Annotated in this window: 59 protein-coding genes and 1 pseudogene (1 of these 60 cut by a window edge); 36 read left to right on the forward strand and 24 right to left on the reverse strand. The window is 70.6% G+C overall.

Annotated features, from left to right (window positions below; translation table 11 throughout):
* Nucleotides 1-209, reverse strand: a pseudogene (locus tag ACIBKY_RS17520) (hypothetical protein); the annotation flags it as partial.
* Nucleotides 210-471: 262 nt separating this feature from the next.
* A complete protein-coding gene (locus ACIBKY_RS17525; RefSeq protein ID WP_397097690.1) occupies nucleotides 472-1,023 on the reverse strand; it encodes a hypothetical protein in 552 nt (183 codons plus the stop codon).
* Nucleotides 1,024-1,210: 187 nt separating this feature from the next.
* On the opposite strand from ACIBKY_RS17525, the gene ACIBKY_RS17530 reads away from it, so the two are divergent.
* From ACIBKY_RS17530 to ACIBKY_RS17585, 12 genes are all read left to right on the forward strand, one after another.
* Nucleotides 1,211-2,719 (forward strand): phage tail sheath family protein, encoded by a 1,509-nt coding sequence (locus ACIBKY_RS17530; RefSeq protein ID WP_397097691.1) that lies wholly within the window; start codon nucleotides 1,211-1,213, stop codon nucleotides 2,717-2,719.
* 15 nt (nucleotides 2,720-2,734) lie between these two features.
* Nucleotides 2,735-3,178 (forward strand): phage tail protein, encoded by a 444-nt coding sequence (locus tag ACIBKY_RS17535; protein WP_397097692.1) that lies wholly within the window; start codon nucleotides 2,735-2,737, stop codon nucleotides 3,176-3,178.
* 2 nt (nucleotides 3,179-3,180) lie between these two features.
* Nucleotides 3,181-3,603 (forward strand): hypothetical protein, encoded by a 423-nt coding sequence (locus ACIBKY_RS17540; protein WP_397097693.1) that lies wholly within the window; start codon nucleotides 3,181-3,183, stop codon nucleotides 3,601-3,603.
* The gene (locus tag ACIBKY_RS17545) at nucleotides 3,600-3,764 is read left to right on the forward strand and encodes a DUF6760 family protein (protein ID WP_397097694.1); all 165 of its coding nucleotides are present in this window, start codon (nucleotides 3,600-3,602) and stop codon (nucleotides 3,762-3,764) included. Before ACIBKY_RS17540 ends, ACIBKY_RS17545 begins: the two co-directional genes overlap by 4 nt.
* A 1,490-nt stretch (nucleotides 3,765-5,254) precedes the next feature.
* Complete coding sequence (locus tag ACIBKY_RS17550) at nucleotides 5,255-5,590, forward strand: hypothetical protein (protein ID WP_397097695.1); 336 nt, start codon at nucleotides 5,255-5,257, stop codon at nucleotides 5,588-5,590.
* A gap of 10 nt (nucleotides 5,591-5,600) precedes the next feature.
* Entirely contained in the window at nucleotides 5,601-6,038 is a 438-nt protein-coding gene (locus ACIBKY_RS17555; RefSeq protein ID WP_379610810.1) for a phage tail protein, read from the forward strand.
* A 2-nt stretch (nucleotides 6,039-6,040) separates the two neighbouring features.
* A complete protein-coding gene (locus tag ACIBKY_RS17560) occupies nucleotides 6,041-6,796 on the forward strand; it encodes a hypothetical protein (RefSeq protein ID WP_397097696.1) in 756 nt (251 codons plus the stop codon).
* Nucleotides 6,786-8,426: a VgrG-related protein gene (locus ACIBKY_RS17565; RefSeq protein ID WP_397097697.1), complete on the forward strand. Its 1,641-nt coding sequence runs from the start codon at nucleotides 6,786-6,788 to the stop codon at nucleotides 8,424-8,426. Before ACIBKY_RS17560 ends, ACIBKY_RS17565 begins: the two co-directional genes overlap by 11 nt.
* Entirely contained in the window at nucleotides 8,426-8,710 is a 285-nt protein-coding gene (locus ACIBKY_RS17570; RefSeq protein ID WP_379610807.1) for a PAAR domain-containing protein, read from the forward strand. Before ACIBKY_RS17565 ends, ACIBKY_RS17570 begins: the two co-directional genes overlap by 1 nt.
* Complete coding sequence (locus ACIBKY_RS17575; RefSeq protein ID WP_397097698.1) at nucleotides 8,707-9,120, forward strand: GPW/gp25 family protein; 414 nt, start codon at nucleotides 8,707-8,709, stop codon at nucleotides 9,118-9,120. The genes ACIBKY_RS17570 and ACIBKY_RS17575 overlap by 4 nt, the downstream gene beginning before the upstream one ends.
* Nucleotides 9,117-11,051 (forward strand): putative baseplate assembly protein, encoded by a 1,935-nt coding sequence (locus ACIBKY_RS17580; protein ID WP_397097699.1) that lies wholly within the window; start codon nucleotides 9,117-9,119, stop codon nucleotides 11,049-11,051. Before ACIBKY_RS17575 ends, ACIBKY_RS17580 begins: the two co-directional genes overlap by 4 nt.
* A gap of 3 nt (nucleotides 11,052-11,054) precedes the next feature.
* A complete protein-coding gene (locus ACIBKY_RS17585; RefSeq protein WP_397097700.1) occupies nucleotides 11,055-11,591 on the forward strand; it encodes a phage tail protein I in 537 nt (178 codons plus the stop codon).
* 50 nt (nucleotides 11,592-11,641) lie between these two features.
* Here the strand turns inward: ACIBKY_RS17585 and ACIBKY_RS17590 are convergent, their stop codons facing one another.
* Nucleotides 11,642-11,908, reverse strand: a complete 267-nt coding sequence (locus tag ACIBKY_RS17590) for a hypothetical protein (RefSeq protein WP_397097701.1) — start codon at nucleotides 11,906-11,908, stop codon at nucleotides 11,642-11,644.
* A 17-nt stretch (nucleotides 11,909-11,925) separates the two neighbouring features.
* The gene (locus ACIBKY_RS17595) at nucleotides 11,926-12,342 is read right to left on the reverse strand and encodes a hypothetical protein (protein WP_397097702.1); all 417 of its coding nucleotides are present in this window, start codon (nucleotides 12,340-12,342) and stop codon (nucleotides 11,926-11,928) included.
* 210 nt (nucleotides 12,343-12,552) lie between these two features.
* On the opposite strand from ACIBKY_RS17595, the gene ACIBKY_RS17600 reads away from it, so the two are divergent.
* The 15 genes from ACIBKY_RS17600 to ACIBKY_RS17670 all read left to right on the forward strand — a co-directional run bounded on the left by ACIBKY_RS17600 (nucleotide 12,553) and on the right by ACIBKY_RS17670 (nucleotide 27,412).
* Entirely contained in the window at nucleotides 12,553-13,176 is a 624-nt protein-coding gene (locus ACIBKY_RS17600; RefSeq protein ID WP_397097703.1) for a LuxR C-terminal-related transcriptional regulator, read from the forward strand.
* Nucleotides 13,173-13,775, forward strand: coding sequence for a DUF4255 domain-containing protein (locus ACIBKY_RS17605; protein WP_397097704.1), 603 nt, complete (start codon nucleotides 13,173-13,175; stop codon nucleotides 13,773-13,775). Before ACIBKY_RS17600 ends, ACIBKY_RS17605 begins: the two co-directional genes overlap by 4 nt.
* Entirely contained in the window at nucleotides 13,772-15,496 is a 1,725-nt protein-coding gene (locus ACIBKY_RS17610) for a hypothetical protein (protein WP_397097705.1), read from the forward strand. The genes ACIBKY_RS17605 and ACIBKY_RS17610 overlap by 4 nt, the downstream gene beginning before the upstream one ends.
* A 533-nt stretch (nucleotides 15,497-16,029) precedes the next feature.
* Nucleotides 16,030-16,443, forward strand: coding sequence for a fasciclin domain-containing protein (locus tag ACIBKY_RS17615; RefSeq protein ID WP_397097706.1), 414 nt, complete (start codon nucleotides 16,030-16,032; stop codon nucleotides 16,441-16,443).
* Nucleotides 16,444-17,014: 571 nt separating this feature from the next.
* Nucleotides 17,015-18,559, forward strand: coding sequence for a DHA2 family efflux MFS transporter permease subunit (locus ACIBKY_RS17620; RefSeq protein ID WP_397097707.1), 1,545 nt, complete (start codon nucleotides 17,015-17,017; stop codon nucleotides 18,557-18,559).
* 64 nt (nucleotides 18,560-18,623) lie between these two features.
* Nucleotides 18,624-18,926, forward strand: coding sequence for a putative quinol monooxygenase (locus tag ACIBKY_RS17625; RefSeq protein ID WP_397097708.1), 303 nt, complete (start codon nucleotides 18,624-18,626; stop codon nucleotides 18,924-18,926).
* Between the two features lie 132 nt (nucleotides 18,927-19,058).
* Complete coding sequence (locus tag ACIBKY_RS17630) at nucleotides 19,059-19,421, forward strand: nuclear transport factor 2 family protein (RefSeq protein WP_397097709.1); 363 nt, start codon at nucleotides 19,059-19,061, stop codon at nucleotides 19,419-19,421.
* A 353-nt stretch (nucleotides 19,422-19,774) separates the two neighbouring features.
* Nucleotides 19,775-20,851 carry an N-acetylneuraminate synthase family protein gene (locus ACIBKY_RS17635; RefSeq protein WP_397097710.1) on the forward strand — a complete coding sequence of 359 codons (1,077 nt, stop codon included), beginning with the start codon at nucleotides 19,775-19,777 and terminating at the stop codon, nucleotides 20,849-20,851.
* A gap of 9 nt (nucleotides 20,852-20,860) precedes the next feature.
* Entirely contained in the window at nucleotides 20,861-22,132 is a 1,272-nt protein-coding gene (locus ACIBKY_RS17640; protein WP_397097711.1) for an MFS transporter, read from the forward strand.
* Nucleotides 22,125-23,468 carry a hypothetical protein gene (locus ACIBKY_RS17645; protein ID WP_397097712.1) on the forward strand — a complete coding sequence of 448 codons (1,344 nt, stop codon included), beginning with the start codon at nucleotides 22,125-22,127 and terminating at the stop codon, nucleotides 23,466-23,468. The genes ACIBKY_RS17640 and ACIBKY_RS17645 overlap by 8 nt, the downstream gene beginning before the upstream one ends.
* Nucleotides 23,465-24,781 (forward strand): hypothetical protein, encoded by a 1,317-nt coding sequence (locus tag ACIBKY_RS17650; RefSeq protein WP_397097713.1) that lies wholly within the window; start codon nucleotides 23,465-23,467, stop codon nucleotides 24,779-24,781. Before ACIBKY_RS17645 ends, ACIBKY_RS17650 begins: the two co-directional genes overlap by 4 nt.
* A 75-nt stretch (nucleotides 24,782-24,856) precedes the next feature.
* Complete coding sequence (locus ACIBKY_RS17655; RefSeq protein WP_397097714.1) at nucleotides 24,857-25,330, forward strand: carboxymuconolactone decarboxylase family protein; 474 nt, start codon at nucleotides 24,857-24,859, stop codon at nucleotides 25,328-25,330.
* 96 nt (nucleotides 25,331-25,426) lie between these two features.
* Nucleotides 25,427-25,723, forward strand: a complete 297-nt coding sequence (locus tag ACIBKY_RS17660) for a hypothetical protein (protein ID WP_397097715.1) — start codon at nucleotides 25,427-25,429, stop codon at nucleotides 25,721-25,723.
* Nucleotides 25,724-25,770: 47 nt separating this feature from the next.
* Nucleotides 25,771-26,208, forward strand: a complete 438-nt coding sequence (locus ACIBKY_RS17665) for an iron chaperone (protein ID WP_397097716.1) — start codon at nucleotides 25,771-25,773, stop codon at nucleotides 26,206-26,208.
* A gap of 37 nt (nucleotides 26,209-26,245) precedes the next feature.
* A complete protein-coding gene (locus ACIBKY_RS17670) occupies nucleotides 26,246-27,412 on the forward strand; it encodes an MFS transporter (protein WP_397097717.1) in 1,167 nt (388 codons plus the stop codon).
* Here ACIBKY_RS17670 and ACIBKY_RS17675 read toward each other — a convergent pair.
* A complete protein-coding gene (locus ACIBKY_RS17675) occupies nucleotides 27,409-27,819 on the reverse strand; it encodes a winged helix-turn-helix transcriptional regulator (protein WP_397097718.1) in 411 nt (136 codons plus the stop codon). The genes ACIBKY_RS17670 and ACIBKY_RS17675 overlap by 4 nt on opposite strands.
* Nucleotides 27,820-27,915: 96 nt before the next feature.
* On the opposite strand from ACIBKY_RS17675, the gene ACIBKY_RS17680 reads away from it, so the two are divergent.
* Nucleotides 27,916-28,608: an SDR family NAD(P)-dependent oxidoreductase gene (locus ACIBKY_RS17680; RefSeq protein WP_397097719.1), complete on the forward strand. Its 693-nt coding sequence runs from the start codon at nucleotides 27,916-27,918 to the stop codon at nucleotides 28,606-28,608.
* A 90-nt stretch (nucleotides 28,609-28,698) separates the two neighbouring features.
* On the opposite strand, the gene ACIBKY_RS17685 is transcribed toward ACIBKY_RS17680, so the two are convergent.
* From ACIBKY_RS17685 to ACIBKY_RS17700, 4 genes are all read right to left on the reverse strand, one after another.
* The gene (locus ACIBKY_RS17685; protein WP_397097720.1) at nucleotides 28,699-29,283 is read right to left on the reverse strand and encodes a GNAT family N-acetyltransferase; all 585 of its coding nucleotides are present in this window, start codon (nucleotides 29,281-29,283) and stop codon (nucleotides 28,699-28,701) included.
* A 25-nt stretch (nucleotides 29,284-29,308) separates the two neighbouring features.
* Entirely contained in the window at nucleotides 29,309-30,778 is a 1,470-nt protein-coding gene (locus tag ACIBKY_RS17690; RefSeq protein ID WP_397097721.1) for an APC family permease, read from the reverse strand.
* Nucleotides 30,779-30,798: 20 nt separating this feature from the next.
* Nucleotides 30,799-31,470: a GPP34 family phosphoprotein gene (locus ACIBKY_RS17695; protein WP_397097722.1), complete on the reverse strand. Its 672-nt coding sequence runs from the start codon at nucleotides 31,468-31,470 to the stop codon at nucleotides 30,799-30,801.
* A gap of 346 nt (nucleotides 31,471-31,816) precedes the next feature.
* Entirely contained in the window at nucleotides 31,817-32,533 is a 717-nt protein-coding gene (locus ACIBKY_RS17700; protein ID WP_397097723.1) for a TetR/AcrR family transcriptional regulator, read from the reverse strand.
* Between the two features lie 105 nt (nucleotides 32,534-32,638).
* Between ACIBKY_RS17700 and ACIBKY_RS17705 the strand changes: the two genes are divergently transcribed.
* Complete coding sequence (locus ACIBKY_RS17705; RefSeq protein ID WP_397097724.1) at nucleotides 32,639-34,030, forward strand: serine hydrolase domain-containing protein; 1,392 nt, start codon at nucleotides 32,639-32,641, stop codon at nucleotides 34,028-34,030.
* Here the strand turns inward: ACIBKY_RS17705 and ACIBKY_RS17710 are convergent.
* From ACIBKY_RS17710 to ACIBKY_RS17745, 8 genes are all read right to left on the reverse strand, one after another.
* Entirely contained in the window at nucleotides 34,027-35,103 is a 1,077-nt protein-coding gene (locus ACIBKY_RS17710; protein WP_397097725.1) for an agmatine deiminase family protein, read from the reverse strand. The genes ACIBKY_RS17705 and ACIBKY_RS17710 overlap by 4 nt on opposite strands.
* Nucleotides 35,104-35,188: 85 nt before the next feature.
* The gene (locus ACIBKY_RS17715) at nucleotides 35,189-35,938 is read right to left on the reverse strand and encodes an ABC transporter ATP-binding protein (RefSeq protein WP_397097726.1); all 750 of its coding nucleotides are present in this window, start codon (nucleotides 35,936-35,938) and stop codon (nucleotides 35,189-35,191) included.
* A complete protein-coding gene (locus tag ACIBKY_RS17720) occupies nucleotides 35,931-36,866 on the reverse strand; it encodes an ABC transporter ATP-binding protein (protein WP_397097727.1) in 936 nt (311 codons plus the stop codon). The genes ACIBKY_RS17715 and ACIBKY_RS17720 overlap by 8 nt, the downstream gene beginning before the upstream one ends.
* Nucleotides 36,863-37,723 (reverse strand): ABC transporter permease, encoded by an 861-nt coding sequence (locus tag ACIBKY_RS17725; protein ID WP_397097728.1) that lies wholly within the window; start codon nucleotides 37,721-37,723, stop codon nucleotides 36,863-36,865. The genes ACIBKY_RS17720 and ACIBKY_RS17725 overlap by 4 nt, the downstream gene beginning before the upstream one ends.
* Nucleotides 37,720-38,703: an ABC transporter permease gene (locus tag ACIBKY_RS17730; protein ID WP_397097729.1), complete on the reverse strand. Its 984-nt coding sequence runs from the start codon at nucleotides 38,701-38,703 to the stop codon at nucleotides 37,720-37,722. Before ACIBKY_RS17730 ends, ACIBKY_RS17725 begins: the two co-directional genes overlap by 4 nt.
* Complete coding sequence (locus ACIBKY_RS17735) at nucleotides 38,673-40,256, reverse strand: ABC transporter substrate-binding protein (protein ID WP_397097730.1); 1,584 nt, start codon at nucleotides 40,254-40,256, stop codon at nucleotides 38,673-38,675. Before ACIBKY_RS17735 ends, ACIBKY_RS17730 begins: the two co-directional genes overlap by 31 nt.
* A gap of 15 nt (nucleotides 40,257-40,271) precedes the next feature.
* A complete protein-coding gene (locus ACIBKY_RS17740) occupies nucleotides 40,272-41,198 on the reverse strand; it encodes a nitrilase-related carbon-nitrogen hydrolase (protein ID WP_397097731.1) in 927 nt (308 codons plus the stop codon).
* Nucleotides 41,195-42,199 (reverse strand): agmatine/peptidylarginine deiminase, encoded by a 1,005-nt coding sequence (locus tag ACIBKY_RS17745; protein WP_397097732.1) that lies wholly within the window; start codon nucleotides 42,197-42,199, stop codon nucleotides 41,195-41,197. Before ACIBKY_RS17745 ends, ACIBKY_RS17740 begins: the two co-directional genes overlap by 4 nt.
* 103 nt (nucleotides 42,200-42,302) lie before the next feature.
* On the opposite strand from ACIBKY_RS17745, the gene ACIBKY_RS17750 reads away from it, so the two are divergent.
* Complete coding sequence (locus ACIBKY_RS17750; protein WP_397097733.1) at nucleotides 42,303-42,920, forward strand: TetR/AcrR family transcriptional regulator; 618 nt, start codon at nucleotides 42,303-42,305, stop codon at nucleotides 42,918-42,920.
* On the opposite strand, the gene ACIBKY_RS17755 is transcribed toward ACIBKY_RS17750, so the two are convergent.
* The gene (locus tag ACIBKY_RS17755) at nucleotides 42,856-43,431 is read right to left on the reverse strand and encodes a substrate-binding domain-containing protein (protein ID WP_397097734.1); all 576 of its coding nucleotides are present in this window, start codon (nucleotides 43,429-43,431) and stop codon (nucleotides 42,856-42,858) included. The genes ACIBKY_RS17750 and ACIBKY_RS17755 overlap by 65 nt on opposite strands.
* Between ACIBKY_RS17755 and ACIBKY_RS17760 the strand changes: the two genes are divergently transcribed.
* Nucleotides 43,372-44,178 (forward strand): SAM-dependent methyltransferase, encoded by an 807-nt coding sequence (locus ACIBKY_RS17760; RefSeq protein ID WP_397097735.1) that lies wholly within the window; start codon nucleotides 43,372-43,374, stop codon nucleotides 44,176-44,178. The genes ACIBKY_RS17755 and ACIBKY_RS17760 overlap by 60 nt on opposite strands.
* Here the strand turns inward: ACIBKY_RS17760 and ACIBKY_RS17765 are convergent, their stop codons facing one another.
* The 3 genes from ACIBKY_RS17765 to ACIBKY_RS17775 form a co-directional block, all read right to left on the reverse strand.
* The gene (locus tag ACIBKY_RS17765; RefSeq protein ID WP_397097736.1) at nucleotides 44,179-44,574 is read right to left on the reverse strand and encodes a RidA family protein; all 396 of its coding nucleotides are present in this window, start codon (nucleotides 44,572-44,574) and stop codon (nucleotides 44,179-44,181) included. It lies immediately after the preceding gene.
* Nucleotides 44,575-44,609: 35 nt separating this feature from the next.
* On the reverse strand, nucleotides 44,610-44,786 hold the full coding sequence (locus ACIBKY_RS17770) for a hypothetical protein (protein ID WP_397097737.1): 177 nt from the start codon (nucleotides 44,784-44,786) through the stop codon (nucleotides 44,610-44,612).
* Nucleotides 44,787-44,869: 83 nt separating this feature from the next.
* The gene (locus tag ACIBKY_RS17775; protein WP_397097738.1) at nucleotides 44,870-45,394 is read right to left on the reverse strand and encodes a TetR/AcrR family transcriptional regulator; all 525 of its coding nucleotides are present in this window, start codon (nucleotides 45,392-45,394) and stop codon (nucleotides 44,870-44,872) included.
* Between the two features lie 113 nt (nucleotides 45,395-45,507).
* On the opposite strand from ACIBKY_RS17775, the gene ACIBKY_RS17780 reads away from it, so the two are divergent.
* Nucleotides 45,508-46,149, forward strand: coding sequence for a class I SAM-dependent methyltransferase (locus ACIBKY_RS17780; protein WP_397097739.1), 642 nt, complete (start codon nucleotides 45,508-45,510; stop codon nucleotides 46,147-46,149).
* Between the two features lie 186 nt (nucleotides 46,150-46,335).
* On the opposite strand, the gene ACIBKY_RS17785 is transcribed toward ACIBKY_RS17780, so the two are convergent.
* Nucleotides 46,336-47,004, reverse strand: a complete 669-nt coding sequence (locus ACIBKY_RS17785) for an HAD family hydrolase (protein WP_397097740.1) — start codon at nucleotides 47,002-47,004, stop codon at nucleotides 46,336-46,338.
* A 119-nt stretch (nucleotides 47,005-47,123) separates the two neighbouring features.
* On the opposite strand from ACIBKY_RS17785, the gene ACIBKY_RS17790 reads away from it, so the two are divergent.
* Complete coding sequence (locus ACIBKY_RS17790) at nucleotides 47,124-47,312, forward strand: hypothetical protein (RefSeq protein ID WP_397097741.1); 189 nt, start codon at nucleotides 47,124-47,126, stop codon at nucleotides 47,310-47,312.
* 195 nt (nucleotides 47,313-47,507) lie between these two features.
* Nucleotides 47,508-49,379: a glycosyl hydrolase family 18 protein gene (locus tag ACIBKY_RS17795; protein ID WP_397097742.1), complete on the forward strand. Its 1,872-nt coding sequence runs from the start codon at nucleotides 47,508-47,510 to the stop codon at nucleotides 49,377-49,379.
* A gap of 61 nt (nucleotides 49,380-49,440) precedes the next feature.
* Here the strand turns inward: ACIBKY_RS17795 and ACIBKY_RS17800 are convergent, their stop codons facing one another.
* Nucleotides 49,441-50,571 carry a serine hydrolase domain-containing protein gene (locus ACIBKY_RS17800; protein WP_397097743.1) on the reverse strand — a complete coding sequence of 377 codons (1,131 nt, stop codon included), beginning with the start codon at nucleotides 50,569-50,571 and terminating at the stop codon, nucleotides 49,441-49,443.
* Nucleotides 50,572-50,755: 184 nt separating this feature from the next.
* On the opposite strand from ACIBKY_RS17800, the gene ACIBKY_RS17805 reads away from it, so the two are divergent.
* A complete protein-coding gene (locus ACIBKY_RS17805; protein ID WP_397097744.1) occupies nucleotides 50,756-53,023 on the forward strand; it encodes a hypothetical protein in 2,268 nt (755 codons plus the stop codon).
* A gap of 99 nt (nucleotides 53,024-53,122) precedes the next feature.
* On the opposite strand, the gene ACIBKY_RS17810 is transcribed toward ACIBKY_RS17805, so the two are convergent.
* Nucleotides 53,123-54,124 (reverse strand): hydroxyacid dehydrogenase, encoded by a 1,002-nt coding sequence (locus ACIBKY_RS17810; protein ID WP_397097745.1) that lies wholly within the window; start codon nucleotides 54,122-54,124, stop codon nucleotides 53,123-53,125.
* A 212-nt stretch (nucleotides 54,125-54,336) separates the two neighbouring features.
* On the opposite strand from ACIBKY_RS17810, the gene ACIBKY_RS17815 reads away from it, so the two are divergent.
* On the forward strand, nucleotides 54,337-54,883 hold the start of the coding sequence (locus ACIBKY_RS17815; protein ID WP_397097746.1) for an extracellular solute-binding protein. 761 nt of this gene lie beyond the right edge of the window; only the first 547 of its 1,308 coding nucleotides appear in the window; it begins with the start codon at nucleotides 54,337-54,339; its stop codon lies beyond the right edge, outside the window.

Genomic DNA, 54,883 nt, shown 5'->3' on the forward strand with positions numbered 1-54,883 from the left:
ACGAACAGGTCGCCGGGGAAGCCCGCGACGATGTCGTCCTTGCCTTCGCCGAGCACGAAGGCGCCGACCATGAAGGCGGCGACGAAGGCCAGGGCACCCATATGGACGGGCAACACGGTGGCGACGAGGAATACTGCGGCGAGCACGATAATCGTGATGACTTGCACCGACATGCGGGGACTCCAGCGGTCGACTGGCGGGTTTTCCATGATGTGGAAACTTGTTTCCGCTTTGCGAGAGTATGACCCGGCTCACAATCCACGTCAAGGCTTTTGCACTCCTGGAAACCCGCATATATTCCGCATAGCGGTAGATATTTTCCGTATTGCGGACGCTGAGCGAGGTCCTCATGAGCGTGCCCGACCACGTGGCGCGGGCCATGACCGCCACCCCCGGACAAGGACGACGGCGGCACCGGTGAGCGAGACACCGATGCCGCCGTCGTCCCTGAGACGTGGGAACTTCGCGGGCTCAGGAGATGCGCGTCGTCTTCTCCGCCGTCCGGCGGAATGTCGTGCCGTCCCATCTGTGGGTCTGGCTGACGATCAGATCCGGACAGCATCTGGGAGCTCGGTCGCTGACCACCTTGCCGCGCAGGTGCGCGAGGCCGCCGCGGATCGAGACCTTCATGGACGTGAAGTAGCGGTTCTTGCCGAGCCGGCCGAGCAGGCGGGGGGCCGAGGGTTTGGAGACCCCGTCGTACACAAAGGCGATCAAGGGGTTGCTCGACGTCGGGCTCGGGCACGACGAGACGACGACGGTCTCACGGCGTCCGTCACGCGTGAGGTCGCCCACGGCCGCGACGCGGGCGCGCACGACGTACCAGGCGGCTTTCGGCCTCGGCTTGGGACAGTTCAGCATCGGCTCCACCACGGACGCCCAGTCGACCCGGGTGGCGGCCTGTGCCGTCACGCCGTCCGCGGTGGCGGCGTTGGCGACGCCCCCGCCCAGGACCATCGTCAGGGCGGCGGCGCTCGCCCATGCTCCGAACCGGCGGCCGATGTGCTCGGTAGATGAGTTCATAGTCACTCAGACGCGCGGAATCTTGAAGATGTTGTGGACGGCGCGGTCCATGGCTCCCGCACGATGTGTGCCCGAAAGGCCGGTCCGGCAGGCCGGCGCTCTCCGCCTCGATGAACGCCCGATGATGCTGCCCCCGCGGCGACGCAGTGGGGAGAACTCGACGTAGCCCAATTGCCGAGGAGGAGCGATGCCTGATTATCAGTCGCCGGGCGTCTACATCGAAACAGTCGACTCCGGTTCCCGGCCGATCGAGGGCGTGGGTACGGCTGTCGCCGCGTTCGTCGGCTTCGCGAGCATGGGACCGAGCGAGCCGACCCTGGTGACGAGCTGGACCCAGTACACGGGCCTGTTCGGCGAGTCCTTCGCGGGCGCCCTGCTCGCGCACGCCGTCTACGGGTTCTTCCTCAACGGCGGCAGCGCCTGCTACGTGGTCCGCATCGGCGGAGACGGCGCCGCGGCCCCCACACCACAGGCGATGCTCGGCTCCTCCCGCCTCGTGGCCAAGGAACTGCCCAAGGGGGAGAGCGAGGACATCCGCGTAGAGGTGTCCAAGCTCCCGCAGACCGAAGGTGAGCAGGCATCAGAGGAAAGATTCACGATCAAGGTCAAGCAGGGCAAGGTCGAGGAGACCTTCGAGTTCCCGCCCAAGTCCGGTAAGGGCACCCTGGCGACGGCCGTCCGGCAGTCGAAGCTGATCAAGGTCGAGGAAGCCGAGGCGGAGCTGGCGAAGCTGGAGCCGCAGGCGGTCGTGTTGAAGGCGGCGCCCGCGCCTCCGGTGCTGCCCGCCAAGGTGAGCCCGGACATGTACATCGGGAACGAGGAGCAGCGCAGCGGCCTCAGCGGGCTCGCCGCGGTCGACGCGGTGACGATGATCGCGATACCCGACCTGATGGGCGCGTTCGAGCGCGGCGCCATCGATGTCAACGGCGTGAAGGCCGTGCAGAACGAGCTCAACTCCCACTGCGACACGATGAAGGACCGCATGGCGATCCTCGACGCGCCGCCGGGGCTGTCAGCGCAAAAGCTGCAGGAATGGCAGATGGACCTCGGCCTGGACAGCATGTGGGCCACCCTCTACCACCCGTGGATCAAGGTCTTCGATCCGGAGATCAAGGGGGAGAGGCTCATCCCGCCAAGTGGTCACGTCGCGGGAGTCTGGGCGCGTAGCGACGCCACCCGCGGGGTGCACAAGGCGCCGGCCAACGAGGTGATCCATGGCGCGATCGCCCTGGAGTCGCAGCTCACCCAGGCGGAGCAGAACCAGATCGACCTCCGCGTCAATTGCATCCGGGTCATGCCCGGCCGGGGGATCCGGGTGTGGGGAGCACGCACCCTTGCCGTCACCGACACGCAGTGGCAGTACCTGAACATCCGGCGCCTGTTCAACTACCTGCGGGAGTCGATTCTGAACGGCACCCAGTGGGTGGTCTTCGAACCCAACGACGACGCCCTGTGGGCCAGGATCCGGCGTACCATCGCCGCCTTCCTCGTCATGGAGTGGCGCAGGGGCGCGCTGTTCGGGCTCACCCCGGACGAGGCCTTCTACGTCAAGTGCGATCGTGAGACCAATCCGGCAGAGAGCATCAGCGAAGGCATGGTCGTCTGTGAGATCGGTGTCGCACCGGTGAAACCGGCCGAGTTCGTCGTCTTCAGGCTGGCCCAGATGGCGAGCGGTACCAGCCTCGTCAGCGAATAGCACAGGAGATCGCAGATGGCACTTCCCGACCTCGACACCGCGGTCGCCCACTCCTTCGGCCTGGAGGTGGACGGCATCGTCATCAAACAGATCAGCGAGGTGGCCGGGCTCAAGATGGAGCAGGACGTCATCGAGCTGCGCCAGAACACCGCCGACGGCAAGTACATCGTCAAGAAGCTGCCCGGCCGCGTCAGAGCCGGCGAGGTGACGCTGGTACGCGGCCTGACCGCCGACAACAGCTTCGAGAAATGGGCCAAGGAGGCGCAGTTCGGCCGGATGTCCAACGCCAGAAAAGGCGGCGCGATCATCGTCTACGACTACGAGAACAACCCCATCAAGCGCTACAAGCTGGTCAACGCCTGGCCGAAGAGCCTGGAGATCAGCGCCATGAAGGCGGGCGACACCAACGTGCTCACCGAGACCCTGGTCGTCACGTACGAGCAGATGGAGGTGGAGTGAGCATGTGGCGATCGACGGCGGTCGCCGACCCCGCGCCGCCCGCCGGAGAGGCGCCCCTGCGCACCGAATTCCCCTTCCGGCTGCCCCGCGGATACCTCGACGCCTCCGGCACCCTCCACCGCGACGGGGTCATGCGCCTGGCCACCGCCCGCGACGAGCTCATCCCCCTGCGCGACGACCGGGTGCGGGAGAACGCCGCCTACCTCACGGTCGTGCTCCTCGGGCGGGTGGTCACCCGCCTGGGCGGCATCGCCGACGTCCACCCCGGGATCATCGAGAACCTCTTCGCCGCCGACCTCGCCTTCCTCCAGGACCTCTACCGCAGGGTCAACAGCGAGGGGCACGCGCGCGCGGACGTGGGCTGCCCCGCCTGCGGGCACGGGTTCACCGTCGACCTCTCGGGCAGCCGCCTGGGGGAATCGTGACCCACGCGCCGGACCGTCTCTATGGGGAGATCGCCTACGTCGCGTACCACTTCCACTGGCCGCTCGACGACATCCTGGACCTGGAGCACGCCGACCGCGAACGCTTCGTGGCCCAGATCGCCGCCCTGGACGTCCGCGCTTCGCAGGGCACCCCTCGATGAGATGGCCCTGGCGCCTCTCCCGCCGCCCGCGGCCGTCAGCGCCCCCCTCACGCGCTGCCTGGCAGGCCCTGCCCCCCATCGCCCTTTCCCTCCCCCCACACCCCGTGCTGCTCGACCCCGCCCGCTTCGCGGCGTCGCTGGCGTCCTGGCGCAACCCGTCCTTCCTGACCTTCCTCACCCACGAGCAGTCCGCCGAAGCCCCCTCCGGCCTCGTCCACAACCTGGCCACACCGATCCCGTTCCATGGCCACCACACCCCGCTGCCCACGACGCCCACGGCGCCTGCCCCCAGCCCACACCCCACCCCAACACCCACCGACCCCACGCCCGGCCCACTGCCCACCGACCCCACGTCCAGCACACACCCCACCCCACTGCCCACCGACCCCACGCCCGGCCCACGCCCCGCCCAACCGCCCACCGACCCCTCGCCCAGCGCACACCCCGCCCTGCCGGACGACGAGTCCCCGCTCACCGCACACCCCACCCCCACGCCTTGCACCCACTCCCCCGGGTCCGCTCCCCTGCCTGCCTCACCCGAGCCCGATGCGCGGCCCGCCGCACCCCCCGGCGATCCCGCGTCCATCCCGCCCGTGCTCGCCCCCGGACCGCCCGCGGATGTGCCGCCCGCCCCAACCTTCCCGCTGACGCGTTCCGTGGAGCCGGTGCCCCCGGCCTCTCACCCGGCACCGGCCGTGGGTCCGCGTCCCAAACCCACCCCGCTCACCCCGCGGCCCCCGCTCACGCCGCACCCCCCGCTCACGCCGCAGCCTCCGCTCGCGCCGCGGCCCGGGCGTGCCACGTCACAACCCGCTGATCCCGTACGGCAGACGCCGCCCGTCACCCCCGAAGGCGAGCCACCTCCAACGCAGCACCACACCTCAAGACCCGCCACCGATGCGCCCGCCGAACCCACCACCCGCGAGCCCATCCCCAGTGCGCCCGCCGAACCCACCACACCAGGCAGCGACGCGCCCGCAACCCCATGGGCCGACCCCGCTCTGAGCACCCCCGATGGCGGACTTCGCCCCCCGGTCATGCCGCGACCCGCAGGCCATGCCCCTCCGGCTCGTCCGCTGGGTCTAGGCGGACCACTCATCTCCCAGCCCCTCCCACCTGCCCCGGAACAGGCCACGACCTCCGGCGGGCGACGAACGCCGGAGCTGGGGACCACTCCCGAATCCCCCGGCGAGCGTGCCACCCCGCGCCGGGACTCCGGCACGTCCGGCCCGCCACCGGGGCCTGCCGCTCTGGGTTCCTTCGCGCCGGGCCTCTCCGCGGATCCCAGGATCTTGCGTGGGGCCAGCCCCGGAAGGGACGGCGACGTACGGCGGACACCATCCCCGCCAGAGCATCCGGCGAACGGCCGGCACCCCAGGCACGAGCCAGGACACAGGGAGCCGGCCGCGACACCGTCCGGCGTGTCAACGGGCGGCGGGCACGCATCCGGCCCGGAGGGCGCACGGGTGCGGGGGCATGAGGCGCCTGCCGTGCACACGCATGGCGTGGAGGCGCGGGCCGTTCCAGCGACGCGGGCCGAGTGGGAGTCCTGGGGCGGGACGCGGGCCGTACCCGAGGAATCTGGGGGTGAGGTGCGCGGGACGCACGCCGCACGAGAGGCCCGGGAGGCGCGGGACGGGGAGGAGCGGTCGGCGGTGCGGGGGTCAGGGAAGCCGGGCGCGCGGCCGGCGGAGAGCGGTGAAGAGGGGCCGATGAAGGTGGAAGAGCTGGTGGAGACGGTCTATGAGCTGCTGGTACGCAGGTTGAGGGCCGATTCGCGGCTGGATCGGGAGCGGCGGGGGCTGTTCATGGGCTCTCGGTTCTGAGGGGGCGGAGATGGCGGAGGAGGAGATCGCGGTCGCGGTGTGCTATGTGCTCAAGATCGACGGCCATGATCTGGGGACGTTCGACAGCTGCGACGGGCTCGGCTGCGAGGTGGAGATGGAGGAGCGTGAGGAGGGCGGTAACAATGGGTATGTCTGGCAGCTGCCGACCCGGGTGCGGTTCTCCAACGTCCGGCTGTCCCGGCCCGTCACCGCTGCCAGCAAGGACGTCACCCGATGGTTCGCGGGGACGGTGCACGGTGTGGCGCGCAGGACGGCGACGATCGAGGCGCGCACGCTCGCGGGCGAGCTGATCACGAGCTGGGGGCTGCGTGACGTCGTTCCGGTCAGGTGGACGGGGCCGCGCTTCGACGCCGGGACGCCCAGGGCCGCCATGGAGACGGTCGAGCTGGCCCATCACGGGTTCTTCGGACCAGGCTGGGGAGGCTGACCATGTCCACGCCTGTCGCGTTCGAGGCTTCCGCGCCGTCCGGGATGGCCGCCCAGGGGCCGCCGCCCAGCCTGGAACGGGCCTATCTGGAGCTCCTTCATCCGCCGAGCGGCGGCTTCGGCAAGCCGGGCACCCGCTACGACACCATCGGCTTCCAGTTCAACCCGAACGAGCTGTCGTTCACCAAGGCCGCGCGGTGGCGGCGCAGCCCCCAGCGCAACACCCGGAAGAGCGGCGTGCCCCAGTTCCAGGGCCCGGAGCCGTGCAAGCTGACGCTGGAGATGTTCTTCGACGCGAGCGACACCATGGACGACAAGGTCGTCAAGGCGGTGGAGAAGCTGTTCACGTGCGTGGTTCCCACGGACAGGACGCTGGCCAACGCCCAGTCGTGCCCGCCGTGGGTGGTGCTGCGGTGGGGGTTGCTGAACGGGTTCACCGCGTTCGTGAGCGACGTGGCGGCGAGGTTCACCCTGTTCACCCCGGGTGGCCTGCCGATCAGGGCGGTCTGCTCGGTGACGATGGAGGAGGTCGCCGGGGTCCCGTCGAAGCAGAATCCGACCTCGGGCGCGCTGGGCGCGGTCGAGGTGCACGTGGTGGTGGCCGGTGAGACCCTGGCGGCGGTGGCCTACCGCGCGTACGGCGACCCCGCCCTGTGGCGGGCCGTCGCCGAAGCCAACGACGTCGACGACCCGCTGCGACTGCGGCCCGGCACGCGGCTGCTGCTCCCGACGATCGAGGAGCTGACCAGTGGCCGCTGAGCTGTTCACCGGCGGCCTCGTGGTGGACGTCGAGGGCGGTCCCCTGCCGGAGGACGTCGCGGTGCGCCTCGTGTCGGGATATGTCGAGGACAGTGAGCATCTTCCCGACGTGTTCGTGCTGCGCTTCCGTGACGACGCCAACGCGGTGCTGAGCAAGGGCGGCTTCGCCATCGGCGCCAAGGTACGGCTGCGCGTGCAGACCTCCGATCCCGGCGGCCCCCGGCTCCTGATGAGCGGTGAGGTCACCTCGGTGGCCCTCGACCTGGCGGCCGACGGGGCCTTCGCCGAGGTCCGGGGGATGGACGAGGCGCACCGGCTCATGCGCGGACGACGAGTGGCCGTATATCCGGACATGACGGTGGCGGACATCGTGCGCAAGGTGGCCCGGCGGGCGGGCCTGCAACCGGGAGAGATCGACCCGCTGCCGGGTGTCGGCGGCCGCCCCGATACGCAGATCAACCAGGACGGGATCAGCGACTGGGAGTTCCTGCGCCGGTTGGCCCGCCGTACCGGGGCCAGGGTGCGCGTCACCGACGGGAAGCTGTCGTTCCGGCGGCCCGGACCGCCGGCCGGAGCGCCGGCGGTCACCGTGGCGGCGGGCGGCGCCCTGCTCTCGCTCCGCGCCACCGTCACGGCCGGCGGCCAGGTGCCGGAGGTCGAGGTACGGGGCTGGGACTCCGAGAACAAGCAGGAGGTCGCCGCCGTGGCCACCCCCCGCGCGATCCAGGCGGAGGTGCCCGGCGCCGACCCGGTCGCGCTGGGCAGGCGGTTCGGGGCGCCGTCGTTGATGGCCGGCGACAGCACGTACCGCACGCAGGCCGAAGTGACCGCGGCGGCCGGCGCGCTGGCCGCCGAGCTGGGCGGTGGCGCGGCCGAACTGGAGGGTGTGGTCAGGGGGGATCCGGCGCTGCGGGCGGGCACCCTAGTGGCGCTGGCCAACGTCGGCGCGCCCTTCGAGGGAAAGTACGCGCTGTCGACGACCCGGCACGTGTTCTCCGAGGTCACCGGCTACACCACCGCCTTCGCCGTGTCGGCGGGATCCCCTCAGGGCCCCGCACCCGGCGGCGGCACGGGACTGGTGCCCGCGATCGTGAGCGACGTGCACGACCCGGCGGGTCAGGGCAGGCTGCGGCTGAGCATGCCGTGGCTGGCCGACGGATACACCAGTGGCTGGGCCAGGGTGATCACGGCCGGGGCGGGGAGCGAGCGCGGAGCGGTGCTGCCCGCGGAGGTCGGCGACGAGGTGCTGGTCGGCTTCGAGAACGGCGACTTCGACCACCCGTACGTGCTCGGCGGGCTCTACAACGGCCAGGACGCGCCACCTGGCCTGTCCGCCTCGATGATCGACCGCGTCAGCGGAGAGGTGAACGTCCGCGCCCTGGTCTCCCGGGCCGGCCACCGGCTGGAACTCGTCGACTCGGTCACCGACGGCAGCGGCGTCCTGCTCGCCTCCGGTGACGAGCGGCTGACCGTACGGCTGGACGCGCTCACCGGCATGGTCGCGATCAAGGGGGCCAACGGCGTCTCCATCGACGCGGGCAACGGCCCATTGGAGCTCAAGGGTGCCCGCGTCACCATGAGCGGCCTGGCCGACGTGGAGATCAGGGGCACCCAGGTGAGGATCAACTGATGGGGTTCGCGGCACGGGTGGGCGACCCGACGGATCATCCCGGCGTCATCACCGGGCCCGGTGTGCCGACCGTACTCATCGGCGGGATGCCGGCGGCAACGGTCACCGCGATGCACGCCTGCTCGTTCCCCTCCCCCACCACGCCGCATCCGCCGACGCCCATCGTCGGGCCCGGCAGCGTGAGCGTGCTCATCGGCGGGCTGCCCGCCGTACGCGTGGGCGACCGTGCCGGATGCGGCGCCATGATCCTCGTCGGCTGCCCGACGGTGACGATCGGCGGATGACCATGAGCAGAGACTTCATCGGATCGGGCTGGGCCTTCCCCATAGCGGTGGACCGCACCGGATCGATCGCGCTCGTCGCGGCGGAGCGGGAGGTCGCGGAGGGCATCCACCTCATCCTCGCCACCTCTCCCGGCGAGCGGCCGATGCGCCCCGAATTCGGCTGCGCGATCCATGACCTGGTGTTCGCGCCCGCCAACGCGGGCACGGCAGGACTCATCTCCTATGAGGTACGGCGGGCGATCGAACGCTGGGAACCCCGCGTCGACCTCCACGACGTCCAGGTGGGCTTCGGCCGCGCGGACGAAGGGATCCTGCTCATCGACATCCGCTACACGATTCGCGGCGACAACGACCCGCGCAACCTCGTCTTTCCCTTCTACGTCATCCCGCCGCACGAAGGAGCACGATGACCCTGCCGGCTCCCAACCTCGACGACCGGAGCTTCCAGGACCTCGTGGACGAGGCCAAGCGCCTCGTCCAGGAGCGCTGTCCTGAGTGGACGGACCACAACGTCTCCGATCCGGGCATCACGCTCATCGAGGCGTTCGCGTTCATGGTCGACCAGCTGCTCTACCGCCTGAATCGGGTCACCGACCTGCACTACCTTCGCTACCTGGACCTCATCGGCGTACGGCGGTTTCCGCCGGCACCGGCGCGGTGCGACCTCACGTTCATGCTGTCGGCGTCCAGGAAACAACCGGTCACGGTCCCCAAGGGCACGCAGGTGGCGAGCGAGAGCAACGTGGCGCAGGCGGAGGAGCCCATCGTCTTCACGACGGAGGACGACCTGCTGATCGTCCCGTGCTCGCTCACCCGGCTCGCCACCGGAGCCGTCGGATCCGCGCCGGTGAACCAGAGCGACGCGCTCGCGGAAGGGACGGGTGTGGACTGCTTCTCCCGCGCGCCCCGCCAGGGTGACGCGGTGTACTTCGGGCTCTCGAACGCCGTGCCCGGATGCGTGGTCAGCCTCACGTTCTCCTGCGCGCTCGCGGGGCCCGGAATCGATCCCCGCGATCCCCCTCTCGAATGGCAGTACTGGGACGGGAAGGCCAAGGACTGGGCGCCCTGCGCGGTGGACCATGACACCACGGGCGGGCTCACCCAGGACGGCGTGGTGAAGGTGCACGTGCCGGGCGGCCACGCGGCCTCCGTGGTGGGCGAGCAGCGGGCGGGCTGGCTCCGGTGCCGCGTGGTCGAGGCGAGGGACGGCCGGCCGTCGTACACCGCCTCACCGCGCGTCATGGAGGTGAGCGCGAGGACCGTCGGCGGGACGGTCGCGGCGTTTCACGCCGACGTCGTGTCGAACGAGATCGTCGGCATGGCGGAAGGAGTTCCCGGGCAGCGGCTCACCGTCCAGCGCCCGCCCATACTCGCCGGCGAGCGGATGGTGGTGCGGGTGCACGCGCGTGGCGGCACCCAGGAGTGGACCGAGGTGAGTTCCTTCGCCCACTCGGAACCCGCCGACCGGCACATCATGGTGGACCGGGCGGCCGGCCAGATCGTCTTCGGGCCCGCGGTGCGGCAGAAGGACGGCTCGCTGCGCCGGTACGGCGACGTGCCGGAGAAGGGCGCCTTCATCCAGGTGCCGCACTACCTGACCGGCGGCGGGTCCCGCGGCAACGTGGCGCGCGAGGTGCTGGTCGTCCAGCGCGAGCCGGTGCCGTTCGTGAAGTCGGTCGTCAACAGCGAGCCCGCCATCGGCGGTGTGGACGGCGAGTCGGTGGCCAACGCCGCCGCCCGGGGCCCGTTGCAACTGCGCATCAGGGACCGCGCCGTCACCGCCGAGGACTACGAGGAACTCGCGCGGGAGGCGGCACCGGAAGCGGCGCGGATCAAGTGCGTGACCGCGTCGGACCAAGGGGTCAGGGTGCTGGTCGTCCCACGGGTGGAGGCGACGAACATGAGCTTCGAGCACCTCCAGCCCTCCAAGGAACTGGTCCGGAAGATCGGGCTGTACCTGGACCAACGGCGCTGCCTGGGTGCCCGCGTGCTCGTCGAGCCGCCCTATTACCAGGGCGTCACCGTCGTGGCCAGGCTGAAGGGCAGGTCGGGCTCGGAGCGCGAGGCGGTGCGCACCCAGGCCGTGTCCGCCCTCGGCGCCTACCTCAACCCGATCACCGGTGGCCACTTCGGCACCGGCTGGCCGTTCGGCCGCATGGTGCAGTCGGGGGACGTGCACGCCGTGCTCCAGCGGGTCCCGGGCGTCGAACTCGTCGAGGACATCCAGTTGTTCGAGGCCGATCCGGTCACCGGGGACCGCGGCGAGCCCACCCAGCGCATCGTCCTGGAGCCGGACGCCCTTGTCTTCTCCTACCGCCACCAGATCAGAGTGGGGGACTGAGCGATGCGCAAGGGGGTCAGCCACCTGGCGAGCGCCCATCCCATGGGCGAGCAGCTACCGGCCATCTTCGCCGAAGGCAAGGCCCAGGACCTGACGAAGGCGCTGGACGAGGTGCTCGCCCCCGTCCTCACGACGCTGGACTGCCTGGACAGCTACCTCGACCCCGCCCTCACGCCCACGGACATGCTCCCGTGGCTGGCGGGCTGGGTCGCGATCGGCTTCGGCGAGCAGATGACCGAGGACCAGCGGCGCGCGCTCGTGGCCGATGCCGTCTCCCTGCACCAGGGTCGCGGCACCCTGGACGCGCTGACCAGGCTGGTGAAGACCCTCACCGGCATCGACGCGCAGGTCACCGACTCGGGCGGCGTCGGCTGGTCCACCCGGCCGCGCGGCTACCTGCCCGGCACGGACGAGGCCGTGGTCACCATCCATCTGCCCGACGAGACGGTCGTCGACCGCGAATGGCTCCAGGACGTGCTCGAACTGGGCGTGCCCGCGCACGTCAGCGTCCGCATCACCATACTCAACCCGCCGGGCTGACCCTGAACGGGGAAAGTGCCTCTCGAAGGTTTCAAGAGGCACTTTCCACTTCACGGGCAGGCGTTATGCGTCCACGTGCACATTCCCGGTGGATAGCGCCGCTGCACCAATATGGCGTTGATGTTGGCCACGAAGTTGTCCATGATTGCCGCGACGTCCTCCGGCGAAGGCGCGGCGACCCTGAGAGAGCGCCACGAACGCCCGTTGAAACGCACGCAGACGTCGAATACCGGAAGTTCGGTGACGTCCACCCCCGCTTCCGGCAGTTGCTGAGGGAGTTCCAGATCGGGGAGGGTCTCCAGGTCCGGTTCTGTCATGTTCTTTTCCTTGCCTGTCAGAGGGTGAAGACGCGGATGCCGACTCGCGTGCCGCTTGAGCCGGTGTCGTGAACCAGGGAAATGGCGTAGTCGCAGTCACCCACGGGTGAGACCCCGTCGGCCCGCACCGGGAAGCCGCTGAACTCCACCCAGCCGACGCTGCTGTCGCCTTCCTGCCAGGTCAGGGAGGCCTCCCCGAAGAAGAGCCCGCTGCCCTCCGGATCGGAGACCGCGAACGTGCAGGTGTTGCCGTCTCCCCTGTCGTTCTCGGCGGAGATCTGAACCGTCAGCGGAACACCGGGCGTGGCCAGTGCCTTCCCCGACACGGGAAAGCCGTTGCTGACATTGAACGAGCTGCCCAGGCCCGAGGACGTGGTGTCGGCGATGGATCGCACCGACACGTTCATGGTGGTTCCGACGCTCAGTGTCGCCATTTTCTGCCCCCGTCGAATTCGTGTGCGTCAGATGGACGATAGAATCCGCTCCCGCGATGCGCCAAAGACGCCCAGACGATCATGCGGTAAAGGTTTGTTGGCCGAACTCTGGCGACGCCCAGAGCGATGCGGACTCCTTCGGAATGCTGGATATGCGATTTTCGTAGGTATCCGCCTTGCCCGATCGAGCGGGCGCCGAATGGAGATCGGATGGAGCGTATCCAGGTGGTCGTGCGGGCCCACGACCCCATCTCCCGTGCCGGGGTGCTGAGCCAGCTCAGGCAGCGGCCCGAGGTTGAGATCTTGGAGACGGAACGCCCGGAGAACGCACACGTCGCGCTGGTGGTCGCCGACTCCGTGTGCCAGGAGACGCTGGGCGTCCTGCGCACCCTGCGCTGCCATGGTGACCTCCGGCTGGTGGTCGTCGCCGGGTCCGTGGACGACTCCGGGCTGCTCGCCATCGTGGAGATCGGGGTGTCGGGCGTCGTACGGCGGGCCGAGGCGAGCCCGGAACGCCTCGTCTCCGTGATCCGCTCGGCCACCACCGGCGGGGGCACCATGCCGCCCGATCTCCTCGGCAGGCTGCTCGCCCAGGTCAGCCGGGTTCAGGGCGACCTGCTCACCCCGCGTGGGCTGACCTTCTCCGGCCTGGCCGAGCGCGAGGTTCAGGTGCTGCGCCTCATCGCCGAGGGGTATGACACCGCGGAGGTCGCCGCCGAGCTGGCGTACTCGCAACGCACGGTGAAGACCGTCCTGCACGACATCACCACCAGGCTCCACCTCCGCAACCGCGCGCACGCGGTCGCCTACGCCCTGCGCAACGGGCTGCTGTGAGCGAGCGGGACGGTGTGATCGGCGAAGCCGACGACGCGCTGCGCGAGCTGATCCGCCGGGGAGCGCTGTCCCGCTCCAAGACCGAGGTTCTTCTCAGCGCGCCCGGCCCGGAGCCGTCGGCCGGAGACGAGGCCCCCACTGTGCACCTGCGCCTCTATGACATCCGCGAGGACCTGGGCAAGCGCCGGCAGGGCATGATCAACGAAACCAACGCCGACGGCGCGGTCACCGCGAGGCACCGCCCTCCCCGGTACGTCAGCCTGTCGTACGCGGTGACGGTCCGCGCGCCGGAGCCGGAGGAGGAGCATCGTCTCCTGGGCACGATCCTGCGCGTGCTTCTCACCCACGACACCATCCCGGCCGACCACCTGACGGGTTCACTGGCCGAGCTCGCGCTCCCGGTCACGCTGGTGGCGGCCCATCCGCCGCAGGAGGACCGCGCTCTCGTGGCCGCCTCGGTCGCGGGGGCGCGGCCGTTCGTCAATGTCGTGATCAGCGCCCCGATCAGGCCGGAGACGCCTGGCCCCGTCGCGCCACCGGTACGCGGGCCGCTCGGAGTACGCGCGGAAGACCGCCACGGCACCGAAGGACTGGGATGAGCATCATCTGCACGAACTGCGGCGACGCCAACCCGGACCGCACCCGGTTCTGCGTCCAGTGCGGCGAGTACCTGGCCTGGGACAAACACGGCGGCGAGCCGGAGGACAACCGCCTGCCGCAGCCCGCCGAGCCGCGCCCGCCCGAGCAGCACGCGGAACTGCTCGCCGCGTTGTCCGGACGATCGGTACCCGTCACGCCCGGCGAGCAGGCGTCCACGACCGTGACCGTGCGCAACAGGGGCACCCGGGTCGAGCGGGTCAGTGTCAGCGTCAAGGGGGACGCGGCGGCCTTCGCGACCGTCGAGCCCGACGAACTCGTGGTCCCGCCCGCGGGCACGGCCACCTCCACGATCGTCTTCGACCCGCCGCGGTCCTCTTCCGTCGCCGCGGGTACGACGGAGTTCACCGTGCTGGCCCGCTCCCTGGTCACCAGAGGTGTCTACGCGATCGCGGAAGGCACCTGCGACGTCGGCGGCTTCGACGACCTCAGAGTCGACCTGACCCCCGGGATCTCACGGGGCCGGTGGGCGACCCGCCACTCGATCACCTTCGACAGCCGCGGCAACCTGACCCACCGGGCCCGGCTGCGCGCCGCCGACGACGAGGAGGCCCTGGGCTTCCGGATGCCGGTGAGCAATCTGCTGATCGACGCCGGCCGTACCGTGGTGCCGCTGCGGGTGTCCGCGCGCCCTCCCTTCACCGGCAAGCCGGCGGAGATTCCCTTCTCCGTGACGGCGAGCATGGACGACGGCGAGAAGTCGTTCCGGGTCGACGGCACCCGGGTGGTGCTGCCGCTGATCCCGCTGTGGGCATTGAAGACCCTGGTCGTGATTCTTGGCCTGATCCTCATCGCCGTCGCCGCGATCGTCGTGATCAACGCGTGGCGGCCGGAGCCGGAATCGAGGCCGGCGCTCACTTCCCGGGAGCCGTACGCCGCCGGAATCGGCACGCTCACCGACGGGTACGCGTCGGTCGCGGTGAACGGGCTGTCCGACCAGGCGAAGATCTTCGTGACCTCCGACCTGTCCAGGATCGGCGGGAAGGCGGCCAATCTCGGTCAGCCGCGCACCCGCGCGGAACTGCCCACCGGGTCCCTCGGCGTGACCGGCCGCGATGGCGGCTCCTTCTCGGTCCGGCCGATCGACGGGGAGAGCGTGGAAGGGATGGCCTTCGACTACCTCGTCGTGAAGCGGTCCAGCGGGACCATCGGCGGCATGCCGTTCGAGGCGGGTTCCGGGTCGATCCCGGAGGGGGAGACCAGCCTGGACGTGCCGGCGGCCGCGGCCACGAGCGGCTCGGTCATCCTGCTCACCGTGGAGCTGACCGGGCCGGCGGACCAAGCGATCACGGGTCTCAAGGTGGACGCCAAGAACGACGGCGCCTTCACGGTCGCCACCCTCGACCTGTCGCCGACGCCCGTGGAGGTCGGGTTCAACTGGGTCGTCATCGACTCCGGCGACCCCGCGCTGGCCGGGGTGAACTCGACGGACGCCGTGAGCGACAGCGGGGAGGCGGTGCGCATCAGTTCGCCTCTCGCGGACGGTTCCGGGATCATCCTGCTCACCACGGACGCCGCGCACCGGGGGCTGGCCGGTGTCGCCATGTCGGGAGTATGCGTGGGCGGCCAGGGTGACGGCGAATTCTCGGTGGAGTGGTTCTCCGATCGGATCACCGTCCTGCCCACGGACTTCGACTACCTGATCGTCCAGAAGAAGAACTGACCACCACCTGATCGTCCAGAAGAACTGAGCACGCACGTCCGTGCGTCCTGAAGGGCGGTGAACTCCGCCCTCGGGGCCGCCTGATGTGCGCTGGTCGCGGCCGCCGCCCGGGTGACAGCCTCCTGCTGACGACTGTTTTCGGGGGGTATAAGGCCATGAATCATAGAATGCGACTAGCGTCCGTTTTTGCAGGGATTTGTGTGACCTTGGCCGGCGCGCCACCGGCTGCCTCGACAGTGCTCTCCTCCCCCGCACCCGACACGACTCCGGATGCCGAGCCCAACGAGGCACCGGAGATCGAGCCCTACCCGGAACCAGACGAACAGCCCGAACCCATACCTGATGACCCGCCCGACCCCTCACCAGACGACTCCCCCGCCCCGCCGCCGGACGGCTCACCCGCCCCGCCACCCGACGGCTCGCCGGTGCCCCCGCCATGGACCCCCAAGCCCACTCCCCGTACCAGCCGGCCCCACGTGGCGCCCGCGGGCTGCGACATCCTCCCGGCCACCGGGCCCGGTAGCCGGAAATGGATGGCCGAACAGCAAGTGGTCGCCGCCATGTCCGGCATTCCGGAACTGTCGACCTTCGTCTCGGCCATCAACCAGGCGTCCTACGCCGCCACCTTCGACACCTCCCGCGACATCACCGTCTTCGCACCGGTCAACGACGCGTTCGACAAGCTCCCCGAGGGGCGGCTCGACAAATGGCTGGGCGACCGCGAGGCGCTCATCAGCCTCCTCGGCTACCACGTCGTCCAGGGCCGCATGACCCCGGCGGACCTGGACAACGCCAAGCTCACCACGAGGCAGACCGGCACCATCACCGCCACGACCAGCGGCGACACGATCACGCTGAACAGCGAGGCCGAGGTGACGTGCCCGGACATCCAGACGGCCAACGCGACCGTCTACCTCATCGACACCGTCCTGGACCCGCCCAGCTAAGCCTTCCGCTCCGTCACCGGCCGGCGTGGCCTCGCCGGGGGGCGATCACGACGCCGTACGGCAGGCGGCCCGGCTGCCCGAGCACCTGCGCGACGAGTTCATGACCGCCATCGGCGACGGCGCCCGGCGCTTCAGCCCGCCCGGCCCACCCACGGGCCTCAGCCCCGGTGACACCCGGCCCTGTTGCGAGGTGCCATGGGGCTTGCTAGCTTTCCAGGCGAGACTTCTCACCGCGGGCTCACGCCTCGCCAACCAGCTTCTTCGGGCCCCGATGGCCGCGGAAAAGGTGGAAGTCGTTCCACACCTGGAAGAGAGTATCTCTGCGATGGTGCTGGCAGTCTGGCGTGCCGTCAACGGGCCGACGTCCTTGCTTCGGAGCGCACGGGAACCCGTGTCCCGCCCCTAGCTCGACCGGTTGCACGTTCTCCCCTTCGCGGCGTTCCCCGCCGCCGCCGAGCAGAGATCCACGACCGGTCGCGAGCCCCGGGCCCGCCACCGTGACGAACGTCCCTCCCGAGCGAGCACCGCGTGGCCATGACCGGTTCTTCCGTGTTCATGGAGGTCAAACAGCATGACAGAGGTCCCATCGGCCACGCGGCGACCGTGGCTGGTGCTCGGTGTCTTCTGCGCCGGGTTCTTCATGGCGTTGATGGACGGAACCATCGTCAACATCGCCGTTCCCACGCTCATCAGCGACATCGGCGCCTCGTACGACCAGGTGCTGTGGGTGCTCGACGCCTACCTGCTGGTCTTCACGGTGCTGCTGATCACCACCGGACGGCTCGGGGACATCTTCGGCTACCGGCGCCTGTTCCTGATCGGCACCACGCTCTTCACCGTGGCCTCGGCCCTGTGCGGCCTGGCCGGCTCCGGAGGCTGGCTGCTGGCCGCGCGGGTACTGCAGGCGGTGGGCACGGCTCTGCTGTTCCCCCAGGTCATCTCGGCGATCCTGACGATCTTCCCACCGGAGCTGCGCGGCCGCGCGTTCGGCGTCTTCGGCGCGATCGCGGGCCTGGCCCCGGTCGCCGGGCCGATCGTCGGCGGCTTCGTCCTCGCCCACCTCGGCTGGCGCTGGATCTTCTTCATCAACATACCGATCGGCGTGATCACGATCATCCTGACCCTGGTCTACGCCCCGCCGATGCGCTCAGGCGGCAGCCACGAACTCGACCCGATCGGCGTGGCCCTGGCCACCGGCGGACTGACCGGCATCGTCTTCGGCCTGGTCGAGGGCGAGCGCCACGGCTGGGGGCCCATCGCCCCCGCCATCGTCGTCGGCGTCGTGCTGCTGGTCGTGTTCGTGATCTGGGAGAGCCGCAGGAAGGGCGAGCCGTTCATCCCCATGGACCTGTTCGCCGCCCGAGGCTTCTCGGTGGGCAACGGGATCGGCTTCCTCTTCTACGCAGGCATGATGGCCATCCCGCTCGTCGTGGTCCTCTACCTGCGGACGGCCCGCGGCCACAGCCCGCTGGAGACCGGCCTGACCCTGCTGCCCGGCGCCGACCTGACCGCTCTCGCGTCCGCCTGCGGCGGGCGGCTGTCCGACCGGTTCGGCGGCAGACACGTCTTGCCCGCCGGGCTGGCCACGCTCACGCTCGGGCTGCTCGTCCTTGCCGTCACCACCGGCCCGCACAGCACCGCCTGGAGCCTGCTCCCCGGCCTGATGATCATCGGCCTCGGCAACGGCGCCACCTACGCCCCTCTGCAGCAGGTCACGATGGACGGCGTGAGTCCCCGGCTGGCCGGTGCCGCCTCCGGCGTCGCCAACACCATCCGCCAGATCGGCGGCGTCGTCGGCCTGGCCGTCCTGGGCGCTCTGCTCACCGCCCGCCTCAACGCCACACTCCGGCATGACGCCGTACGGCAGGCGGCCCGGCTGCCCGAGCACCTGCGCGACGAGTTCATGACCGCCATCGGCGACGGCGCCCGGCGCTTCAGCCCGCCCGGCCCGCCCACGGGCCTCAGCCCCGGTGAAGCCGCCCTCTTCCGACGCCTGGGCAACGAGGTCTTCACCGCGAGCTTCACCAGCGCCATGCACACCACCCTGCTGGCCACGGCCGCCGTTCTCTTCGCGGCCACGGCGTTCTGCGTGCTCCTGGTGAAACGCGACCGATGAGTTTTGCGTGCTCGCGGCGTCTACATGGGTGACATGGACGAAGACGCAAGAACTGGAGCACCCCGTGGTCATCGTCGCAGGGCACATCACCGTCGAACCCCGGCAGCGCGATTCCTACCTCGCCGATTGCGTGGACGTCGTTCGGCAGGCTCGCGGGGCGGCGGGATGCCTCGACTTCTCCATCTCCGCGGACCTGCTCGATTCCGGCCGGATCAACATCTTCGAGCGCTGGGAGTCGCAGGCGGCCGTTGAAGCCTTTCGGGGCAGCGGTCCCGGCGACGACCAGAGCGCGGCGATGATCTCGGCATCGGTGGCCGAGTACGACATAGCCGGCGTGCGCTCCTTGACCGGTGAAGACCCCGCATGAGGCCGTCGCGAAAAGCACCCGATATCTCGCGGGAAACCTCGGGCAGAACGCCGGTAGTGAGTATTTTGACAATGGCTTGGCGAGGCGGTGTGTGCGGGTAGGCGGTTCCGTACCAGATGAGGAGAGCTCGGCATGTCCCATGATGAGGCACGACGTGTCTTCCAGGCGGTCGACACCTTTGAACCCGGCGCGTTCGTACGGTTACTGTCCGACGACGTCAGGATGGTGTTCGGCAACTCCGCGCCCATGGTCGGGCACGGGGCCGTCACCGACGGGCTGCGGGGGTTCTACGCGACCATCGCCGGCCTCACCCACAAGATCATCAGAACGTGGCAGGCCGGCGCCGACACTGTCGCCGAGACCGAGGTGACCTACCGGCGGCTCGACGGCACGCACGTCAGCGTCGCGGCCGTGTCGATCTGGCACACCCGCGACGACGGCCTGATCTCGGACTACCGCATCTTCGTCGACCTGGCGCCGGTCTATTCGGGCTAGCACCGAATAAATAGTGAAAAATTCTGTCCCCCTGGTTGAAGCGCCGCTTTAAAGCCGCGAAAACCCAGGGCCCGGCAATAGGTCTTACCGATCGGGCACGGCGGCCCCGTCTTGGGCAACGCCGGTGGTCGCCGTGCCACAAGGCCGATGCCGGCCCTCCGCACGTCACCGCCGTCCGCTTAAAGGGACATCCCTATCCGGCTTTTAAGGCCGCGCGCGTGAAAATGGCCTCTGTTGACAGTGCGATGAGCCGTCATGTATCTCTTGACCCTGATGCCCGCATTCCGCCGCATGTTCATTATGAAAGTCGCGGGACAAAGCAAATTAAAATGCACTCCCTTAAAAGGGGTAAGATGAGTTCGCGGGAACTGGCAGTAGCCGACAAGGTGATCTCGGACCGCTCCGGCGCATACGTCATCGCGGAGATCGGGCACAATCACGAAGGCGACCTCGAAAAGGCGGAGCGACTCGTGCTGAGCGCCGCCGTCAAGGGCGCGAGCGCCGCCAAGCTGCAGAAGCGCGACAACAAGACATTGTTCACCAAGGCGATGTACGCGCAGCCCTACGAAGGACGGAACAGTTTCGGCCCCACGTACGGAGAACACCGAGAGGCCCTGGAATTCGGCAGGACGGAGTACACGCACCTCGCGCAGGTGGCCAAGGAAGCGGGGATCGACTTCTTCTCCACCGCTTTCGACTTCCCGAGCGTCGACTTCCTGATGGAGTTCGACCCTCCTGCCATCAAAATCGCCTCCGCCGACCTCACCAACACCCCGCTGCTCGGCTACGCGGCCAAGACCGGCAAACCCCTGATCGTCAGCACGGGCGGCGGCACCGGAGACGAGGTACGGCGGGCCGTCGACACCATCCTTCCGGTCAACCCGAACCTGGCCCTGCTGCAGTGCACGGCCGTCTACCCCGCCGGTCCCGCGGACCTGAACCTGTCGGTGATCACCCGCTACCGCGAGGACTATCCGGACGTCGTGGTCGGCTTCTCCGGCCATGACCTGGGCGTCGAGGCGAGCCTGATCGCCTTCACGCTGGGCGCGCGGGTCATCGAGAAGCACTTCACGCTCGACCAGAGCCGCCCCGGCAGCGACCACCACTTCTCCCTGACCCCGCCGCAGCTCGGCACGCTGACCGCCGCGCTGGAAACGACGCGGCAGATGCTGGGCTCCCCGGAGAAGTCCTGCTCCGCGCAGGAGCTGGCGGCGGTGCGCAAGCTGGGCAAGAAGCTGGTCGCCGCCCACGACCTGCCGGAGGGGCACCTGCTGACCGAGTGCGACGTCGCCTGCAAATCTCCCGGTGACGGGCTCAAGCCGTACCAGATGGACCAGCTTCTGGGCAGGCGCCTGGCGGTTGCGGTGCGCGAGGACGAGGCATTCGCGATGGAGCAGCTCGCCGCCGGCCCCACCACCGCCAACGGATAGGTCCACGGAATGGCCACGACAGAAAAAGTCCCCTCCCTCTTCTCGCACCAGGCCTTCCGGCGGGTGTTCATGGCCGCGGCGGCCAGCCTGGTCGGCGTCGAGATCGCCTTCGTCGCCCTGCCGCTGGTCGCCATCTCGGCGCTGAACGCCTCCCCCGGCCAGGTCGCGGTGATCGGCGTGCTGGACACGATGGCGTTCCTGCTGATCGGGCTTCCGGCGGGCGCGTGGCTGGACCGTACGCGGCGGCGCTGGGTGATGGTCGTCGCCGACCTGGGCCGGGCCCTGCTCATGGCCTCGATCCCGATCGCCTGGCTGATGGGCGTCCTGACGATCTGGCAGTTGTTCGCGGTGGCGCTGCTCACCGGGGTGGGGCGGGTCTTCTTCGACGTGGCCAGCCTGAGCTACCTGCCGACGGCCGTCGGCAGGGAACGCCTGGTCCAGGCCAACTCCTACCTGCAGTCCTGGGACGCCGGCGCCACCGTGGCGGGACCGAGCCTGGGCGGCTTCCTGGTCCAGCTGGCCGCCGCGCCCATCGCGATCGCGGTCACCGCGACGACCTATCTGTGGTCGGCGCTGTGCCTGTTCGGCATCCGGGTCAAGGAGCCGGCGCCGGAGCGCCGGGCGGATCGGCACCTGGCGCGCGAGGTGGGCGAGGGCGTCTCGTTCGTGCTGCGCCATCGGCTCCTGCGGCCGATCGCGCTGCAGGGCGCGGTCACCAACCTGTTCCTCATGGTGGGCATCATCTCGATCCCGCTGGTGTTCACCCGCCTGCTCCACCTGAACGCCGGCGACATCGGCATCTTCTTCACCTTCGGCGGCGTGGGCATCCTGATCGGCTCGTCGATGGCCAGGCGGGTGGCCGACCGCATCGGTTACGGTCCGTCGCTGTGGCTGGCCGGGCTGGCCGGCGCGCCCCTGTGCCTGCTGGTGCCGCTGGTCCAGCCGGGGGTCTGGCAGTGGGTCACGTACGTGTGCTGGCTCGCGGTCACCCTGAGAATCGGCATGAACAACGTGGTCCTGGTCAGTTTCCGCCAGCGCATCACCCCGGACCGGCTGCTGGGCCGGATGAACGCCACCATGCGCTTCCTCATGACCGGCTCCCTGGCCCTCGGCGCGGGTGTCGCCGGCCTGGTCGGCCAGTTCGCCGGGGTGCGCGCCGCGCTGTGGGTGTCGGTCATCGGCCTGACGGTGGCCTGGCTGCCGGTCTACTTCTCGCCGCTGCGGTGGATGCGCGAGCTTCCGTCGGAAGAGGAAGGTTCAGATGTTCGCTCCGATGACTGAGCGCTACCTGGGTGAGGTGTCCGCGGGCAACCGGGCACTGCTGGAGGCGAAGGACGCCGCGCCGTTCGGCCCGGCCTTCCTCGCCGCCCACGGCGGCGACCTCACGCTGCCGCGCCCGCTGTTCGTGGACGCCGAGCCCACCCGCGCGCTCGCCGCCGACCTGCACGCCCTCTACGAGCTGGTCTTCCAGCTGCCCGCGCGGCTGTTCGACGGCGACTTCGACGCCTACCTGAAGGAGCTGGGCCTGGAGCCGGCCAAGCACGCCGTCCTGCGCCGCTACCGCGCCACCCCTCTGCTGTACGGCAGGGCCGACGTCTACCACGACGGCGACTCCTACAAGGCACTGGAGTTCAACGTCGGCAGCTCCCTGGGCGGCATCGACCGATCGGCGGTCGAGGCGGGCTTCATGCGCGTACCGGCGTTCCGTGAGTTCGCCGAGCGTCACGGCCTGTCCTACGTGAACGCGGCCGGGCGGCTGGCCGAGGAGTGGCGCAGGGCGGCGGCCCCGATCACCGGCGGCGCCGACCCCGTGGTGGCGTTCCTGGAGTGCGACGGCGGGCTGGAGGTGTACCTGCCGATGGTGGAGTCGCTGCGCGAGGCGATGGCGGGCCAGGGCATCGAGATGCTGCTCGGCGAGGTAGGCCAGGTCACCGAGCGCGACGACCGCCTGTGGCTGCGCGGTCGCCGGATCGACCTCGTGCTCCGGTACTACACCGAGAACGAGATCGTCTCCGGCGAGGCCCCGATGGTGGCGGTCGAACGCATCGAGCGCCTCCACGCGGAGGGCCGGCTGGTGCTGTGGGCGACGCTGGACAGCGCGCTTTACCACAGCAAGGGCTGCCTGGCGATGCTCTCCGACGAGCGGTGGCGCGAGGCGTTCACGGCCGAGGAGATCGCGCTGGTCGACCGGGTGCTGCCGCTGACCCGCACGCTCAGCACGTCCCACTCGGTGATCGAGGGCGAGCGGGTCGACCTCGTGGACTACTGCCGTGAGCACCGCGACGAGCTGATACTCAAGCCGCGCGCGAACTTCAGCAGCACCGGCATCGTCGTCGGCTGGGAGAGCGGCGAACGCGACTGGCGCGAGGCGCTCGACGACGGCAGGACCACCGGCGCCATCGTCCAGCGCCGGGTACGCCCGAAGCCGTTCGAGGTCATGGACCCGGAGACGAACCAGGTGTCGCGCTGGGTGGGCGTGCTGGGGCCGTTCGTCATGCCCGGCGGGCGCTATTCCGGCTGCTACGCCAGGGCGATGCCCGAGGGCGCCAGCATCGTCAGGGGGCTGGGAGCAGGACCGTCCACGGGGGTCTTCCTGGTCGAAGGAGCACCGTTATGACCGACCACGTGACCGAGGTCTACATCGAGCGCTGCGAGGCGGGCCGCAGCGAACTGGCCAAGGCGATGAGCGACATCCGGCTGACGGAGAAGTTCGCCGCCTCCTGCGCGCACCGGCTGCTGCCGCGTCCGTTCTTCATGGCGCGCGAGCGCATCCTGGGCTTCGCCGCCGACCTGACGCGGCTGTTCGACGTGCTGGTCTCGCTGCCCGAACGCCTGCACGCCGGCGACGTGGCCGCCTTCTGCGCCGCGCTCGGCTTCGACGCGCGCAGCTCGGCGCTGCTGGCCAAGTTCCCGGAACGCCCCACCCTGTACGGCAGAGCCGACCTCTACCACGACGGGGACTCCTTCCGCCTGCTGGAGTTCAACTTCGGCAGCGCGCTCGGCGGCGCCGACCGGGCCCAGATCTCCGCGGCGCTCCTGGAGGTGCCGGCGTTCCGTTCGTTCGCCGTCGAGCACGCGCTGGACTTCGTGCACACCGGGGAGCGCGTGGCCGCGGCCCTGCGCGCGGCGGCGGCACCGGTCACCGGCTCGCGCGATCCGGTCGTCGGCTTCGTGGAGGCGGACGGAGAGCTGGGGACGTACCTGAACCTGGTCGAGTCGTTCACCGAGGCGCTGACCGGGCTCGGCATCGAGGTGGTGCTGGGCGAGCTGAGCCAGACCGCCTACGACGGCTCCGCCCTGACGTTGGGCGGGCGGCGGGTGGACCTGGTGCTGCGCTACTTCAACATCGGCGAGATCATGGCCGCGCCCGGCGGCGAGCAGGCGGTGGAGCCGGTGCTGCGGGCGCACGCCGACGGCGCGGCGGTCCTGTTCACGACGCTGGCCAGCGAGATCTACAACAACAAGGGCTGCCTGGCGCTGCTGTCCGATTCCCGCTGCCGCGCGACCCTGTCCGCGGAGGAACTGGAGCTGGTGGACCGGGTGCTCCCCTGGACCAGGCGCCTGGTCCCCGGCGAGCTGCCGGAGCAGTGCCTGGACCAGCAGGACGACCTGATCATCAAGCCGTGGGCCGACTTCGGCGGCAGCGGCATCGTGGCGGGCTGGGACGTGCCCGCCGGCACCTGGCGCGCCGCCGTCGAGCAGGGGGTCGCCACCGGCGCGGTGGTCCAGCGCCGGGTACGGCCCCGCCCCGAACCGGTGATCAACCCCGACACCGGCGAGCTGGAGCTGTGGGCGGCGGCCTGGGACGCCTTCCTCACCCCGGACGGCTACGCGGGCTCGCACATCAGGGCGCTGCCGCACGCGGAGGCGCCGATCATCGGCATGGGCGTCACCCCGGCGACCAGGACCACCGGCATCTTCCTCTACTGAACGTCTCCGGGTGTCCCCTCTTGGCCGGGCGGTTCGTGGTGTGGGTGTAACAACCACCACGGCAAGGAGATCTCCATGGACGCCCGGTTCGACTACGCCGCCAACCCGGTCGGCGCCAAGGCCGCGAAGTACTTCGTCTCGGTGAGCAGAGCGGTGGCCGGCTCGTCGCTGCCGGCCACGACGCTGGAGCTGGTGCAGCTGCGCGTCAGCCAGATCAACGGCTGCGCCGTCTGCGTCGACCAGCACACCAAGGACGCCGCGCACGCGGGGGAATCCTCGGTGCGCGTCAACCTGGTCGCGGTCTGGCGGGAGGCGACGGTCTTCACCGACGCCGAGCGGGCCGCCCTGGAGCTGGCCGAGCAGGGCACCCGCGTCGCCGACGCGGCCGGCGGCGTCACCGACGAGGCGTGGGCGAACGCCGCCAAGCACCACGACGAGGACCAGCTCGCCGCCCTGGTGTCGGCCATCGCCGTCATGAACGCCTGGAATCGCATGAACGTCATCACCCGGCAGCCCGCGGGCGGCTACCAGCCCGGCCAGTGGGGGTAGACGGCACCGCCGTCCCATACATCGCCGGCGCACAGCGGATGTATTAACCCGGGCGCGCACTCTGTTCTCACACGGACAACAACCCGAGGAGCACTGATGAACCGTTCCGTCGTACGCGCGCACCGCTACTCCGTTGCCGAGCCCGACCTCGAGGAGTTCCTGGCCCGGCGTGGCTCACTGATCGCCACCATCCGCGAGAGCCACCCCGGCCTCACCCACGCGGTGCTGGTCAGGCTGGAGGACGGCTCCTACACCGACACCTGGCACTGGGAGAGCATCGGGCAGATGGGCGCCGCCTTCGCCGACCTGCCCAACTTCCCCGAGGCCCCGCTGACCATGGCACTGACCAAGGACGCCACTGCCCAGAACGGCCAGGTCATCGACGAGTCCTGACCGGCGGGCGATACGTTTCAAGTCCAGTTTCACGAAGGAGATCTGCCATGAGCAGCTATGAGGGATTCTCGGCCGAGGAGCGGGCCGCGATGAAGGACCACGCCACGGAGATGAAGAAGTCGGCGCGCCGCGGCACGAAGGCCGACAAGGCCGCCGAGGCCCTGCGGGACGTGCTGGAGAAGATCGCCGAGATGCCGGAGGACGACCGGATTCTGGGCGAGCGGGTCCACGCCATCGTCACCGCCGCCGCCCCGGGCCTCGCGCCCAAGCTCTGGTACGGCCAGCCCGCGTACGCCCTGGACGGCAAGATCATCTGCTTCTTCCAGGGCAGTGCGAAGTTCAAGACCCGGTACGCGACGCTCGGGTTCAGCGAGGACGCGAAGCTGGACGACGGCCCGATGTGGGCGACCTCCTTCGGCCTGCTCGACATGACGCCCGAGGTCGAGGCCCGGATCACCGCGCTGGTGAAGAAGGCCGTCGGCTGAGGCCGGTATCCTCGGGAGCTCCCCCGCTCCCGGATTGGTGACCTTGCCGCGTACCTCCCCGCCCGCCGAAGCACCGGTCGTCTCGGGCCGTCGTGTGATCGCGGCCGTGGTGTGCGTGCAACTGGCCGCCTCGCTGGGCTACTACGCGGTGATGGCCCACCTGGTCACGCACCTGCGCGACGACGTCGGCCTGCTCGCGGGCACGATCGCGCTGGTGCTGGGCCTGCGGGTGGGGATGCAGTACGCGCTGTTCCTGCCCTTCGGCTGGCTGGTGGACCGGATCGGTCCCGGCCTGGCCGGGGCGGCGGCGTGCGTGCTCAGGGTCGCCGCGTTCGGGTTGCTGGGGCTGGCCGACACGTTGAGCGGGTTCGTGGCGGGTGCCTTGCTGCTCGCGATCGGCGGGGCGCTGTTCCATCCCGCGGCGCAGACGCTGCTGGCCAGGCTGCCCGACGGGGTGCGTCCCAAGGGCTTCGGCACCTACGTGGTGACGGGCCAGATCGCCGCGGTCGCCGGGCCGCCGGTCGGGCTGGTGCTGCTGGCGGGCGGGTTCGCGCTCGTGGCGAGCGTGTCGGCCGCCGCGTGGGCGGTGGCGGCCGTGCTGTTCTGGATGCTGCGCCGGGTGGGCGGCCCCGACGGGCGGGCCGAGGGCCTCGTGCTCGCGCGGGGGGTGGCCGAGGTCGTGCGCGACCGGCCGTTCCTGCGCTTCGCCGTCGTCACCGCGCCGGGCACGCTGCTGGTCAGCCAGGCCGTGTCCGTGGTGCCGCTGAGCGTCGGCCACTCCGGCCTGATCACCCTCTTCTTCTGTACGGTCGCCGTCGCGACGGCAGGCGTCCAGCCGTTCGTGGCCAGGAGGGCGGAACGGCCCTGGGTGATGCGCGGCGGCCTGCTCTGCCTGGGTGGCGGCTACCTGGTCCTGGCCGCCTACCCGGTGCTGCCGGGGTGGGAGGTCGCGGTGCTGGTGGCGGCTGCCGTCCTGAGTGGGCTGGGCAACGGCCTGACCACGCCGGCCGCCTTCCAGACGATCGTCGGCCGCGCGCCCGGGGGACGGGTCGGGGTCTACAACGGCATGTACGCGTTCGTGTCCGGGCTGGCGGCCTTCGTGGGCGGACTGGTCATCGGGCCGTTGTTCGACGCGGGGGCCGTGACGGCGGCGCTGATCGGGCTGGCCGGGCTGGCGGCGGTGTCGGCCGCCGCCCATCGCTAGGGCGCCGCCGAGCGGGCGGCCACCTCGGCGTCGTAGCGGCGGCGGTTGCCGTTGATCTCGTGCCGGTGTGTCCTGGCCCATTCGCCGAGGCGGACGACGGAGTCCAGCAGCGTCGTGCCGAGTTCGGTGAGCGCGTAGTCCACGCGGGGCGGGACGCTGGGGTGGACGTGGCGCGACAGCAGGCCGTCGCGTTCGAGCTGCCGCAGGGTCCGGGTGAGCATGCGCTGGGAGATGCCGGTGACGGCGCGGTGCAGTTCGCCGAAGCGCAGGGTGCGGTCCTGGAGCTGACCGATGACCATGATGCTCCACTTGTCGCCGATCAGCGCCAGGATCTGGAGCACCTCCCGGCACGCCTCCAGATCCGGCTCGTCGAGGGGCGGGGAGAGTACGCCGCGGGTCGCCAACACTTACCTCCGTGTGCGTCACCGGCACAGATGTGCCGTCTTGTCCCCCACATTAGTAACAAGCCATGCTGCTACGAACAAAGAGTAAGGGAGCAGGTCATGGCTAAGACACTGGTGGTCGTGGGTGCGGGGCCGGGGCTGGGGATGGGGGTCGCGCGTGCGTTCGGGCGCGCGGGGTTCCGGGTCGGGCTGATCGCGCGTACCCCGGAGAAGCTGGACGCGCTGGTCGCGGAACTCACCGGCCTGGGCATCGGCGCGGCCGCCTTCCCCGCCGACATCCGCGACCGTGACGTCCTCGCCGCCGCGCTGGCCGCGGCGAAGGAGCGGCTGGGGGCGATCGACGTCCTCGAGTACGGCCCCAGCCCCACCGGGCCGATCACCGGCGCCGTTCAGACCACGGTGGAGTCGGCGACGGCGCAGTTCGAGCTGAACCTGCTCGGCGCTGTGCACGCGGTGGGCCAGGTGCTGCCGGACATGCGCGCCCGCGGCGACGGCGCGATCCTGCTGACCACCGGCGTCTCCTCGACCGTCCCCGCGCCGTTCCTGGCCAACGTGGGGGCGGCGATGGCCGGCCTGCGCAACTGGGCGCACTCCCTGCACGCCGAACTCAAGCCCGAGGGCGTCCACGTGGGGACGGTGACGATCGCCACGGGGGTCGTCCCCGGCGGCGGCGAGGGCGACCCCGACGCCATCGGCGCCCGCTACCTGCGCATGTACCGGCAGCGTGACCAGGTGGAGGAGGTCATCGGCGACGTGGAAGCCTTCCGCGCCCTCGTCGCCCGGCACCAGTGACCGGCCGGGCGGCCACCGCCTCGGGTTACGAGGTGAGCGCGCCGTTCGGCTGAGCCCGGCGACGACGGGGGCACCGTCGGTGGCCGATCGTCAGGGCCGCCACATGGGCCAGAATCTGGCTCCGTCCGGGAGGACGATCGGCCGGCGCTCGACGTAGCCGTGCCTGGCGTACAGGCGGCTGCTTTCCGGGCTGGCGGATTCCAGGTAGGCGGGCAGGCCGTTCAGGGTGGCGTGGTGGTGGTCCATCAGGGCGCTGCCCAGGCCGCGGTTCTGGTGGTCCGGGTGCACGGCCAGGAACAGCAGGTGGTGGTGGGGGGCGTGGGGATGGTGTTCCTCCAGGAGCTCGTCGACGATCTGGAAGCGCTCCTGGTGCTCTCCCACCGCCTCCGCCAGGCGCCGGTCGTAGTCGTCCGGCGCGGGCAGGGGCTCCTCGCGGTGGAACCAGACGGCGGCGCCCAGCAGGTCCGGCCCATCGGTGACGAGGTCGACGTGACCGTGTTTGAGTGCGTCCTCGACGAGGATGGCGGCCCAGGCGGACATGACCGGCGCGCGCCGTCCGGGGTCGGAGATCATGTACGCCACGACCCCCAGACCGGCGAAGGCGGTGCCGACCAGGGCGGCCACCTGGTCGACGTCGGTGTAGGCGGCCCGGTGGACGACGCGGGACTCGGACACGGGTGTGCTCCTTCGGGGTGGCGGATCAGGACGCGACGGCCTTGGCGCCCTGGCCGATCTGGTGATAGATGCCGGGGCGGTGGCGTTGCAGGACGAAGGCCCAGATCAGGCCGAGTACGGCGGCGATGCCGTACAGGCTGGGCAGGATGACCGCGAGCGGCTCGCCCTCGGGCACGCCGAGCAGGGTGGCGAAGTTGGTGACGGCCAGCCCGAGCATGACCACCAGGATGATCGCGGCGGCCACCGGGGCGATGAGGGCGTGGGTGCGGGGTTCGGTGTGGGGGTTGCGGGCGAAGTAGATCGGCACGGAGATCGCGGTCACGGTGAGCAGCACCAGGATGCCGAAGCCGCCCAAGGTGCCGCCGAAGTAGAACAGCTGGACCATCGGGTCGAGTCCGAGGATGGCGTAGACGACGATGACCAGCAGGCCGAGGCAGCTCTGGGCGATGGATCCGGTTTTGGGGGCGCCGGTGCGGGCGGTGGTGCGTCCGAACACCTCGGGCAGCACGCGTTCGCGGCCGAGCGCGAACAGGTAGCGGGCGCTGGTGTTGTGGAAGGAGAGCATGGCGGCGAAGGTGCTGGTGATGAAGAGGACCCGGCCGATGGTGGCGATCACGTCGCCCATGTGGTCGGCGGCGAGGATGAAGATGGTCTCCGCGCTGTCGCGGCGGGCGACGGCGGCGATGTTGGCGGGCCCGATGGCCACCTGCATGACCCAGGACGACAGCGCGTACACACCGGCGATCACGGCGACGGACAGGTAGGTGGCGGCGGGGATGGTGCGGCGCGGGTCGCGCGACTCCTCGGAGAACACGACGGCGGCCTCGAAGCCGACGAACCCCAGGATGGCGATGACCAGCAGCGCCCCGATCCCGGGCGAGAACAACGCCGCCGGTGACAGCGCCTCCCAGGCCAGCGACGCCCCGGCGGGGTTGAACAGGTCGGCCAGGTCGAACAGGAGGATGATCGCGATCTCGGCGGTCAGCAGGACGGCCAGCACGCGGCCGTTGAGATCGACGCGGGACAGGCCGAGCACCAGGACCAGGGCCCAGGCCACCAGGGCGATGACCCACCAGGGCAGGGTGATGCCGAGCCAGGCGGCCAGCAGCGGGACGGAGGCGGCGCCGAACACGCCGTACAGGGCGACCTGGATGGAGTTGTAGGCGAGCAGCGCCCCCCAGGCGGCGGCCACTCCGGCGGGACGGCCCAGGCCGTGGGTGACGTAGGTGTAGAAGGCCCCGGCGTTGGCCATGTAGCGGGCCATCGCCACGTACCCGACGGCGAACAGCGCGAGGACCGCGCCGACCACGAGGAACGCGATCGGCAGGCCGGTGATCCCGGTGACGGCGTAGCCGGTGGTCACCACTCCGGCGATGACGCTGAGCGGCCCGGCCGCCGACAGGACGAAGAACGCGACGGCAGGCACGCCGAGACGGTTGGCGGCCAGCGCGGCGGTGATCCGGTCGCCCGGGGGGTGGCGATGCTGCGTCGTCACGGGGGGTCCTTTCCAGGGGGTCAGAGGCGGCGGGTGCGATAGGTGAGGACGGCGTTGCCGACGGCGGCGCGTACCTGGCGGGCCAGGACGGTCAGCGGCGCGGGCAGGGCGCGCAGGACGGTCGCCAGATAGGCCTCGCCGGTCCGGCGCATGGCGGGGTCGTTCAGCAGCACGGGGGTCAGGCCGCACGCGTCGACGAGCGCGAGAAGCATCATGTCCTGGTCGGGGACGGGGCGGTGCGCGACCAGGCAGCCCCGCAGCCGCTCCGGGGGCCAGGCGGCCCGGCCGAAGACGGCGCGGGAGGCGTAGCGGTAGCGGCACTGGCGGTTCTTGAGCAGGCGGGGCTTTTCGCGGACGAGCAGCCCGTCGCCGATGAGCCGGTCGGCGACCATGGTGGTGGCCTGGCTCTCCATGTAGGCCAGCCAGGTGGGGATCGAGGTGTGCTGCGGGTGCGCGACCAGTTCGGCCAGCACGCTGGCGGTGAGGGGGTCCTGGACGGCGCCCCGGCCGACGACGACGAGCTGTTCTCCGCGTACGGCCAGCCGCCCGGCGTACACCAGCTCGGTCAGCAGGGCTCCGGCCAGCGCCAGGGCGATGCCGTGCGGGTGCAGGCGGGGTTGCCCGGAAATGGTGACGTCCCAGGCGACCAGGAACAGATCGTCGGCCAGGGGAAGGACGGGTCGGGATGTCATGAGGATCGGAGGGGGACGAATCGGTCAGGCTGCTCCCTCGGGCGCGCGGGTGCGGGCCGTGGGGTGACGAGGGGTGCCAACGACGGTGCGATCCATTCCGGGCCTCCTGTCGGGATTTGCCGGCACGCAAATCCGCACTTTTCCAACCCGGCTGATCATGGTGAATACACCCACAGGGCGTCAAGCATCACTTGACTCTTCACAAGTATCGGCATGAACATAAATCACGATATGTCTCTCCGTTAGCGCAGATGGCGCTTAACGTGGGGTTCTATGCCGAGCTCGCAGCTTATGATGCCGCTATGAGGGCGATGGGTAATTTCGCCATGTCATATGTGATTTGCCCTCACTTCAGCCGGGCCGCCAGGCCGTCCAGAACACATTCGAGCCCGTCCTCGAACTCCCGCTCCCGGGCTTCCCGCTGGTCCTGGCCCCGCTGGTCGGCGTACAGGGCGGCGAGCCTCGGGTAGGCCCTGACGGCCTCCTCGGCCGCGGGCCACAGACGTTCGGCCCATTCCTGTTCGTTCTGGCCACGGCGCGCCAGCCTCGTCAGCCACGCGGCCTCGCTGGTCGCCCGGCCGATGATGTAGGCCATGACCGTGTTCAGCGCCCGGTCGGCCGCCTTCAGGGAGAAGCCGCCCGCCTCGAACACGGCGAGCGTGCCCTCCGACATGCGCAGCACGTTCGGCCCCAGGTAGGCCACTCCGGCCTCGCCGAGCACGGACCCCATCCAGGGATGGCGCAGCAGCCCCGCCCGAACGTTCCCGGCGAACCGCACGATGACCGCCCGCCAGTCCTCCCCCGGCTCCGGCGGCTCTATCTCCCCGTAGACCTCGTCCACGACCAGTTCGAGCAGTTCCTCCTTGCTGGCCACGTGCGTGTACATGGAGGTGGCGCCCGCGTTGAGCCGGGTACCGAGCTTGCGCATGCTCAGGGCGTCGATGCCCTCGGCGTCCAGCAGGTCCAGCGCGGCGGCGACGATCTGCCCGCGGCTCAGGGCCGGCTGCTCCTTGCGCCGGGGCCGCGGACGGGTCCACACCGACAGTTCCCTCTCGCCGGACATGTCGTCTCCTCGTCTCGCGCACTCTCTTCCGCACAGTGTACGGCTTGCGCACACCGAACGCTCTCCGTACAGTGTGCGGAACCCGAACACTGTACGGAGGAAGCCATGACAACCCCCTTCGCCACTGACCGGTGGCAGTCCAGGCTCGACGAGCTGCGCGCCGCCCACCACGTGCCCGGGGCCACGCTGGCGGTGCTGACCGGCGGCACCGTCCACGAACTGGCCAGCGGGCTGCTGCACCGGGGCACCGGTGTGCGCGCGACACCCGACTCGGTGTTCCTGGCCGGCTCGCTGGCCAAGGTGTACACCGCCACCCTCGTGATGCAGCTGGCCGCCTCGGGCGAGCTGGACCTGGACGCTCCCGTGGCCGCCTCGCTGCCCGAGTTCGGCACCCCCGACCCGGACGCCACCGCGACGATCACGATCAGGCAGTTGCTCTCGCACACCGGCGGCATGACCAACGACTTCATGTACGACTCGGGGCGGGGCGACGACTGCCTGGCCGGGTACGTCCGGGCCTTGCGCGAGGTGCCGCTCGACTGCCCGCCCGGCATGGTGCTGTCCTACGGCAGCTCCGGTTACGTGGTGCTGGGCCGGTTGATCGAGGTGCTGACCGGCAGGACCTGGGACCAGGCGCTGAGGGAGCGGGTGTTCGAGCCGCTGGGGCTGGAGCGCTCGATGACGCTGCCGGAGGAGGCGCTGCGCTTCCGCGCCGCCATGGGCCACATGGGCGAGCCCGGCCGGGCGCCAGAACCGGCGCCGGCCTGGGACATGATGCCGCGCTCGGCGGGGCCGTACGGGAGGGTGATCGTCTCGGCGGGAGACGTCGTGCGCTTCGCCAAGATGCACCTGGACGGCGGGCTCGCCCCCGGCGGCGCCCCCGTGCTGCCCGCCGGCGCGGTCGCCGCGATGCGGCGGCGTGAGGCGGACAGCCTGGACAAGTGGTCCGTCTCGGCCGACGGCTGGGGCCTGGGCTGGACCCTGCACGACTGGAACGGGGTCCCCGGCTTCGGCCATGACGGCAGCGCCGTCTCCCAGTTCTCCTTCCTGCGCGTGCTGCCCGGCGCGGGCGTGGCCGTCGCGCTGCTGGCCAACGGCGGCGCGGCCGGCCGCCTGTACGCCGGCCTGTTCCGGGAGCTGCTCGGCGAACTGGCCGGGGTACGCATGCCGCCGCCCTTCGCCCCGCCGGCGAACCCGCCGGAGGTGGACCTGACGCCGCTGGCCGGGACGTACCCGAGGGCCGGGGTCGTCACGACCATCAGCCGGGGCGCGGACGGCGGCGGGCGCCTGCGCTACGAGTTCGTCGATGAGATGCGGCACTTCTCCCCGCCGCTGGAGGCCGATCTGGTGCCGGTGTCGCGGTCGGCGGGCGCCACGGTGTTCGCCGCCGCCGGCATGCCGGTCGGGGAGGAGTTCTGGCCGGTGGTCTGCGCCACGCTGCCGGACGGCAGGCCGTACGTGCAGGTCGGCATGCGTGTCGCCGTCAAGGCGCCTTAGTTCGGCTTGGGCATCTGCTGGGTCGCGCAGTGGATGCCGCCGCCGCCCTCGCCCAGGGTGTCGACGGGCACCTGGACGACCTCGCGCCCGGGGTAGAGCTCGCCGACGATGGCGGCGGCGTCCTTGTCGGCCTTCTTGTCGCCGAAGCGGGGCAGGATGACGCCGTCGTTGACCACGTAGTAGTTGACGTACGTGGCGAGGAAGCCTTCGCCGCGGCTGCCGATGTCGACCGGCTCGGGCAGTTCGACGAGTTCCAGCCGCTTGCCGCGGGCGTCGACGGCCTTGTCGAGCACCTTGCGGGCCTGGTCGTAGGCGCCGGTCCAGACGTCCTGGGGAGCGTCCCGCGGCGGGGTGCTGATCACCACGACGCCGGGCTCGGAGAATCGGGCCAGGGCGTCGATGTGGTAGTCGGTGATGTCCTTGCCCTTGACGCCCTTCACCCAGATGAAGGTGGTCGCGCCGACGGTCCGCGTCAGCGCGCGCTCGATGTCGGCGCGGCTCTTGCCGGGGTTGCGGTTGTCGTTGATCAGTGAGCTCTCGGTGGCCATCAGCGTGCCCGCGCCGTCGACCTCGATCGAGCCGCCCTCGCCGACGATCGGCGCCTGGATCCTGGTGACGCGCTCCCTGGCCAGGATCTGCCGGGCGACGTCCTTGTCACGTGCGTGCTTCTGCTTGCCGCCCCAGCCGTTGAAGTTGAAGTCGACGCCGGCGATGTCCTTGCCGCGCAGCACGAACGTGGGACCGGTGTCGCGCATCCACAGGTCGTCGACGGGGATCGGCACGACCTCGACCTGCGAACCGCAGGCGCGCCGCGCGGCCTTGACGTCGCCGGGGTTGGCCAGGAGCACCACCGGCTCGAAGCCGGCGATCGCGCGGGCGATGCCGGCGATGTCGTCGCGCACTCCCGCGGTGTCGGACTCCCAGATGAGCTCGGTCGGCCACGACATGAACGTCTTCTGGTGCGGATGCGTCTCCTCCGGCATCAGCCACCCGGCCGCCTCCGGGCTGGGCCCCTGCTTCGCCGCCCCGGATCCCGTCACGGACGAGCCGCACGCGCTCAGCGCGCCTCCCACGGCCGCGAATATCGCCGTTTGTAGCGTCTGACGTCGAGAAATACGCATCACAGTCCCCCTGACTGAAATTTTGGTTAGGAGCAGCCTAGCCGGGCGGCCGGGGTACCGACGCCAGCAGGAGCCGCGTGTAGGCGTGTCGTGGATCGGCCAGCACCGACGCCGTCGTACCGCGTTCGACGACCTCCCCCCGCCGCATGACCACCAGGTGGTCGGTGACCTGGCTCACCACGCCGAGATCATGGGTGATGAACAGGAACGCGGTGCCGGTCCGCTCGCGCAGATCGGCCAGGAGGTTGAGGATCTGCGCCTGGACGCAGACGTCGAGGGCGGCGACCGCCTCGTCCAGGACGAGGACGGCGGGTTCGGCGGCGAGCGCGCGGGCGATGGCGACCCGCTGGCGCTGGCCGCCCGACAGGTGGCGCGGCAGCGCGTCCGCCTCCCGCTCCCCCAGGCCCACCTGGTCGAGAAGCTCGGCGATCCGCCGCGCGGGGTCGAGGGCGGGGAAGTGCAGCTTCAGGGTCTCCCGCAGGACCGTCCTGGCGCTGAGGCGCGGGTCCAGCGACAGGAACGGGTCCTGGAAGACGATCTGTACCTCACGGGCCAGGCGCAGCCGTCCGGCACGGCCGCGACGACGGAGTGAGTGGTCGTGCCCGCCCACGGTGACGCGTCCGGCGTCGGGGCGCTCCAGGCCGAGGACGATGCGGGCGGTGGTGGTCTTGCCCGACCCCGACTCGCCGACGACGCCGAGCGAGCCGCCCTCGGCCAGCGTGAAGCTGACGTCGCGGACCGCCTGGACGCTTCCGTAGGACTTGGACAGCCCTTCAACTTCAAGCACGCTCTCCCCCGGGGATGCTGTGGTGACAGGCGACGATCCCTTCGCCGCGGGCGAGCGGCGCGGGAACGTCGTCATGACACTGCGGCGTCGCGCGAGGGCAGCGCGGGGCGAAGGCGCAGCCGGTGAGCTCGGTCCGCAGATCGGGCGGCTGCCCGGGAACGGTGGCCAGCCGCGCCAGCGGCGCCTGCACCCGCGGGGTGGCCGCGAGCAGGGCCGCGGTGTAGGGGTGGCGCGGGCGGGAGAACAGCGTCCCCGCCGGTCCGCTCTCCGCGATCCGGCCCGCGTACATGACGTGGACACGGTCGGCGATGGCCGCGGCGAGCTCCAGATCGTGGGTGACGAACAGCAGCCCGGTCCCGAACCTCCGCCGCACCTCGCCCAGCAGGGCCACGATCTCGGCCTGGGTGGTGACGTCGAGGGCGGTGGTCGGCTCGTCGCACAGCAGCAGCTTCGGATCGCCCATCAGCGCCCCGGCGATCATGACGCGCTGCAGCATGCCGCCCGACAGCTCGTGCGGGTACTGCCGCAGCACCCGCGCCTCCAGCCCGACGGCGGCCACCAGTTCGCGGGCGCGATCACGCGACCCTGGCCGCCCCTCGACCAGGAAGTCGCCGATCCTGCGCAGCGGGTTGATGCCCGCCCGCGGGTCCTGAAAGATCATCGCGACGGTACGGCGGCGCAGCTCCCTGAGCCGGGCAGGGGTCAGCGCGAGCACGTCCTGCCCCGCGACCTCCACGCCGCCCTCGACCTCGGCGCCGTCGGGGAACAGCCCGAGCACGGCCCGCGAGGTGAGGCTCTTTCCCGAGCCGGACTCCCCGACCAGCGCCACGGTCTCGCCCTCGCCCACGCTCAGCTCGACGCCGTCGAGGACCGGCCGCAGCGCGCCGGGCAACCACATCCGCAGGCCGGTGACGCGCAGCACGCTCATCCCCGCCTCCGTGACACACGGTCGGCCCAGTGCTCGGCGACGACGTTGAACGCCACCACGGTGAGCACGATCGCCGCGCACGGCAGGATGGCCGACAGGGGATGGCCCTGGAGCAGGGCGGACTGGCCGTCGTTGATCATCGATCCCCAGGTGGGTGTCAGGGGCGGCACGCCCAGGCCCAGGTAGGACAGGGCGGACAGGTCGAGCAGGGCGTAGCCGAAGTTGACCGACGACTGGGCGAGCACCACGGGCGCGATGTTGGGGATGAGATGGCGCGCGCAGATGGACAGGCCCGAGAAGCCCTGCACCCGGTAGGCGGCCAGGTAGGGCCGCCGGCGTTCTGACAGGGTGAGGTCGCGGGCCAGGCGGCTGACGTACGGCAGATAGGCCAGGGAGAGGGCGATGACCGGGGCGGCCAGGCCGGTGCCGTACAGGGAGACGAAGACGATCGCCACGAGCAGGGCGGGGAAGGCGAGCAGCAGTTCGGCGGCGCGTGACAGCAGCGTGTCCGGCAGGCCGCCGAACCAGCCGGCGGTGACGCCGGCCAGGACTCCCGCGACGGTGGAGAACAGGACGACGGCGATCGGGCCCAGCAACGAGGCGCTCGCTCCGGCGATGAGCCTGGAGAGGGTGTCGCGGCCGGCGGCGTCGGCGCCGAGCGGGTGGGCCGGCGACGGGCCGGTCAGGGCGGCGCCGAGGTCGCTCGCGTTGGGATCGGCGGGGGCGAGCCAGGGCCCGGCCAGCGCGACCGCGACCATCAGCGCGGCGAAGGCGAGACAGGTCAGGTAGAGCCGGTTCCGGCCGGTGCGCAGGCCGCGGAGGACCGGGCGGTGGATGATCGGGTCGACGGCGGTCATCCGGCATCACTCCGTACGCCGAGCCGGGCGCGGGGGTCGACCAGCGGCTGGCACAGGTCGACGATCAGGTTCGTCACCGTGAACAGGGCGACCACCAGCAGGGTGATGGCCTGGACGACGGGGAAGTCCTTGACCTGCACGGAGCTTTCCAGCAGCGCGCCGAGCCCGCCGATGCCGAAGGCGGCCTCGACCAGCACGGTGCTGATGACCAGCCCCGACAGGGTCAGGCCGCTGACGGTGGCGACCGGGCCGAGCGCGTTGCGCAGGACGTGCCGGCGGATCACCAGGCGTTCGGGCAGGCCGCGGCTGCGGGCGACGGTGACGTGTTCGAGGGCGAGCTGGTCCTTCATGGCGCCGCGGGTGACCCGGGCGAGCCAGCCGGTCCAGTACAGGGCCAGCGCCAGCGACGGCAGCGTCAGGTGGTAGATCATGTCGGGCAGCCCGTCGCCGCTGCCGATCGTCGGGAACCAGCCGAGCTGCACGGAGAACACCCACAGCAGGCCGATGGCGGCGACGAACGACGGGGTGCCGAGCGCGACCGAGGTGCCGACGAGCACCGCCGAGTCGGTGGCGGGCCCGCCCACCGCGGCCAGCCGGCCCAGGCCGATGCCGAAGACCACGACCAGCACGGCGGCCATCGTGATGAGCAGCAGCGTGCTCGGCAGCCGGGCCTCGATCAGCCCGAGCACCGGGCTGCGGTACTGCATCGAGCGGCCCAGGTCGCCGGTGAGCACGCCGCCCGCCCACTTCAGGTACTGCAGGAAGAACGGGTCGTCCAGGTGGTACTGGGCCCGGATCGCCGCGAGCGCCTCCGGACTGGCCGCCCGGCCGCCGAGCAGGAAGGTCTCCGGGCGGCCAGGGGCCAGGTGGACCGCGCCGAACACCAGGAACGACGCGGCCACCAGCGTCATGGCCAGCTCCAGCAGGCGCCGCAGCAGGAAGCGGGCGATCATCCGGCCGCGCCCACGTCGGCCGCCCACGGGTAGTACATGTAGGCGATGGAGGTCGGGGCACCGGTGATGCGCCTGCTGAGGTACAGCGACGTGGGCCATTCGGCGACGGGGATCCAGAGCACCTGCTCGGCCTCCTTCCGCCCCAGCCCGGCGGTCAGCGCCGCCCGCTTGACCGGGTCGTACTCGGCGACTGCCTCGTCGACGAGCGCGTCGTAGGCGGGGTCGGCGTAGTCCATGTAGTTCTCGAAGCCGTCGCTGCGGAAGATCGAGTAGCTGGCCAGCGGGTCGGTGATCGACAGGTAGTAGGTGCAGGGGAACAGGTCGACGGCCGAGCGGGCCTTCGGGTCGGAGAACAGCGCGGTGTAGGCGTCGGGCGCGATGGTCTTGAGCTCGACGTCGAGGCCGATCTCGGTGCCCGCCGCCTGTACGGCCGTGGCCAGCAGCGACACGTCCGTGCCGATCGGGCTGGTCGCCACGGTGATCTTCTTGCCGGTGGCGCCGGCCTGCCGGATGAGCTCCTTGGCCGCGGCCACGTCGCGCTTGGCACCCGTCTGTGCCGCCGTCTGCCGGGGCCAGGCGTCCCCGGGCGCGGGGGCCGTGGCGATCGAGCCGACGCCCTGCAGGCCCGTCTTGATGAAGCCGTCGCGGTCCAGGGCCAGCGACAGCGCCCGCCGTACCCGGACGTCGCTCAGTGTGCCCTTGAGGTTGGTGAAGGCGAGGTTGACCGTGGTCAGGCTCTTGCCGAAGTAGAGCGAGCCCTTGCCGCCCGCGCGCAGGCCCGCGTAGCTCTCGGGGGCGATGAGGTAGCCGCCGTCGACCTCGCCGGTCAGCATCGCGTTGGTCCTGGCGGCCGGGTCGGTGATGAAGCGGAAGGTCACCTGCCCGGCTTTCGCCTTCTTGCCCCAGTAGCCGGGGAAGCGGTCGAGCGCGATCGACTCGCCCTTGCGCCACGGGCCGAGCCGGTAGGGGCCGGTGCAGTCGACGCCGCCGTCCGGGTTGCCGTAGTCGCGGCCCTTTGCCTGGACGGAGCGCGGGTTGACGACCGTTCCCGCCGAGGTGGCCATCCACTGGTTGAACTGGGAGTCCGGCCGCTTCAGCCGTACGGTCACCTCCATCGGGCCGCTCTTGCCGATCGAGGCGACCCGGTCGAAGGACTTGGCCCAGTAGGAGCCCAGGGCGGTGTCCAGGTGGCGGCGCAGGCTGAAGACGACGTCGTCGGCGGTGACCTCGCCGCCGCCGTGGTATTTCACTCCGGGCCTGATGCGGTAGACGAACGTCTTCGCGTCCGGCTGCTCGACCTCCTCGGCCAGACCGGGTTCCAGGCCGAGCTGCGGGGTCCAGCGCATCAGGCTCTCGCAGACGTTGGACAGGATCATGTTCTGCGGGTAGTCGAAGGCGTAGACGTAGTCGAGCGTCGGCGGCTCGGCGTAGATGGACCAGGTGAAGCCCTCGATCTCGCCCTTGGCGGGCGGGGTCGTGGGCGACAGCGTGAAGCTCGTGCCGGCGGTGGAGTGGGGGGTGGCGGCCCCGCCGCAGGCCACCGCCATGAAGACGAGGGCCGTGAGTGCTGCGATCCGCATGGGCTCTCCCTGGGGTCAGATCGGGCGGGTCAGCGCGCCGTAGAGCTCCGGCCGCCGGGTGTTGATCAGGCCGAACTCCAGCCAGTCGCGGCGCTGGTCCAGATCGAGGTCGGCGACGAGCACGGCGGGCCGGTCCCGGGGGGCGCGCAGCACCACGCGGCCATAGGGGTCGGAGATGAACGACGAGCCGTAGAAGGTGATGAGCCCCTCCGCGCCGACCCGGTTGGGCACCACCATGAACAGAGCGTTGGCCAGCCCGTTGGCGGAGATGGCGTGCTCCCACATGGGCCGGGTGTCGAAGTGCGGCAGTTCCGGCTCCGAGCCGATCGCGGTCGGGTGGACCAGCACCTGCGCGCCCTCCAGCGCGTAGGTCCTGGCCAGCTCGGGGAACCACTCGTCCCAGCAGGTGGGGAAGCCGAACCTGGCGCCGCCGATCTCGGTCACGGGGAAGCCGGTGTCGCCGGGGCGGAAGCACAGGTCCTCGTGGTAGCCGGGGAAGCGCGGGATGTGCAGCTTGCGGGTGCGTGCCAGCAGCGTGCCGTCCGGGTCCACGCAGATCGCGGTGTTGTAGCCGAGGCCGCCGTCGGTGGCCCGCTCGTACAGGGAGGCGTGCACCGTGACACCCAGGTCCGCGGCCAGTTCGGTGGCGAGCGCGGTGGTGGGGCCGCCGGGCAGGTCCTCCATGTACCGGGCGGCGTCCTGCGCCCGCGTCTTGTCGGCGGCGAAGTAGGGGCTGCGGGTGAGCTCGGGCAGGCAGACCACCTCGGCGCCGAGGCCGGCGGCCAGGCGTACCCCGGTGCGCAGCGCCTCGTCGTGGGCCCGTTCGTCGGGCTGCCAGCGCATCTGGACCAGGCCGGCCCGCAGGAGGGTGCCGGGTTCCGTGCCGGGCCGGGCGGGCGAGCCGAGCGGCGAGCCGTAGGAGGTCAGTTCGACGTAGTTCACGAGGCCTGCCCGGCGGCCGGGATCTGCTGGGTGACGCAGTGCACTCCGCCGCCGCCGTAGGCGATGACCGGGGTGCGCACGCCGACCACGGTGCGGCCGGGGAAGGCACCGGCGATGACGGCCAGGGCCTTCTCGTCGCTCTCGGCCCCGGCGACGGGCACGACCACGCCGCCGTTGGCCACGTAGAAGTTCAGGTAGCCGACCTCGACCGTCTCCCCGGCCACCTCGGTGAACACGCTCTGGGGCAGTTCGACGAGCTCGAACGGTCTCCCGGCGGCGTCGGTGGAGGCCTCCAGGACCGCCTTGTTGGCGCGCATGCGGGCGTAGTCGGGGTGCCCCGGGTCGTCGGGGAGCTGGATGAGCACTCTGCCGGGGGCGGTGAACGCGGCGACGCCGTCCACGTGGCCGTCGGTCTCCCTGTCCTCCAGCCCGCCGTACGGCAGCCAGATCACCTTGGTGACGCCCAGCCTGGCCTTGAGCTCGTCCTCGATGTCGGCGCGGGTCAGGCCGGGGTTCCTGTTGGGGTGGAGCAGGCACTGCTCGGTGGTGATCAGCGTGCCCTCGCCGTCGACGGTGATCGCGCCGCCCTCAAGGATCATGCGGGACTCGACGCGGGTGACGCCGAGGCGCTCCAGGAGCAGGGCGGAGATCCTGTCGTCGCGGTCCCAGGGGTGGTGCTTGCCGCCCCAGGAGTTGAAGCGGAAGTCCACGCCGGCGCGGGAGCCGTCCGGGCCGAGCACGAAGATCGGGCCGGAGTCGCGCAGCCAGGAGTCGTCGATCGGCAGCTCGATCACCTCGACCGTGTCGCCGCACCGCTCACGCGCCTGTTCACCCTGGCCGGGCAGCGCCACCATCGTCACCGGCTCGAACCGCGCGATGGCGCGGGCCACCGCCGCGTACTCCTGCCGGGCGGAGGTGAGCACGTCGCCCCACAGTTCCTCCCGGGTCGGCCAGGCCATGAGGCAGCCGTCATGGACGGCCCATTCGGCGGGCATACGCATGATCACTCCTGTCTGAAAATTCAGTCAGCCTTGCGGAGTTGCTATAGTGCCCACCGACTGAAGATTCAGTCAAGGTGTCCCCGAACCTGCGACGTGAGGTGAAATGTCGTCCGATCGCCAGCGGCAGATCCTGGAAGCGGCCGTCCGCGTCATCGCCCACAGCGGCGTGCGCGGGCTACGGGTGGAGAAGCTGTCCGCCGAGGCCGGAGTGTCGACCGCGCTGATCTACTACCACTTCGGCGACCGGGCCGGGCTCATGCGCAAGACACTGGAGTTCGTCAACGAGCGTGCCGGCCGCTACACGCACGAGGCCATGGAGATCGGCAAGGACCCGCGCCAGCAGCTCGAACTGCTCCTGCTCCTCGAACTGCAGGACACCCCCGCGGTCCGGGAGAACAGCGCGGCCTGGGGTGAGCTGCGAGCCAGCGCGGTCTTCAACCCCGACCTGCGCGAGCCGCTCAGCACCTCCACGCGCGGCTGGGTCGACGACCTCGCCGCCATGATCAGGCAGGCTCAGGCGGCAGGGCTGGCCGCCGAGCGGGCCGATCCGCTGGACGTGGCGGAACGGCTGACCGCCCTGGTCGAAGGCGTGAGCGAGCGCTGGCTCAGCGGCTCGATGACCCTGGAGCGCGCCCGCGAGCTGGTGGAGGGCGCCGTCATCGCGGAGCTCGGGGAAGGGTCGAGTCACGCTCCACCAGACGGGTCGGCAGGGCCCGCGTGACGGGGGCCGCGGCCCTGCCTTCCAGGAGGTCGGCGAGGAGCTCGGCTCCGTACCGGCCCATGAGGCGCGGGTTCAGGTCGATGGCCGTGATCGGCGGCTTGGCGCTCCAGAGGGAGGAGTGGTCGACGCACGAGGCGATGAGCACGTCTCCAGGTGCCCGGATGCGGCGCCGTTCCGCCGCCTGGAGGATGCCGAGCGCGCCGCCCTCGGGCGCGCTGACGACGGCGTCGAGCTCCGGATGATCGTTCAGTAGCCGGTCGGCGGCCTGGTACCGGGACTCCGCCGAGCCGACGAAGGGAGTCTGGCCGATGAGCGGAGGCCGACCGCGCGCGGCACACCAGCCGTCACTCGCTTCGGCCCGCCCATGGTCGGGCGCCCTGCCCGCTCTGTGCCCTATGGTGGATCTTGAGTGCGGGGCCAGAAGACCACGACCGGAAGGCGGAATCCGGATATGCAGGACGTTCCACAGAACCGGCCCACACCGGTGGATCTGCAGACCCACCGGCCGCACTCGGCGCGGGTCTACGACTACATCATGGGCGGCAAGGACAACTTCGCCGCCGACCGGGAGACCGCGTCCAAGGTGCTGACCAACTGGCCGGGACTGCGCACCTCGATGCTCGCCAACCGCGCCTGCATGCACCGGATGGCCCGTTACCTGGCCGACGCGGGCGTACAGCAGTTCGTCGACATCGGCACCGGCATCCCCTCCTCCCCGAACCTGCACGAGGTCGTCCAGGAGAGCGCGCCCGAGGCCCGGATCGTCTACGTCGACAACGACCTCATCGTGCTGACCCACGCGAGGGCCCTGCTGGCGGGTACGCCCGAGGGCCGCATCGCCTACATCCAGGCCGACATGCGCTCCCCCGAGGCGCTCCTCGGCGACCCCACGCTGCACGAGGTGATCGACCTCACCCGCCCGGTGGCCCTGACGGTGATCGCCATGCTCCAGTTCGTGGAAGACGCCCAGGGCCTGGTGGAGGCCCTGATCGCCCCGCTTCCCGCCGGCAGCTACCTGGCCGTCACCATCCCCACCGCCGATCTGGCCCCCGAGTCCGAGCAACTGGCCCGCGAGTACACCAGCAGCGGCATCCCCATGTACCTGCGCACCCGCGCCGAGGTGGAACGCCTGTTCACCGGCCTGGACCTCCTGGACCCCGGCGTCGTCCCGATGCCCCGCTGGCGCCCCGCCCCGGGCGACCGGCCCCTCCCGGACACCGCCACCAACATGTACGCCGCGGTGGGCCGCAAGCCGTAGCTACGTCGTGACCGCGACGGCGTCGACTTCAAGCAGGTACTCCGGCCTGGACAGCGCCGCGACCCCCACCAGCGTGTCCGCCGGCTTGTGCTCACCGAACAGGGCGACCCTGCCCTCCTCGATCTGCGCGAGGTGCTCACGCCGGTATCCGGCGACGAAGATCGTCAGCTTCGTCACCTGGTCGGGACGGGCGCCCGCGGCGGCGAGCGCGTGCCCGATGTTGGCGAACACCTGGCGCGCCTGGGCCGTCATGTCCCCGGGCCCGACGAGGTTGCCCGCCCGGTCCTCGGCCACCTGACCGGATATGAAGACCATCCGCGTGCCGGTGGCGACGACGACGTGGCTGTAGGTCGCCGGTGGGTCCAGCTCGCCGGGGTTGATGGATTCCAATGCCATGGGAGCACCCTCTCAAGAGGAAGCGCCGGCCGGGGTCATGGCCGGCGCCCGGTGTAGTGGTGGATGATCAGGGCCGCGATGAAGCCGAGGCAGACGACTCCGGCGATCAGGCCGACGACCTGGCCCATGCCGCCCATGGTGTTGGCGATGGTGTTGATGACCGCGAACACGAGGAAGCCGATCCACAGGAGCGCACGGCGGGGGTCGTTCATGCCGGACAGTCTAGAAAGCTCCCTCCGGCCGGGAGAGTGCCGTAGCCTGCCGTGCCGGTGGTAGTGCAGGGGGGAAGGGGACATCACAGGGCCTCCACCCCCGGCAGGACCGTGGCACGGAAGGCGGCGTCGAGCTCGGCGGGCGTGGCGGCGATCTCCTCATCCACCCACCTGCGCAGCAACGTCATGAACGCCCCCGCCACACAGCTCACCACCAGCTCGGACACCTCGCCCTTCCTGGCCTCCAGCTCCGCGCGGATCATCCGGCCCAGCATCCGCTCGCCCCGCGCCACCACCACCCCGCCGCCACGCCTACCGAGCAGCGCCTTCACCAGCCGCCGCTGCTCGTGCACGTGCTCGAACATCGGCAGGCTGAAGGCGAACAACGGCCCGTCCGCGCCCGGCTCGGCACGCAGGAAGGTCAACGCCTCCAGATTGCTGAACAGCACGTCCTGCTTGTCGGTGAAGTGCGCGTAGAACGTGGATCGGCCCACGTCGGCCCGGTCGATGATGTCGGTGACCGTGACCGCGTCGTATCCCTTCTCCAGCGTCAGCTCCACCAGCGCCCCCTGGACGGCCTGCCGCGTGCGCCGTACCCGCCGGTCCAATGTCCCTCCTTGTGTTCAGTACGGCACAGCCGGGCAGAACTGTTTGTTGCCCCGGCGACACCGACAGACAGACTATTCACTACAGAACACCCTGTTCGACATCGGAGGCGATCATGGGCTTGGGCAAGCTTCTGCACCGGCACGAAGAGCACGCCGACCACGGCGGCACGATCGACCACCCCCGCGCCTACGGCATGGGCGCCACCCTCGGATTCCTGGGCAGGCGCCGCGAGGTCTTCACCCGCCTGGCCACCAGGTCCGGAGTGCGGACCGGCGACCGGCTCCTCGACGTGGGCTGCGGCACCGGCTACCTGACCAGGATCGTCGCCCCGATCGCGGCCGAGGTCACCGGCGTGGACCCCTCGCCGCCCATGGTGGAGCACGCCCGCTCGCGCGCCCCGCGCAACTGCACCTACCTGGTGGGCGAGGCCCAGGCGCTGGCCCTGCCCGACGCCTCGTTCGACGTGGTCATGTCCACGCTCGCGGTCCACCACATCCCGGCCGACCTGCGCGGCGCCGCCGTACGGGAGATGTTCCGGGTGCTGCGCCCCGGCGGCCGGCTGCTCATCGCCGAGTTCCGCCCGCCGACCGGCCGGCTGGCCGGGCGGCTCGTGCGGTCGCTCACCGGTCCCGCCATGCGCCACAGTCCGCGCGAACTCCTCGGCGATCTGATCCCCGGCGCGGGGTTCCTGGTCGAGGGGGAGGGCGAGCTCAACCCGATGATCTACTACGTCACCGCGGTGCGCCCGCGATAACAATCCGGGTCGGGACGGTGCGCCGCTCCTTGCCACCCTCCAGGTGGGCCACGGTCACGACGTTCACGGCCGCGCGCCCTCCAGGTGGGCCACGGTCACGACGTTCACGGCCGCGCGCCCTCCAGGTGGGCCACGGTCACGACGTTCGCCACCGCGCGCCCTCCAGGCATGCCACGGTCACGACGTTCATGACGGCGCGCTCTCCAGGCGGGCCACGGCCTCGACCATTTGGGGGAAGGTGTCGATGAACGCGTCGACACGATGGGCGGCGAAGTCGGCGCGTCGTCTGACGCCGCTCTGCATGCAGGCGATGAAGCGCAGGCCGGCACCGTTGGCGGCATGGGCGTCGCCGGGTGAGTCGCCGACGTACAGGCAGTGGTGGGGGTCGAGCCCGGTGGCGGCGAGGAGTTCGTCGAAGGCGCGGGCGTCGGGCTTGCCGTAGCGCATGTTGCCCGCGTGGTAGACGGCGGCGAGGCGGCCCGTCAGCGCGTGGTCCGGGGCCAGCAGGTGCTCGACCTCGGCTTCCGTGCGTGAGGTCAGCAGCATGAGGCTGCGGCCCGCGGCGGCGAGCGCGTCGAGCGCCTGGAGGTTCTCCTGCGCCACGACGTCCAGCCGCCCGGTCGCCACGTACCGCCGGAGCACGGCCGGGTACGCGGCGGTGAAGGCCTCGACGTCGATGCCGGGCGAGCGCAGCGGCATCGCCTCCAGCAGCGGCTGCCCCCACGTGGCCAGGTGCGCGTCCCGGGACATCGGCTCACGGCCGATACACGCCAGGACCTCGTTCTCGAGCTCGAAGCACGCCGCCTCGGTGAGGCAGAGCGTGTCGTCCACATCAATCACCACGGCGCGGATCACCTCGTAAGGATACGGAAGCCGCGCAATGACCTCGCGGGCCGCTGCTTAGCTCCGGCCGCTTCCCCACTCCCGGCCGTTTCCTCGCCACCTGGCCGTTTCCTCGCCACCTGGCCGCTTCGTTGCCACCTGGCAGCTTCCCCACTCCCCGGCCGCTTCCCCACTCCCTGGCCGCTTCGTCGCCACCTTGCCGCTTCGTCGCCACCTGGCAGCTGATCGCCGGGAAGCCCGGCCGCCGGGAGCACGTCGTGCTGCCGGTCGTCCTGATCGGCATCGGCCTGCCGATCCTCGTCGAGGGCGGCGCCTTTTGATCCAGATATTGACGACCTGGCGGGCAAGGGTTAACGTCGCATGTAATTAAAAGGAAACTTTCCTAAGAGTTTCTGAGCCTCTCTTCATCCCACCCCCCAAGCACCGGATGTCGGAGCACTATGAAGCATCGCAAGACACTCGCAGTCCTGGCGGCCTTACTCTTGCCACTCGGCGCAGCGGTGGTCGCCCCGCCCATGGCCTTCAGTGCCAGCAGCACCCAGGTCGCCTTCGCCGACTGGGCCCCGTGGACCGCGTACACCGCGGGCACCCGGGTCACCTACAACGGCGTCGAGTACGAATGCCGGCAGAGCCACACCTCCCAGCCCGGCTGGGAGCCGCCCAACGTCGCGGCCCTGTGGAAGACCACCGGCGGCGGCGGCACCGACACGCAGGCGCCCAGCGTTCCCGGCAACGCCCGCTCGACCGGCGTCACCGCCAGCAGCGTCTCCCTCGCCTGGAACGCCTCGACCGACAACGTCGGCGTCACCGGCTACGAGATCTACCGGGGCGGCACCCTGGTCACCACCGTGACCGGAACCACCCACACCGACAGCGGCCTCACCGCCAGCACCAGCTACACCTACACCATCCGGGCCCGTGACGCGGCGGGCAACCGCTCGGCTGACAGCGCCGCGGTCACGGCCACCACCTCCGGCGGCGGCGGTGACAACCAGGCGCCCACGGTGCCGGGCAACCTCCGCTCCACCGGCGTCACCTCCAACAGCGTCTCCCTCGCCTGGAACGCCTCGACCGACAACGTCGGCGTCACCGGCTACGAGATCTACCGGGGCGGCACCCTGGTCACCACCGTGACCGGAACCACCCACACCGACGCCGGACTCAGCTCGAACACCGCCTACACCTACACCGTCCGCGCCCGCGACGCGGCGGGCAACCGCTCGGCCAACAGCGCCGAGGTCACGGCCACCACCACCGGCGGGCCCGGCGGCGGCGGCAACAAGGTGCTCGGCTACTTCGTCCAGTGGGGCGTCTACCAGCGCGGGTACCACGTCAAGAACATCGACACCAGCGGCTCGGCCGCCAAGATGACCCACATCAACTACGCCTTCGCCAACACCACGGGCGGCCGCTGCACCATCGGCGACTCCTTCGCCGACTACGAGAAGTCCTACTCGGCGGCCGAGAGCGTCGACGGCGTCGCCGACACCTGGGACCAGCCGCTGCGCGGTAACTTCAACCAGCTGCGCAAGCTGAAGAAGAAGTACCCGAACCTCAAGATCCTCTTCTCCATCGGCGGCTGGACCTGGTCCGGCGGATTCACCCAGGCCGCGGCCAACCCCACCGCCTTCGCCGAGTCCTGCTACCAGATGGTCGAGGACCCCCGCTGGGCCGACGTCTTCGACGGCATCGACATCGACTGGGAGTACCCCAACGCCTGCGGCCTGACCTGTGACACCAGCGGCTTCGCGTCCTTCAAGAACGTGATGCAGGCCGTACGCGCCCGCTTCGGCCCGAACAACCTGGTCACCGCGGCCATCACCGCCGACGGCACCAACGGCGGCAAGATCGACGCGGCCGACTACGGCGGCGCCGCGCAGTACGTCGACTGGTACAACGTCATGACCTACGACTTCTTCGGCGCCTGGGCGGCGCAGGGCCCGACGGCTCCGCACTCACCGCTCACCTCCTACACCGGAATCCCGATCGCGGGCTTCTACTCCGACAACGCCATCCAGAAGCTGAAGAGCAAGAACATCCCGGCGAGCAAGCTGCTCCTCGGCATCGGCTTCTACGGCCGAGGCTGGACCGGCGTCACCCAGGCCACACCTGGCGGAACCGCCACAGGTCCGGCGCCGGGCACCTACGAGCCGGGCAACGAGGACTACAAGGTGCTCAAGACCCGCTGTCCCTCCACCGGCACCGTCGCGGGCACGGCCTACGCCTTCTGCGGCAACCAGTGGTGGAGCTACGACACCCCGGCCACCATCGGCGGCAAGATGACCTACTCGAAGAACCAGGGCCTCGGCGGCGCGTTCTTCTGGGAGCTCAGCGGCGACACCAGCAACGGTGAACTGATCACCGCGCTCAAGAACGGTCTCGGCTGACCGTCTGACCGTTGAGGGCCGGTCCCGAAAGGGGCCGGCCCTCTCGTCTTGCCCGGGGTGCTCAGCCGCCCAGCTGGTAGACGTGGTCAGGGGTGACGACGCCGGTGACCGCCCGGCCGAGGACCGTGCTGGGTTCCTGGCCCTCGTACGAGATGTCGGTGTTGAGCAGCATGACCAGGGTCGCCTGATAGACGGGCAGGTAGATCGTCAACGCCTGGTAGCCGGGCAGCGAGCCGTTGTGCCCGATCCAGCCCTCCACGTTGAAGATGCCGAGCCCGTAGCCCGTGCCGGAGATCTGCGTCGTTCCCGTCTTGAGGCGCTCGGCCTGCGTACGCGGCGTCAGCAGCGTGCCGGTGGCCAGGATCCTCGCCCACTTCCGCTGGTCCTCCAGGTCCGAGATCATCGCGCCCGCGGCCCAGCCCCAGGAGGGGTTCCAGCCGGTGGCGTCCTCGACCGCGCCCAATGCGGTCTGGTTGGTGTAGCCGTGGGGGTGCGGGCTCGGGAAGGCGGCATCGGTCGGGAAGAGTGTCCGGTTCAGTCCCTCGGGCTTCAGGATGTTGGTGCTGACGAACTCGTGCAGCGGCTGCCCGCCGAGCTTCTCCACGACCAGCCCCAGCAGGATGAGGTTGGTGTTGCAGTAGGAGAACTCGGCGCCCGGCTCGAACAGCACGGGATGCCTGAAGGAGAAGGCCAGGAGCTCCTGCGGCGTGAAGGAGCGCGTGGGATCGCCGGTGAGCGCCTTGAAGAACTCCTCGTCCTCGCTGTAGTTGAACAGCCCGCTGCGCATGCCCGCGAGCTGGCGCAGCGTGATGCGCTCGCCGTTCGGGACGCCCTCGACGTAGGTGGCGATCGGGTCGTCCAGGCCGGCCTTGCCCCGGTCGACGAGCTGGAGCAGCGCGGTCACGGTGAACGTCTTGGTGACGCTGCCGATCCGCGAGTACACGCCGGGCGTCATCGCGGCGCCGGTCGCCTTGTCGGCGACGCCGAAGGCCCGCACGTACGAGCCCTTGCCCGGCGCCGACAGGCCGACGACGACACCGGGCACGCCCGCTTCGCGCATGGTCTTCCGTACGACGGAGTCCAGGCGGGCGGCCACCGCCGGGGTCAGCTCCGGAAACTCCCGCACCGCGGCCGTGGCCCCGGCAGGCGTGTACAGGGCCAGCAGCCCGGCCAGGGCCACCAGCACGCGCATTCGTGAACACCTCATGAATGAGCCTCCCCCCGGAGCCTTCATCCTGCCTTCACCTTGCTTCACCCTGCCTACCAGCGTAAACGCCCTCCGATCCGGAAATGTGACGACATGGCAACTAGCCGCGACCACGACTTCCGCGGGAAAAGAGGGAGTTCATATCAGCGCCGAACAGGGACGGAGCGCAATGAAGCGTCTCAAGTTAGACCAGGATCCGACCGCGGGCGAGACCGACACCACACCGGTGGAAGGACCGATTCCCCTGGTTGCCCAGTCCCACCCCAACCTGCCCAAAGGCGCCACCGTCTACCTGCGACCCGCCATCCTGCCGAACCCGGGCAGCGACATCATCCGGCGCGTGGTCATCAGCCCCCGTCCCCGCACCCCCTCCCCCTTCGGCGCGCGCATGGGCGACCACACCATCGCCTGGCAGGTCCACCTCGACGCGCTCAAGGCGGTCCTGCACAACCTGACCCTGACCGAGGCCATCAACAAGGTCCAGGCCCTGCACGACGAGGCGACCGCCTGGATGTCCAGGCTCGACTCCACCCAGATGAAGCTCTTCCTGTGGCTGGAGGACCACGAGGAGCGGGCGCCCAGGCTGGAGGACGCCGCCCATCGCACGGTGACCGGCCTGGATCTGGCGCGCAGGATATTGGCCGAGGGCCCGCGGAAGAAGGCGGACGGCTCGATGGAGACCGCGGACGAGAAGCGCGCCCGCGCCGCCGACACGCTGGGCGTGGCCGTCGCCCACCATCTGGCCTACGTGAACTACCTCCCGTACGCCACCGTCTTCAACCCCTCGGCCCGCGGCTCGATCGGATCGGGTGAGGGCCGCTACCGGAACATGCTCATCGCCCACGAGCGCCACTCCCTGTTCATCGACCGCCTGGCAGCGCAGCGCCAGGAAGAGGCGAAGCTGGCCGCCGAGCAGATGGACACGGAGCAGCCCGGCCGGCCCGCGCAGCCCAAGCCGCAGCCGCCGAAGGACCCGGACCCGCCCTATACCGCCGACCAGGTCAAGGAGGCGCTGTGGCGGATGTTCTCCTACGACGCGGCCCTGCGCGAGTCGGGGATCATCTTCCTGCTCGACCCCGAGGCGGCCAAGGTCCCGCGCGCCAGCTACAAGGAGCTCGCGATTCTGGCCGAGAACCTGGAGAAGCTGGTCAGCGGCATCGGCTCGATCGCCATGACCCCCACCGACGTCGAGACCATGGCCGAGACGATCGCGCAGAGGTACGCCAGGCCCACCGACGACCAGGAGCTCTTCCACGCCGCCAAGGCCATCAAGACGGCGGCCCGCAGCGTCGTCGGCCTGTCTCCGGGCACCGGCAAGCAACGGCTGCGCGAGCTGCGCGACGGCGAGGGCCGGCACGTCGGCACCTCCCTCAGCCGGGCCCTGCTCTCGGTCCAGGCCATCGAGGCCCTGGCCAAGGACGCCGCCGCCCGGGTCGAGGCGATCATTCCGACGCTGGTCCACGAACATCAGAGCCTGGTCGCCACCGCGTACCCGCGCAGTGTCACCTACTCGGGCTTCTTCGGCGCCTCCGCCGCCGAGGCGGCCAAGGCCAAGCTCACCGCCGAGCTGCGCCGCCTGTTCCCCGGGGCCGACCTCGGCCAGGAGGCGATCACGAAACTGCTGACCCGGATCGCCGCGGCCTGGACCAGGATGTCCGCCCTGCCGGACGCCACCGGCTCCAACGCCTGGGTGGACGACGCGGCCAACGACCCGCTCGTGGTGACCTTCACCGCCGGTCAGCCGCTGGTCGTCAACGGCCGCGCGCCCGCGCCTCCCGGGGTCACCGGGATGGGCTGCCACACGACCGCCTGGGTGGTCCAGTGCGCCGCCCTGTCACGCCAGCTCGTCGGGGCTGCGAACGAGGACCGCGCCATGGCGACGGTACGCCAGCTCGTCACCGACGACCTCACGTCGGAGGTCATGAAGCTGGACCGGCTGCTGCCGATCATCCAGCTGGAGGGCGGCCAGCTCGACGAGCTGTTCGACGCGGCGCTGGAGGCGCTGACCGCGGCCACGGCCGGTGAGGCAGCCACCGCCTACCTGAACTTCCGCAACCTGCTCCCCTTCGCCACCGTGGACACCGGCGACCGGGGCGGCCACGGCGAGAAGGCCGACGCGGGGCGGAAGGAGACCTACGACGCGAAGGCGCTGGCGGACACGGTGTCCCTGGTGGCGGAGGACCTGGCCAGACTGCGCGCCCGGTCGTACGGCACCCGCCTGTCCGCGATCGCCACCGGCCTGCGCAAGAGCCTGAAGGAGGGCGAGACCCACTGGGGCAGCCCGACGGCCCTGCGCGAAGCCGTCACCGCCTCGGCCAGCCGCCTCAACGCGCTGGCCAGGAACCTGCGCAGCGGCAGCGTGCCGGACGCGACCAAGGTCATCAGCACTGCCCGCTGGGACGAGCACAACCGGCTGTACACGCTGGCCCACTCCTAGATCCCCTCGCGTGGATCCCCTCGCGGGTCGCCGGCGTCGTGAAGACGCCGGCGGCCCGCGCCACCGTCACGCCACGGACGCGCGCTCGCTCCCCGGCTGTCACGCCATGATGTGCGCCCGCTCAGCCGGTACGGCATGCCGCAAAGCCTCCCCCGCGACCAGGCGGCGCAGCTCGTCCACGACCAGTTCCCCCATGCGCGCCCGCTCGCCGCCCAGGGCCCCCGCCACGTGCGCGGTCAGGACGACGTTGGGCAGGGTGAACAGCGGCGAGTCCGGAGCCGGCGGTTCCGGCCAGGTGACGTCGAGGACCGCGGTGAGGTCGGTCCTGCGGCGCAGGACGTCCACGAGGGAAGGCTCGTCCACCAGCGCTCCGCGGGCGGTGTTGATCAGGGTGCCGCCGGGCTCAAGGAGATCGAGCAGCTCGCCGTTGACCAGGCCTTCCGTCTCGGGCAGCAGCGGCGCGTGCAGGCTGACGACCGAGCAGGTGGCGAAGAGCTCGGGCAGCTCCACCAGGCGCACGCCCAGCCCGGCGGGGTCGGCCACGGGGTCGCAGGCCAGCACGTGCACGTCGAAGTTCCGCAGGTGGGCGGCGACGAGGCGGCCGATCGCGCCGAGGCCGAACAGGCCGACGCGGGAGCGGTACCCGCCGGCGACGGGCGGGTCGTGCGGGTAGCGGCGGCCGGCCCGGATCTCGCGGGCGATCCGGTGGGCCTGCTTCAGCGCCAGCAGGATCTGGGCCAGCGCGAACTCGGCCACCGGGATCGCGTTGGCGGAGGCGGCGGAGACGATCGGGATCTCGCGGGCCCAGAACTCCGGGGTGGTCAGCGGCCGTACCGAGCCGGCGGCGACCAGCACCGCGCGCAGTTTGGGTGCCCGGCTCAGCAGCGTCGCGTCGAGCCGGGGCGGACCCCATCCGGTCAGCAGGATCTCCACGTCCGCCAGGACGTCCGGGTCCTGGGCCAGGTGCTCCCGGGTGCGCGGTGGCGCACTCCATCTGACCAGTTCGTCCAGGTCGCGCAGGACCTCGGGCGGGTAGACGTCACCGCGCCGCCGTTCCTCCATGACGAGCAGGGCGGTGGGCCGGGGATCAAGCTCGGACATGAACGCTCCAGAGTCATCAAGAGTCATCGGGTCAGTGGCGGGCGCGCCGGCAGGCGGCCTTCGCCGCCTCGGCGAGCGGCTTGTTACGCATCGATTTCGGCAGGGAGTCATCGGACCATTGACCGTGCCAATGGGGCAACGCTAGCTTCTCGGAAAGCGTTATCCAAGAGACTGGGAGCCGTTCACATATGCGGACACATGCCAAATACAGGGTGAGTTGTCTCCTCGCCGCCGCGCTGGTGCTGACCGGGTGCGGCTCCGGTCCGGCGGGAGGCGACGTCGAACAGGACGCCTCGGCGCCCCTGGAGCTCTGGACCAGGACCACGCCCGGCGGACCGGGCGAGCAGGGCACGATCAAGCTGGCCGCGGCGTTCGAGAAGGCCACGGGCCACAAGGTCAAGGTGACGGCCATCTTCGACGACTTCGAGACGAAGATGCAGCAGCGCGCCGCCCAGAAGGACCTGCCGGACATCGTCATGAACGACGTCGCCCAACTGGGAACGATGCAGAGCCAGGGCCTGCTGCGCGAGATCGACCTGTCCAAGGTCGCCAGTGCCAAGGACGTCAGCGAGCGTGCCCTGGCCGCGGGCAAGGCCGTGGACGGCAAGCAGTACGGCCTGCCGTACTCGGCGCAGGCCACCGCGCTGCTCATCCGCAAGGACTGGCGCGAGAAGCTGGGCCTGAAGCCGCCGCAGAGCTGGGCGGACCTGGCGGCGATGGCCAAGGCGTTCACCGAGAAGGACCCCGACGGCAACGGCG

Origin of the sequence: Nonomuraea sp. NPDC050394 (assembly GCF_044459065.1) — a bacterium.
Lineage (GTDB): Bacteria > Actinomycetota > Actinomycetes > Streptosporangiales > Streptosporangiaceae > Nonomuraea.

Bases quoted from the DNA above. Each gene is read 5' to 3' on its own strand.
- ACIBKY_RS17700 (WP_397097723.1), bottom strand. From the start codon at position 32,533: ATGTCCGGCGAGAGGGAACTGTCGGTGTGGACCCGTCCGCGGCCCCGG.
- ACIBKY_RS17720 (WP_397097727.1), bottom strand. From the start codon at position 36,866: ATGAGCGTGCTGCGCGTCACCGGCCTGCGGATGTGGTTGCCCGGCGCG.
- ACIBKY_RS17575 (WP_397097698.1), top strand. From the start codon at position 8,707: ATGACCATGAGCAGAGACTTCATCGGATCGGGCTGGGCCTTCCCCATA.
- ACIBKY_RS17585 (WP_397097700.1), top strand. From the start codon at position 11,055: ATGCGCAAGGGGGTCAGCCACCTGGCGAGCGCCCATCCCATGGGCGAG.
- ACIBKY_RS17590 (WP_397097701.1), bottom strand. From the start codon at position 11,908: ATGACAGAACCGGACCTGGAGACCCTCCCCGATCTGGAACTCCCTCAG.
- ACIBKY_RS17650 (WP_397097713.1), top strand. From the start codon at position 23,465: ATGACCGACCACGTGACCGAGGTCTACATCGAGCGCTGCGAGGCGGGC.
- ACIBKY_RS17555 (WP_379610810.1), top strand. From the start codon at position 5,601: ATGGCGGAGGAGGAGATCGCGGTCGCGGTGTGCTATGTGCTCAAGATC.
- ACIBKY_RS17725 (WP_397097728.1), bottom strand. From the start codon at position 37,723: ATGACCGCCGTCGACCCGATCATCCACCGCCCGGTCCTCCGCGGCCTG.
- ACIBKY_RS17530 (WP_397097691.1), top strand. From the start codon at position 1,211: ATGCCTGATTATCAGTCGCCGGGCGTCTACATCGAAACAGTCGACTCC.
- ACIBKY_RS17805 (WP_397097744.1), top strand. From the start codon at position 50,756: ATGAAGCGTCTCAAGTTAGACCAGGATCCGACCGCGGGCGAGACCGAC.
- ACIBKY_RS17680 (WP_397097719.1), top strand. From the start codon at position 27,916: ATGGCTAAGACACTGGTGGTCGTGGGTGCGGGGCCGGGGCTGGGGATG.
- ACIBKY_RS17800 (WP_397097743.1), bottom strand. From the start codon at position 50,571: ATGCGCGTGCTGGTGGCCCTGGCCGGGCTGCTGGCCCTGTACACGCCT.
- ACIBKY_RS17580 (WP_397097699.1), top strand. From the start codon at position 9,117: ATGACCCTGCCGGCTCCCAACCTCGACGACCGGAGCTTCCAGGACCTC.
- ACIBKY_RS17570 (WP_379610807.1), top strand. From the start codon at position 8,426: ATGGGGTTCGCGGCACGGGTGGGCGACCCGACGGATCATCCCGGCGTC.
- ACIBKY_RS17600 (WP_397097703.1), top strand. From the start codon at position 12,553: ATGGAGCGTATCCAGGTGGTCGTGCGGGCCCACGACCCCATCTCCCGT.
- ACIBKY_RS17595 (WP_397097702.1), bottom strand. From the start codon at position 12,342: ATGGCGACACTGAGCGTCGGAACCACCATGAACGTGTCGGTGCGATCC.
- ACIBKY_RS17760 (WP_397097735.1), top strand. From the start codon at position 43,372: ATGCAGGACGTTCCACAGAACCGGCCCACACCGGTGGATCTGCAGACC.
- ACIBKY_RS17660 (WP_397097715.1), top strand. From the start codon at position 25,427: ATGAACCGTTCCGTCGTACGCGCGCACCGCTACTCCGTTGCCGAGCCC.
- ACIBKY_RS17665 (WP_397097716.1), top strand. From the start codon at position 25,771: ATGAGCAGCTATGAGGGATTCTCGGCCGAGGAGCGGGCCGCGATGAAG.
- ACIBKY_RS17810 (WP_397097745.1), bottom strand. From the start codon at position 54,124: ATGTCCGAGCTTGATCCCCGGCCCACCGCCCTGCTCGTCATGGAGGAA.
- ACIBKY_RS17655 (WP_397097714.1), top strand. From the start codon at position 24,857: ATGGACGCCCGGTTCGACTACGCCGCCAACCCGGTCGGCGCCAAGGCC.
- ACIBKY_RS17795 (WP_397097742.1), top strand. From the start codon at position 47,508: ATGGCCTTCAGTGCCAGCAGCACCCAGGTCGCCTTCGCCGACTGGGCC.
- ACIBKY_RS17695 (WP_397097722.1), bottom strand. From the start codon at position 31,470: ATGACATCCCGACCCGTCCTTCCCCTGGCCGACGATCTGTTCCTGGTC.
- ACIBKY_RS17560 (WP_397097696.1), top strand. From the start codon at position 6,041: ATGTCCACGCCTGTCGCGTTCGAGGCTTCCGCGCCGTCCGGGATGGCC.
- ACIBKY_RS17745 (WP_397097732.1), bottom strand. From the start codon at position 42,199: ATGCGTATGCCCGCCGAATGGGCCGTCCATGACGGCTGCCTCATGGCC.
- ACIBKY_RS17525 (WP_397097690.1), bottom strand. From the start codon at position 1,023: ATGAACTCATCTACCGAGCACATCGGCCGCCGGTTCGGAGCATGGGCG.
- ACIBKY_RS17540 (WP_397097693.1), top strand. From the start codon at position 3,181: ATGTGGCGATCGACGGCGGTCGCCGACCCCGCGCCGCCCGCCGGAGAG.
- ACIBKY_RS17630 (WP_397097709.1), top strand. From the start codon at position 19,059: ATGTCCCATGATGAGGCACGACGTGTCTTCCAGGCGGTCGACACCTTT.
- ACIBKY_RS17640 (WP_397097711.1), top strand. From the start codon at position 20,861: ATGGCCACGACAGAAAAAGTCCCCTCCCTCTTCTCGCACCAGGCCTTC.
- ACIBKY_RS17535 (WP_397097692.1), top strand. From the start codon at position 2,735: ATGGCACTTCCCGACCTCGACACCGCGGTCGCCCACTCCTTCGGCCTG.
- ACIBKY_RS17780 (WP_397097739.1), top strand. From the start codon at position 45,508: ATGGGCTTGGGCAAGCTTCTGCACCGGCACGAAGAGCACGCCGACCAC.
- ACIBKY_RS17620 (WP_397097707.1), top strand. From the start codon at position 17,015: ATGACAGAGGTCCCATCGGCCACGCGGCGACCGTGGCTGGTGCTCGGT.
- ACIBKY_RS17735 (WP_397097730.1), bottom strand. From the start codon at position 40,256: ATGCGGATCGCAGCACTCACGGCCCTCGTCTTCATGGCGGTGGCCTGC.
- ACIBKY_RS17635 (WP_397097710.1), top strand. From the start codon at position 19,775: ATGAGTTCGCGGGAACTGGCAGTAGCCGACAAGGTGATCTCGGACCGC.
- ACIBKY_RS17615 (WP_397097706.1), top strand. From the start codon at position 16,030: ATGGCCGAACAGCAAGTGGTCGCCGCCATGTCCGGCATTCCGGAACTG.
- ACIBKY_RS17705 (WP_397097724.1), top strand. From the start codon at position 32,639: ATGACAACCCCCTTCGCCACTGACCGGTGGCAGTCCAGGCTCGACGAG.
- ACIBKY_RS17765 (WP_397097736.1), bottom strand. From the start codon at position 44,574: ATGGCATTGGAATCCATCAACCCCGGCGAGCTGGACCCACCGGCGACC.
- ACIBKY_RS17770 (WP_397097737.1), bottom strand. From the start codon at position 44,786: ATGAACGACCCCCGCCGTGCGCTCCTGTGGATCGGCTTCCTCGTGTTC.
- ACIBKY_RS17645 (WP_397097712.1), top strand. From the start codon at position 22,125: ATGACTGAGCGCTACCTGGGTGAGGTGTCCGCGGGCAACCGGGCACTG.
- ACIBKY_RS17750 (WP_397097733.1), top strand. From the start codon at position 42,303: ATGTCGTCCGATCGCCAGCGGCAGATCCTGGAAGCGGCCGTCCGCGTC.
- ACIBKY_RS17610 (WP_397097705.1), top strand. From the start codon at position 13,772: ATGAGCATCATCTGCACGAACTGCGGCGACGCCAACCCGGACCGCACC.